Consider the following 54,525-nt stretch of genomic DNA (forward strand, 5'->3'; position numbering starts at 1 on the left):
CGCGGCTGCTGGTGCGCCGCACCCCACGCTTCGCCACCAACGACCAGGGCGAGCTGTTCCGCACCTGGAACTACCACGCGGTGTTCACCGACACCAGCTTCGACCTGCACACCGCCGACGAGTATCACCGCCGGCACGCGATCATCGAGCAGGTCTTCGCCGACCTCAACGACACCGCCCTGGCCCACTTCCCCTCCGGCCGGTTCGCCGCCAACCAAGCCTGGCTGACCCTCGCGACCCTCACCCACAACCTGCTACGCGCCACCGGCTGCCTAGCCAGCGTCTTTCACGCCACAGCCCGCACCGGCACACTGCGCAGACACCTGATCAACATCCCCGCCCGCATCACCCGCACCGCCCGCCGCATCACCCTGCGACTACCAGCCAACTGGCCCTGGCAGCACAGCTACCAAGCCCTATCCACCGCCACCGGCACCCGAACAGCCTGACCCCCCGCCCCCACAACCCAGACCACAGTGGACACACCGGATGCGACGGCCGGCAATCCACCACACCCACCAACCAAACACACAATCAACAACAACACCCAAGAACAACAAACAAACCCACCGGTGGATCCAGGTTCAACGTCTCATACGCGTCGTTCAGGACACCCGCCCTATAGCACGCTGGGCGCCACCCCCTGCCCGCGAACGCCCCCCACTCCACAAAGGACAAACCACTCACCAGTGCGCGGGGGGGCCGACGCCGTCAAGGCCACCTTACGGGCGTCCGACGCCCGTAAGGTGGCCTTGACGGCAGGGGAGCGGGTCAGGCGAGGTCGGTGCCCGGGGTGTTCCGGAGTCGTGGCAGGGGAGTGTCCGGCGTGGCCGGAGGTGCCTCGGCGGACGGCGACGCGGGCGCCGGGGGAGCGCCGCGGCGGCGGCGGACTTCGTAGCCCACCAGGATCAGGACGAGGGTCACCGCGCTGAGCCAGAACTGCGAGCGCGTGGTCGGCAGCACCGCCATCGCCCCGATGACCAGCACCATCAACGCGATCGTCGCGTAGCTCAGCCACGGGAACAGCCACATCTTCAGAGCCAGCTTGCCCGGGTCCTCACGCTGCAGCCGACGGCGGAGCGTGACCTGAGCCAGCGCGATCGCCAGGTAGACGAACAGCGCGACGGCGCCGTAGGAGTTCACCAGGAACTGGAAGATCAGATCCGGCGAGGTGTAGGCGGCGATGACCGAGGCGTAGCCGACGACCGTCCCGGCGAGGATGGCGCGGCGGGGGACACCGCTGCGGGACAGCCGCGTGAACGCCCGGGGCGCGTCGCCGTGGTGGGTCAGCGCGAACAACATCCGGGACGAGGTGTACAGCGCCGAGTTCAAACAGGACAGCACGGCGGTGAGCACGATGCCGTTCATGATGGTCGACACCGCCGGGATGCCTAGGACGTCGAGCACCGCGGCGTACGGGCTGACAGCGGTTTCGGGGGAGTCCCAGGCCTTGATCGCCACGACCACGAACACCGATCCGACGTAGAACAGCACGACGCGGAAGATGATCGACCGCATCGCCTTCGCGATGGCCTTCTTCGGCTCGGCCGACTCGGCCGCGGCGATGGTGACGATCTCCGCCCCGGTGTAGAAACCGATACAGGGCACGACGGCCGCCAGTACCGCGCCGATGCCGAGCGGGGCGAAACCGCCGTGGGACACCAGGTTCGACACGCCACCGTGCGAGCCCGGCCAGATGCCGAACAGATACAGCGCGCCGAGCACGAGGAACACGATGATCGCGACGACCTTGATCGAGGAGAACCAGTACTCGAATTCGCCGTAGGAGCGCGCGGAAACCATGTTGGTGCCGGTCAGCAGCACCAGCAGGCCGAGGCTGAGCACCCACAGCGGTACGCCGGGCAGCCACAGCTGCAGGATCCGCCCGCCCGCCACGGCTTCGACGGCCACGACGATGACGAAGAAGTACCAGTACATCCAGCCGACGGCGAACCCGGCGCGGTTGCCCATCGCCTCCCTGGCGTAGACGTAGAACGAGCCGAGCGCGGGCTTCGCCACCGTCATCTCGGCCAGCATGCGCATGATGAGCACGGTGATCAGGCCGGCGATCAGGAACGAGATCACCGCGGCGGGCCCGGTCGCCTGGACGACGACACCGCTGCCGACGAACAGTCCGGCACCGATGACACCGCCGAGGGCGATGAGGTTCATGTGCCGTTGTTTGAGCCCCGGTTTCAGTCCGCTGGGCCGGGCGGGTTCGGACATCGAGCTCACGTCTCCTCCAAGTCGCGGCACCGTTGCCGCTGGGCTGCTGGGAGCTTCGTTTGTGGTTCCCGTCACCGTAGGTACTGACTGGGCCCGGTACGAGAGCCAGTTACGCCGTGGCCGAGGGGTCCAGATGGCGACCGACTCTAGCGCGCGCGACAGGTCACCGGAGGTGATCCCGCAGTCCGGGATCGTGACCGATTTCCTCTGCTCCACAGGAATATCCGAGCCGGAGCGCGCAGCGTGAGCGTCCACAATGTACTCACATCGTGATACGGCCTTGACCGGGTAACAAAAACCGGGTGGGGCTGCCGAAGCATCGGCGGCCCCACCCGGGAGAAAGAGGGACGATCAGGGCTGGACGGCCTTCTCGACGTCGGTGAGCATCGCGTCGACGCCGTGCAACAGCTCGGCGAGTTCGGCCTCGCCCGCCACGAGCGGCGGCGAGATCATCAGCATGGTCGCGCCGCGGTCGTCGCCGCGCAGGATCACACCGGTGCGGCGGAACGCCTCGGGCAGCACCTCGCGCAGCACCTTGAGCGACTCGGCTTCGGTCAGCTCCCTGCCGCTCCGGTGATCGGCCATCAGCTCGATCGCGTAGAAGAACCCGGTCCCGCGGACGTCCTTGACGCAGCGGTGGGAGTCCTTGAGCGCGTGCAGCGCCGTGGACAGCCGCGGTGCCTCCTCCCGGACGTGGTCGAGGACGTGCTCGTCGCGCATCGCGGTCAGGTTCGCCACCGCGGCGGCGGTCGCCACCGGGTGCCCGCCCCAGGTCGCGCCATGCGTGAAGACACCGCCCTTCGGCGAGTCGTACAGCTCGGTGACCAGCCGCTCACGCACGATCAGCCCGCCGAGCGGCGCGTACCCGGACGTCGAGCCCTTGGCGAAGGTGATCATGTCCGGGACGACGCCGGTCAGGCCGTGGCCGAACCAGTGCCCCAGCCTGCCGAACGAGCAGATCACCTCGTCGGAGACCAGCAGGATGCCGTACTTGTCGCACAGCGCCCGCACAGCGGGCCAGTAGCCGTCGGGCGGTACCAGCGCGCCCCGGCCGTTCTGCACCGGCTCGGCGAACAGCGCCGCGATCGTTCCCGGGCCCTCCTCGAGGATGACGTCCTCGATCGCCTTGACACAGTCCAGTTCCCCGGCGGGCCCGCAGTCGCCGAGCAGGCCCAGGGTGTTCGGCACGTGCCGGACACCCGGCAGCAGCGGGCCGAACGGGTCCTTGATCTTCGGCAGGCCGGTGACCGACAGGGCACCCAGTGTGGTGCCGTGGTACGCCATGTCGCGGGCGATGATCTTCGTCCGCTCCGGCCGGCCCTGGCTGCGGTGGTACTGACGGGCGAACTTCAAGGCCGACTCGACCGCTTCGGAGCCGGAGTTGACGAAGAACGTGGTGCCCAGGTCGCCGGGGGCGAGTTCGGCGATGAGCGTGGCCGCCTCGATCGCCGGATTGTGCGCCGAACCCCAGTTGCTGGCGTAGGCGAGGGTGCTCACCTGGTCGGCGACGGCCTTCGCGACGTCTGTGCGCCCGTGCCCGATGTTCACGCAGAACAGCCCGGCGAGGCCGTCGAGGTGGCGGCGGCCCTCGGTGTCGACGAGGTGGCAGCCCTCGCCGCGCACGAACACCGGGAAGTCGCTGTCCCAGGTGTCCTTGCGGGTGAAGTGCGGGCCGAGATGGCGGCGAGCCTGCGCTCGCAGCTGGGTGACGTCCACCGGAGACCTCCTTCAAGGCGCGAGTGTGTGCTTCGACTCTCGCAACCGCGCTGGTCCGAGGCCCAGCACCAGAAACGTGCGTTCCGACGGGTCCAGATGGGGCCGGGTCAGCCGCCGAGGAGTTCCCGGCAGGCTTGGCCGAGCAGGCGGATGCCCGGCTCGATCGCGCGTGGCGGGATCGCCGCGAAGCCGACCCGGAAATGGTTGCGCGGCGGGTCGTCACCGATGAAGAAGATGTCCCCGCCCTCGATGAGGACGCCGTCGCGTTCCGCGCGTTCGGCGAGGCGGCGACAGTCCAGTGTGGACGGTCCGGTCACCCACAGGCTCACCCCGCCCGGTGGGTACGGGCCCTGCGGCCACGGCAGGTGTTCGGCGACCGCTGCGCGCGTCGCCTCCCATTTGCGCATCAGCTTCGTCCGGTAGCGGCGCAGCGACCGCTGGTACTCGCCGCTGTCGATGAGCAGGGCCATGGCGCGTTGCAGGTGACCGGGCGGGTGCCGCAGCACGTAACGGCGGATCTCGCGCAGCTCACGGACCAGTTCGCGCGGGGCGGCCAGATAACCCAGTCGCAGCCCGGGGGAGAGGAACTTCGAGAACGTGCCGAGATAGACGACGTCGCCGGAGCCGTCAAGCGCTTTCAGCGCGGGCGTCGGACTGCCCTGGTAACGGAATTCGCTGTCGTAGTCGTCCTCGACGACCACCGTGCCGGCCGCCGCGGCGAGTTCGAGCAGGCGACGGCGGCGGCCGATGCTCAGGGTGACGTTGGTCGGATGGTGATGGCTGGGCGTCAGGTACAGCAGATCGACGCCGGTGAGTTCGTCCGGCGGGCGCAGGCCGCTCTGGTCGACGTCCAGTCCGCGCACCCCGGCACCGGTGCGCAGGAAGATGTGCCGCGCGTCGAGGTAGCCGGGGTTCTCCATCGCCACCGTCTGCCCCGGTCCGAGCAGCGCGCGCCCGAGCAGGTCGAGGCCCTGCTGCGAGCCGACGGTGATGAGCACCTCGGCCGGGTCGGCCTCGATTCCGCGGGCGGGGAGCAGATGCTTGCACACCATCTCGACCAGCATCGGGTCGTCCGAGCCGACGCTGTCCTGCAGCGCCGGGAAGACGTGCGGCCGGTACAGCGCGTCGCGCAGGCACCGGGCCCACGACCGGGCCGGGAACGCGGTGACGTCCATCTGGCCCGCCACGAACGGATAGGGGTAGGTGTGCCAGTCGGCGCGTTTCTCGACGTGCGGCACGTCCGCGTCGGGGTAGCGGCGGACCCGGGCCCGCCAGTCGATGCGGGACCGGGTCGTGCGTTCCTGCACCGCGCGGTGCGGCCGCATCTCCGCGTTGACGAACAGGCCGCTGCGCTCCCTGCTCTCCACGAACCCCTCGGCCACCAGCTCCTGGTAGGCGAGGTTGATCGTGTTGCGGGAGACGCCGAGTTCGGCCGAGAGTTCCCGGGAACTGGGCAGCCGGTGTCCCGGGTCGAACGTGCCGACCGCGATGCCGTGCTCGATAGCGCGCCGTACCTGGCGGTACAGCGGCTCCGGCGACGACCGGTCGATTTCGATCAGCGTACGGGGCACCGTTGCTCCTCGCCGAGGTCCGGGGCGAGGAGCAACCTAACCCGAACGGACGTCGCCCGGCTAGCCCAGCGCGGTTTCCGGCGCGACGGCGGTGAGCCCGTGGGCGGCCGCGACCGGCTCCGAGGTCAGCGCGCCGTCGACGGTGCTGACACCGCCGCGCAGCTCCGGGCGCCGGTCGATCGCCTGGCGCAGACCGCCGTTCGCCAGCTCCAGCGCATACGGCAGGGTCACGTTCGTCAGCGCGTGCGTCGAGGTGTGCGGCACCGCGCCCGGCATGTTCGCGACGCAGTAGAACACCGAATCGTGCACCCGGAAGGTCGGCTCCGCGTGCGTGGTCGGGCGGGTGTCTTCGAAGCAGCCGCCCTGGTCGACGGAGATGTCGACGAGCACACTGCCCGGCTTCATCCGCGAGACTAGGTCGTTGGACACCAGGCTGGGCGCCTTGGCACCGGGCACCAGCACCGCGCCGATCACCAGATCGGCCTCCAGCACGGCCGCCTCGATCGAGTAGGCGTTCGCCGCCGCCGTCCGGATGCGTCCCTGGTACATCCGGTCGGCCGCGCGCAGCTTGTCGACGTTCTTGTCGAACAGCACGACGTCGGCCCAGCTCCCGGCCGCGCCTGCCACCGCGTTCATCCCGGCGACGCCCGCGCCGAGCACCACCACCCTGGCCGGGGCCACGCCGGACACCCCGCCGATCAGCACGCCGCGGCCGCCGTTGGCCCGCATCAGCGTCTGCGCGCCGACCTGCGGTGCCAGCCGCCCGGCGACCTCACTCATCGGGAACAGCAGTGGCAGGGACCCGTCCGGCAGCTGCACGGTCTCGTAGGCCACCGACGTCGTGCCCGCCGCCAGCAGCGCCCGCGTGCACGGCTCGCTCGCCGCGAGGTGCAGGTAGGTGAACAGCAGCTGGCCCGCGCGGAGACGACCGTACTCCTCTTCGACGGGCTCCTTGACCTTGAGGACGAGTTCCCCGGTGGCCCAGACGTCGTCGGCGTGCTCCAGCACTTTCGCGCCCGCGGCGACGTAGTCCTGGTCGGCGATCGACGAACCCTCGCCCGCGCCACGCTCGACGAACACCTCATGCCCTGCCGAGACGAACTCGTGCACGCCGGCCGGGGTGAGGGCCACCCGATACTCGTTGTTCTTCACTTCCCGGGGAACACCGATCCGCATCTCCCGCTCCCATCCGCTGTCACCGTCGCTGTCGGACCCGCTGAGCTTGGGTGACGGCTGGCCTGGTCAGAAGGACCAGAACGCGCCCGTTCGAAGGGGCCAGTTGCCGCCGGGCGGTGCCGATCGCCGGAAATCCGGAGGCCTTCGCGAATCGGATTCCGGCACGCTCCCGATATTTGTCACGGTGATAAGAATTTTTCGAGGCCGCGCACATCGCGATTGTCACCTTTCGGCGGTGTCGCCGTTTCACGTACATTCTTCGGTGGTTGGAAATTCGCGGTCATGATACGTTGCCGTGACATTCGGAAGTGGTGATCCGGGGCGGCCCCGGATCGGGGATGTCCTTTGTGGACAAAACCGGAGGGGTTGTCCGAACCCGTGTCCGAACTGACTTTTCCTGCGATTGTCGCGCTCTTCGGCGGCGGTGGTCTCGCGCTGCTGCTGGCGATTCCCTATCTGTGGTGGACCTACCGGGGGCGCGGTGAGTTCGGCGCCGGGCACATGGTGCTGGCGTTCGGTTGTCTCGTCTACGCGCTGGCGCTCTGGACCTACACATTGTTGCCGGTGCCCGAAACCACGCCGCAGTGGTGCGCACGACATGTGGTGGAGCCACAACTGCGCCTCTTCCATTTCGTCGACGACATCCGGGCTCGCCGCGGCGAGCCAGGGATCGCCGGTCTGCCGGGCAATCCGGCCCTGCAGCAGGTCGTCCTCAACGTGATCCTGTTCGTGCCGCTGGGCATGTTCGGGCGGCATCTCTTCCGCTGGCGGTCGCTTACCACGGTCGCCATCGGGCTGCTGCTGTCGCTGTTCATCGAGACCACCCAGCTCACCGCGGTCTGGGGCGTGTTCGAGTGTCCCTACCGCCTTTTCGACGTCGACGACCTGCTCGCGAACACCGTGGGCGCGGCCGTCGGCGTGCTGCTGGCCCCGGCCCTGCGCTTCGTCCCGGGACAGCGGGTCACCCGGCCGCCCGGGGACGCCCGGCCGGTCACCGCCCGTCGCAGGCTGCTCGGGATGGTCCTCGACGTGTTCGCGGTCTTTCTGCTCGGGACGTTGCTCAGGACCGGCGCCGCGCTGCTGGCCGCCAACGGACTCGGCTCCTTCGCCGGTCTGCCGGGAGCGAGCTGGCTGCTGGATTACGTGATCCCGGTCGGCGTCCTGCTGCTCCTGGTCCCGCTGTGCGGTGACGGCGCGACCGCCGGACAGCGGATCGTGCTGCTCGCCCCCGTTCGTCCCGACGGCAGCCGCCCCGAGCGCTGGCGGGTCCTGCCGCGGTTCGCTGCCGGAGGCGGCGGTTTCTTCGCTCTCGATCACCTCGGCCTGCACTTCTTCGCCGCCGTTCTCGCCGTCGTCGCCGCGTTCCTCGCCTGGCGTACGGCGGGACATCGCGGCCTGAGCGGGTGTGTCGCGGGCCTGCGCTTCGCCGACTCCCGTGCCGTGAGCACCGGCGCGGCGGCGAAGGTGGCGCGTCAGTAACACGCAAACACTTGTACAATCGTTTGACTGTTGGCTGGAGCGGGGGTTGACTGAAGGGAGGCCGGTACCGGCCGGAGGAGGTGAGTCCGATGTGGGCAGCGCTGACCCGGTTCCTGCGCCGTCGCCACGGCGACGGCTACGAGGAGTTGCTCGCGCAGGCGCGCCGGGAGTTCGAGTGTGACGTACTGGCCGCACTCCCGGCGAACCTCGTCGCCGAATCGCCCGGCGTGCCCGCTGTGGTGTTGTCCGTCGGGCTCACCCTGGCCGAACGCGGTGCCTCGCTGGGCGCGTTGTGTACCTGTCTCGAGGTGACCCGCGAGCAGGCGCGGACGTTGCTCTTCTACGCCGGGCGCCGTGACGGCGGCTTCGTGCTGCCGGGTCCGGAGCTGTATCCGAGGTACTGACATCGCCGTCCTTGGATAGGGTGGGCCGATGCGGGCTGCCGACTTGAAGAAGATCTGTCTCGGGCTGACCGGTGCGCGCGAGGAGTTCCCCTTCGGTGCGGAGAACAGCGTCTTCAAGGTGGCGGGCAAGATGTTCGCGCTGAGCCCGTTGCGAGGGCGGCCGTTGCGCGTCAGCCTCAAGTGCGATCCGGACGTCGCCGTGCAGTTGCGCGGCCAGTACCCGGCCATCACCGCCGGGTACCACCTGAACAAGCGGCACTGGAACACGGTGGTCCTCGACGGTTCGGTGCCCGGCGATCTCGTCCGCGAGATGATCGAGGATTCCTACGATCTCGTGGTCGCCGGGCTGTCGCGCCGGGAGCAGGAAAAACTGCACTGGGTGGCGCTGTCCCGGGAGTGAACTTCGGTGCTGTGAAGGGCCCTTCAGGGCCTTCGAGGTCCGCGCTCACTGGCAAAGCCGTATCCCCGCCTCTGCTGAGAAAACCCCGTTAGGTCCCTGACTGTCCACTTCATACTGTCCGTGCCGGTATGCGGGTGTGTGACGGGTAAACCGTAGTTCCGCGGTAATTGGCGTGATCCGGGCTTGTCGTCGGCTCTGGGCATTGCGTCGTATTGGTCGGCATTCCTGCTTTCTGCTGAGAAATATCCACCGATTCCTGTCTGTGTGGCCGGAAATCGTCGTGTTGTGAAGAACTGACTTCGCAATTTCACAGCGTGGTGGATGTTTACTGTTTCGCGGCCCGTAGCCGCCGTTTCCTGTCGTGTTCGTGTTCGGTGGCGAAGATTTCGGGTCGCTCCGCTCGCCGAGGTGAACGCGATCTCGGAAACGGGGCTTCGTCATGCCGTCTGGGAGGAAGATCCAATGCGTGTTATGCCCGCTTTACGTGTGATGGCGCCGATCGGCGCGGTTTCGGTCGTCATGGCCCTTGCCGCTCCGGTGTCCGCTTCGGCCGAATCCGCTACCACCGCCGCGACCTGTTCGCAGGCGGACCTGCCGTTGCCGGATCCGGCGTGCACGCCGGGCGTGACCAATCCGGACGTCACCCAGGGCACGATCGGTTCCACGATCTGCGTCTCGGGCTGGACCTCCACGATCCGGCCGCCGACGTCCTACACCAACGCCCTGAAGCGCCAGGGCATCGCCGACTATGGCTACTCCGACACCAATCTGGCGGACTACGAGGAAGACCACTTCCTCCCGCTCGAACTCGGTGGTGCGCCGAAGGATCCGAAGAACCTCTGGCCGGAACCCCACTCCGGCGACGAGAACTCCTACTCGAAGGACTCCGTGGAGAACGCGGTCAAGAAGGCCGTGTGTGCCGGGAAGGTCACGCTCGCCGACGCACAGCACGCCATGCTCACGAACTGGACCACCGCCAAGGCCATCCTCGGCATCGGCTGACCCCGCGGGCCGATGCGGTGCCGGGAGCCTTCAATGCGATGGGGGCTTCCGGCACCGCGACCGTTCAGTCCGAAGTGGACGGCGAGAGGGTGGTTGGCTTCCCGGGATCCGGGAAGCCGGGCCCGTCCGGTGGGCACGGGGCTGGTTCTTCCCGGAAATCGCGGGGTGCGGCGGAATCGGTGCTGTCCCAGGCGAGAGCGGCGACCATGCCGGGGTGATAGCGGCACATCAGGACCGCGCCGCCAGCGAGGTGGCTTCCCAGGCGAACCCGTCCGGGTCCGTGAAGGGCCCGGCGCCACTGACGGCGATCCGGTGCGAGCCGGTGCCGTCGGGGGAGACGCCGAGGTCCTTGGCGAGGGCGTGGCGCCGGTACAGGGCCAGTTTGACGGCGCCGCTCCCGGCGGCGAACTCGACGTACCTGCGGCCGAAACTCCTCGCCACGGTGAGGCCCTGGCCGACGTAGAACTGCTTGCTCGCGGTCACATCGGCGACCCCGAGGAGCAGCACGATGTCGTCGATCCGCCGGGTGGCGGGGCCGGTGTTCTTCTTCGCCGAGGTCGCGACCTTCCAGATGGCGCCGTCCGGGGCCTGGACCACCCCGCCGTAACCCCACATCGATTTCGCGGCGGGCTTGAGCATGGTCGCGCCCGCGTCGAGAGCGGCGTCGATGAGGGCGTCGACGTCGGCGGGCTGGGACACCGTGAGTGCCAGGGTGAAGCCGCGGAAGCCGGTGGCCGGCGTCTGCGAGGCCCGCAGGCGGAGCAGGGTGTCCAGCCCGAAGGCGGTGGCGTAGAAGCGTCCGGCGGCTTCGGGGTCGGCCGTTTCGAGGGTGATGCTGTCGATGGAGGTCATGACAGGAACGCTAGGCGCGACCCGGTGATCCGTGCTTCTCGATTCCTGATCGGTCTCGCGGTCCGTGTCGAGGCGCGCTTCCGGGTGTCCGGACGTGGCTTCGGGACCGCCGGCGCGGTCATCGTCGGCCGTCCTGGGGCGCGAGGACGCGGAGCATGCCGGTGAGTACGTCCTCGGCCGCGGGCGCGTTGTCCGCGTCGATCGGGAGCTGGAATCTCAGGCCGGTGACGAGGCACGTGCCGAACGCGCCGACGGTGCGCACCAGCTCTTCGTCCACAGTGTCCTCGTCGGCATCGAGCACTTCGGCCGCGAAGCCGCGGCGGCTGAGATCGAAGCTTCTGCGCAGCTCTTCCCGGAGTTCGGGCGAGTGTTCGGCGGCGACCACCGCTTCGCAGAACGCCAGCCAGATCTCCCGGTGTTCGGCGAAGTGCCTGATCGTGTCGGCCAGCACGGCGGCCAGCCGCTCGACCGGGCTGCCGGTACCACCCGCGGCCCGGCGCCTGCTCTCCCGCAGCGAGTCCGCGAACTCGCTGAGCGTCCGGACCATCGCGGCGTTGAGCAGCGTCTGGACCGAGCCGAAGTGGTAGCCGATCGCCGCGAGGCTCGTACCGGCCTCCGTCGCGATGTCCCGTGCCGTCGTGCGCGCGTACCCCTTCGTGGCCAGGCAGCGTCGCGCGCCGTCCAGCAGATCCTCCCGGTTTCCCATGGTGAGCATGCTAGCGCAGGAATGAGACGAACGTCTTGCACAAACGTGCTAGACAAACGTCTGAATCGGTCCTACCGTCGATCTCGGCTGGGGTACTCGATCAACGGGAGGAACGGATGAAGGCGGGGAACGTCCTGGTGTCCGGCGCCGGCATCGCCGGTCTGTCGGCGACGTACTGGCTGGCACGGCGCGGCTGGCGGGTGACCGTGGTGGAACGCGCCCCGGCGCCGAGGATCGGTGGTCAGGCGATCGACGTCCGGGGGTCGGCGCTGGGCGTCCTCGACCGCATGGGGATGCTCGATCGGGCCCGGCGGGCCAAGACCGCCATCCAGGGCATGAGCATGGTGGACGCCGACGGCGTCGAGCTGCTGCGCGACACCGAAACGACCATCACCGGCGGTGTCATCGACAACGACGACATCGAACTCATGCGGGACGACCTGAGCGGGCTCGTGACCGAAGCGATCGGATCGTCCGCCGAGTTCGTGTTCGGCGACTCGGTCACCGAACTGGCACCGGACGACAGCGGCGTCGCGGTCACCTTCGAGCACGCCGAGCCACGTCGGTTCGACCTGGTCATCGGCGCGGACGGGACGCACTCGCGGGTCCGCGCGCTCGCCTTCGGCCAGGAGGCGCGGTTCACGCACGCGCTCGGCAGGCATATCGCGATCTTCACCACGGAGAACTTCCTGGGGCTCGAGCACTGGCAGACGTGCCTGCGTACCGACGACCACCTGGTCGTCATGATGAGTGTGCGGGACGACGCCGAAGCGCGGGTGCTCCTCAACTTCAAGTCCACATCGGACACTCCGGACCACCGGGATGTCCAGCGGCAGAAGGAATTTCTCGCCAAGCACTTCGCCGGGGCCGGCTGGGAGCTGCCCCGGATGCTGGACGCGATGTGGCGGGCGCCGGATTTCTACTTCGACGAGATGTGCCAGATCAAGATGCCGGACGGCTGGTGCGCGGGCCGGATCGCGCTGGTCGGCGACGCCGCCCACTGCGCGTCGCCGATGTCCGGCCAGGGCACCAGCCTCGCGCTGGTCGGCGGTTACGTCCTGGCGGGCGAGCTGTCCACCGCCGGTGACCACGACGCGGGTTTCGGTGCCTACCAGCGGGAGATGGCGAGCTACGTCGCCGCGAATCAGGCGCTGGTCATGGACGACCGGGGCGCGCAGGCGCACCCGGGGGCGCTGGCGAAGGCGGCGAACGCGATCACCGTCAAGGACTACTGAGCACGACGTCGCGTCACCGGGCCGTGTTAGCCTCACGGCATGCTCATCGAGGTGGACAGAGTCTAGCCGCCGGGCCCGTCGGCGGCGTACCGGCCGACATCGGCCCCACCACGACTCTTTCCACCCCCGCTTCCCTTCGTTACGCGTGTTTCGGCGCGGGCACGAACGTGCCCGCGGTCGGCGGCGCGGCGACGGCGGAGGAAGCGATGACTCCCAGGAGTACCGATGACGCACGAAATTCCACGGCCGCCGTTCGATCCCGAACTCGCCGCCGTGTTGCCGACGCTCGACGGCCGGGTCCCGGCCGGGATGACCGCGGATCGGCTGGAGCACTACCGGGCGCTGTCTTTTCCCGGTATCGCGGAACAAATCGGGGACCGGCCGGTCGGCTGCGTGCACCACACGATCACCGGTCACGGCGGGGCGGAGATCGCCGTCTCCGTACTGTCCTCTGTGGACCACGAGAAGCCCGGGCCGGGGATCTATCACCTCCACGGCGGTGGCATGGTCATGGGCGACCGGTTCGCTTCGGCCGGTCCGCTGATCGACTGGGTACTGAAGTACGACGCGGTCGCCGTCACGGCCGAGTTCCGCCTGGCGCCCGAACACCCCGACCCCGTTCCCGTGGAGGATTGTTACGCGGGCTTGCGGTGGATGGCCGGCAACGCAGACGCTCTACGGTTCGATCCCGGTCGCCTGGTGATCTTCGGCGGCAGCGGCGGAGGTGGCCTCGCCGCCGGGACCACGTTGCTGGCGCGCGATCGTGGAGGCCCGGCGCTGCTCGGCCAGTTGCTGCAGTGCCCGATGATCGACGACCGGAACGAGACGGTGTCGTCACACCAGTACGACGGTGTCGGCGTTTGGGACCGGACGAGCAATCTCACCGCGTGGACGGCGGTTCTCGGGGATCGCCGGGGCACCGCCGACGTCTCGCCGTACGCGGCGGCGGCGCGGGCGACGGATCTGAGCGGGCTGCCGCCGACGTTCATCGACGTCGGCGCGGCCGAGGTGTTCCGGGACGAGGACGTGGCGTTCGCGAGCGCGATCTGGGCGGCGGGCGGGGACGCGGAACTGCACGTCTGGGGCGGCGCGTTCCACGGTTTCTACGACCTGGCGCCGCAATCCGCGCCGGCACGGGCGTGCCTGGCCGCCCGGGAATCCTGGCTCGAACGGTTGCTCGCACGCTCCGTGCCGTAGCCGGACGTCGCGCCGCCTCGCCACGCTCGGCGGGGCGGCGCGCACGCCGGGGGAGCTATGACTTGCCGGTGATCCTCGCCGTGGCGATCGAGGCCGCGGTGATGGTCCTGGCGGCGGTCTGCGTCGACGAGTTGGCGTTCAGATTGGTGAGCGACGCCTTGTTGAGCGCGTAGACGACGAACTCGTAGGTGTTGATCGTGGTGGGCGAGCACGGTCCCTGATAGCCGTAAAGGCTCGCGCTTCCCCGGTAGTAGACCTGCCTGGCACCCGCGGGGACCGCGGGCTGGTAGGCGTGCTGGACGTTCTGGGGGAGCGAGGTCGTGCTCACCGGGATGTCGTAGATGATCCAGTGGAGGAGGTTGTTGTTGCTGAGATCGCGCATGATGATCGCGTAGCTCTTGGCGGTGTCCGGAGCGCCGGACCACGCGAACGGCGGGGATTCGTTCTTCTTGGCGGGGTCGTTGCCGCCGCCACTGGTGCATTCGTGGACCTTGGGGATCATGCCGCCGTCGGCGAAAGCGGTGCTGGTCAGGGTGAACGCGGCCGGTGAGGCGGCGGCAGGGGAGAGCCCGGCGGCGCACGCGACGAACAGGGCGAACAACACGATTCCGGTGCTTCTCACTGAAGGCTCCCGAGGACGTTCGTGGTTCCTTGGCCGTCCGTGGCGGAGGGCACACGGACGGTCGAACCAGCGTGACATCCCGGGTTCCGGCGGCCAACACCACCGCCCGTCGTGGCCGAGGTATGTACCCTCTTGGCCACGCTGAGCACAGCGTGGCCGTCAGCCCCAGGTCAGGAACCGGTAGTGCAGCCCGGTCGAGGACTCCAGCCATTCCCCGGTGGAGTCCGGCGCGCGGCCGACGTCCGGCGCGTACGTGTCGCCGTCGAAGTGCTCCCGGATCTCGGTGACCACGATCCGGTCCGCGAGCGGCAGCGCCGCCCGGTACACCGCCGCGCCGCCCATCACCCAGACGTCCCCGGACACCGCGGCGAGTGCCGCCGACAGGTCGGGGAACGTCTCGACGCCTTCCTGCGGCGTACGCGACAGCACGAGGTTGCGCCGGCCCGGCAGCGGCCGGAACCGCGGCGGCAGCGACTCCCAGGTCCGGCGCCCCATGAGCACGGTCGCGCCCGCGGTCAGCGTGCGGAAGTGCTTGAGATCCTCCGGCAGATGCCACGGCAGCGCGCCGTCACGGCCGATGACGCCGTTCGACGACTGCGCCCACTCGACCCCGATCACACCGCCACCGGTGCCTTGATGCCGGGGTGCGGGTCGTAGCCCTCGATCGCGATGTGCTCGTAGGTGTAGTCGAACAGGCTCTCCGCCGGCTTCAGGCTCAGCGCCGGGAACGGCCGTGCCTCGCGCCCGAGCTGCGTGCGGACCTGGTCGAGGTGGTTGTCGTAGATGTGGCAGTCGCCGCCGGTCCAGACGAAGTCTCCGACGCCGAGGCCGACCTGCTCGGCGATCATGTGCGTCAGCAGCGCGTAGCTCGCGATGTTGAACGGCACCCCGAGGAACAGGTCCGCGCTGCGCTGGTACAGCTGACAGGAAAGCCTGCCGTCGGCGACGTGGAACTGGAAGAACGCGTGACACGGCGGCAGCGCCATCCGCGGGATGTCGGCGACGTTCCACGCGGACACGATGATCCGCCGGGAGTCGGGATTCTCGCGCAGCGTGCGCAGCACCTCGGCGATCTGGTCGACGTGGCCGCCGTCCGGGGTCGGCCACGACCGCCACTGAACGCCGTAGACCGGGCCGAGGTCACCGTCCGGCGCCGCCCACTCGTCCCAGATCGTGACGCCGTTCTCCTGGAGCCACTTCACGTTCCCGTCGCCGCGCAGGAACCACAGCAGCTCGTAGGCGATCGAGCGGAAGTGGACCTTCTTCGTCGTGATCAGCGGGAAGCCGTCGGACAGCCGGTACCGCAGCTGGTGCCCGAAGACCGACCGCGTGCCCGTCCCGGTGCGGTCGGCCTTGCGGGCGCCCGTGTCGAGCACGTGGCGGAGCAGATCTTCGTACTGCGTGTCCGGCATGCCCGCGAGCCTAGACGACCGGGCTCCGCCGGGACGCGCGGACGGCGCGGCCGGTGCCGCGCGTCACCCGGCTAGGGGAGGTCCCTGGTGGCGGTGACCATGTGCGTGGTGCCGGTGTCGTACATGTCCTGCTGCAGGTCGTCGAGGTGGAAACCCTTGTCCCGCAACAGTTCCACCGTTTCCGCGAGCTGGCCGTCGACGTCGTGGACCTCGGCGATGATGTTGCGGATCCCTGGCCAGTCGGCGTCGTCGAGGCTGCGGAAGACGTCGAGTTCGGCGCGTTCGACGTCGACCTTGAGCAACCCGACCTCCTTCAGGTGGTACTCGGCGAACAGGTGCGCCAGCGTGATGACCTTGACCGGGTATTCGACGGCGCCCGCCTTCGTCCGGTCGAGGTGGAACTGGCGCTGCCGCTCGTCGCTCACGCCGAAGCTGGTGAGCGCCGCCTCGATGTTGCGCCGGTCGTCCTCGTCGTCCACCCGCAGCGTCGACATGACGTCGCTGTTGGGGTAGTAGGTCAGCGTGGTCGTGCCGGGCTGGGTGCCGATCGCGACGTTGACCGCGATCGCCGTCGGGAGGTGGCGCTCGAAGTTCTGGACCAGGCATTCGAAGGTGGGCGGCGCGGGCTCGCAGGCGATGATGCGCAGGTCCGGCACCGCGTCGGTGACCAGCAGGGAGGTCAGCCCGATGTGCCCGCCGACGTCCACCACGGTGTCGTTCGGCCGCAGCCGGGCGATGCACCGGGCGTAGAGGCCGTCGGAGAACTCCTGCCACACCCCCGCGGTGTTGAACTTGTTGGTGCAGGACACCACGCGGCCGTCGGGCAGGGCGTATTCCTGGAACTGCGTCGTACCCGGTGAGTTCATGTTGGTTTTTTCCTTAGCCGTAGTGGTTTCAAGACGCTCGTGACGTGGCGAAGCCGGTCGCGAGGTCCTCCAGATCGCCGACGACGTCCTGCAGGGTCCGCGCCGCGTGCACTTCCTGCTGGACCTCGATCGCGTTGCGGCGGAACGAGGGGTCGACGAGCAGCTGCTCGACCTTCGCCCGCAGCTGGTCCGGGGTGAGGTCGGCGAGGTCGAGGAGCAGGCCGTAGCCCCGTTTCTCCTGGGCGATCGCGGAAATGCGTTCGCTCCAGGTGGTTCCGGGCACGATGAGCTGGGGGACGCCGTTCACCACGGCGTTCCCGATGGTCGCGCCGCCGCCCTGGTGCACGATCGCCGAACAGCTGGGCAGCAGCTCGTTCATCGGCACGAAGTCGACCGCGCGGACGTTGTCCGGCACCTTCGGCACGGTGGCGAGCTGGGCCGCGTTCAGTGTCGCGATCACCTCGACGTCCAGATCGGCGAGGCCGTCGAGCAGCGTCGCCACCGAGGCCTCCTCACGTCCGTGGACCTGGCGGTTGGACACGCCGAGCGTGAGACACACCCGGGGCCGTTCCGGCTCTTCGACGACCCACGAGGGAACCGCCATCGGCCGGTTGACCGCGACGAAGCGCACCGGGATGTAGTTGACGTCGAGGTCGTAGCGGATGCACTCGGGCGACGGGTCGATGGTGGCCATGCCGAGGCGCAGCTGCTCGTCGAACTCGCAGCCCTGCGTCGCCAGCCACTCGGACATCCACTCCTTGAGCGGGTCGTGCCGCTCTTCCGGCGGCTGCCTGCTCAGCAGGTCCGCGTGCTGCGCGAACAGCCGGGCGGTCTGGTCCGCGGCGTAGAGCATGCGCACGTGTGCCGCCCCGGTGGCCTTGGCCACGAGCGGGCCCGCGTACATCAGCGGGTCCCAGACGACGAGGTCGGGCTTCCAGTGCCGGGCGAACCGCACGATCTCGTTGAGCATGGCGTCGGGCGCGGTCCACCGGAATCCCTCGACCCAGGTGTGGTAGACCGAGCGCACGTATTCGTCGGTGTACTTCTCCGGGCGGCTTTCGGACAGCAGGTGCTCCGAGCCCATCGGATGCTCGCCGACCCCTTCGAGGTGCCGGTGCCGGACCAGGTCGAGGTCGCCGCCGAACCACATCGCGTCGAGCCCGGTCTCCAGGAACGGTTCCACTTCGGACGGATTGCGCTGGCCCACGTAGCGCACCTCGTGGCCCGCGGCACGCAAGGCCCAGCCGACCGGAGCCATGCTGTAGATATGGGTTCTGGTCGGGAAGACCATCAACATGACACGCACTGCCGTCTCCAATGGTTGGCGGTGACTTCACCCTAATTCGACGATCCCCGCTGGAAACCCGAGGAAAGCCACGGCGGCGAAGTTAGGGGTCCGAACGGGAATGCGGGCCTGGGGACCCCTAGCGGAGGACCGGGCGGAGGTCGCGATCCTCCCCGCGCCCGCCGCCCCGGGACGCCCCTAAGGGGGCTGGTCCAGCGGCGTCCCGGCGATTAGACATGGACGCGGTGAGAGCCCGTGACGGCCGTGTCGATGAGGTGATGGGAATGGTCAAGGCGCCCAGTGTCAAGGGATGGGTGCCCTTCGGCGACTGCCGGACCTGGTACCGGGTGACCGGCACGCCGGGCGCCGGGCACCCGGCGCTGGTGGTGGCGCACGGCGGTCCCGGCAGCACCCACGACTACCTGCTGAACCTGGCGGAGCTCGCCGACGACGGCTGGCCGGTGGTGCACTACGACCAGCTCGGCAACGGTGGTTCGACCCGGCTGGCCGACCGTCCGACCGATTTCTTCACCCCCGAGCTGTACCTCGACGAACTCGACAACCTGCTGCGGGGGCTGCGGATCGCGGACAACTACGTCCTGCTCGGACATTCGTGGGGCGGCATGCTGGCCGCCCGGCACGCGGCGGCGGGACCGGCGGGGCTGGCCGGGCTGATCATCGCGGACGCCCCGGCCTCCTACCTGCTCTGGCGGCAGGAGATGGAGGTGCTGCGGGCGGCGCTGCCACCGGAGATCGACGCGACGATGCGCCGGCACGAGGCCGCGGGCACCACCGACTCGAACGAGTACTTCCGCGCCGCGCGTGTTTTCTACGACCGGCACGTGTGCCGGGTCCAGCCATGGCCGCGTGACTACGTCGCGTCGCTGATGGAGGTCTCGAACGACTCCACTGTGTACTCGGTGATGAACGGCCCGAACGAGTTCCACGTCGTGGGCACGCTGAAGGACTGGTCGGTGGTGAACTGCCTCGCCGAGATCGCGGTGCCGACGCTGCTGATGTCCGGTCGCCACGACGAGGCCACGCCGGTCACCATGCAGCCCTTCGCCGACCGGATCCCGGACGTCCGCTGGGAGATCTTCGAGGAGTCGAGCCATATGCCGAACCTGGAGGAGCCGGAGCGGTTCCGGGCGGTGCTCGCGGAGTTCCTCGGGCGGCTCGACCGGCAACCGGTGCCCGCCGCCCCCGAGCACGTCGAGAAGATGAGGAGGTAGTCACCGATGGACGAGGTGAGCCGTACCGCTGCGGCCATGGTGTTTCCCGGGATGAGCCCCGCCCGTTTCGCGGACGTCGGCAAGTTCATGCTGATCAACCCGTTCGCCAGGAAGCTCGTCGCGGCCGCGAGCGACCGGCTCGGCTATTCGCTGGTCGACCGGTTCCGCGAGACGCCTGGCGACTACTCCGAGTACGCGCAGGTGGCCTTCATGGTCAACTGCGTCGCGCTCGCCCAGTGGGCGGAGGCGGAGCTCGGGGTGACCCCGCAGGTCTGCGCCGGCCCCAGTTTCGGGGAGAAGCCCGCTGCCGTCCACGCCGGTTCGGTGTCCTTTGAGGACGGTGTGTGGCTGACCGCGAAGCTGGCTCGCTGCCTGGAGGAGTACTTCGCGACCGAATACCAGGACGTCGTGACGCATTCGTTCGTGCGCACGCCCCGGGAAAAGCTGGACGAGGTACTGGACGAACTGACCGGGCGCGGCGAGTGGCACGAGATCTCCTGCCACATCGACCACGACTTCTACATGGTGTCCCTGCGGGAGCACAACGTCGAATGGCTGCAGCGCCGGATCCGCGACCTCGGCGGGTTTTCGCTCTACACGATGCGGCCGCCGATGCACGCGAGCCCGTTCGGCGCGCTGCGGCGCAAGGCCGAGGACGAGGTGCTCGGCGCGCTCCCGATGGCCGACCCCCGGCTGCCGATGGTGGCCGACCAGGACGGCACGGTGCTGCGGACCGCCGAGGGGGTGCGCACGATGTTGCTGGACAGCTTCGTCCGGCCGATGCGCTGGATCGACGTCGTGGCGACGCTGAAGGACCTCGGCGTCGGCAAGGTGTGCGTCGCGGGCCCGGACAGCCTGTTCGGCCGGGTGGCTTGCACCACCGACAACTTCGAGGTGCTGGCCGTGGATCCCCGGCTCGCGCTCCAGCCCCGGCGGCGGAGCATGGCGCCTGCCGGGGGCGGCGCCTGAACGCCGGTGAACCGGCGCCGCCCCGGCGGTGGCGTCAGTTCGCCGGCTCCAGCACCCCGGAGAGCGTTTTCCACAGAATGCCCGGCGTCTTGAAGGTGTCCAGTGTCAGCGCGTCGTCCTCGAAGCGGACGTCGTAGGTGCGCTCCAATACGGAGAGCAGTTCGACCATCGCGAGCGAGTCGAGCCCGAATTCACGAAGCGGCGTGTCCGCTTCCAGCTTTTCCTCGGCGCCGAGGTAAGGCAGCTGACGGCGCAGCAGGTCTTCGAACTTGGTGTCCCACATGATGACTCCGGAATCGGTCGGTGAGCCGGCAACGAATTTCGCCGGGGGCAGTTCCGGAGTTTACTGCGTGCCCCGGGTTTTCCCCCGTAAAGTGCACCCCTAAATCACGGCGGAGGTCGGTAATGGATGAAGTGACCGGAGAGGGTCTGCACGGCAGGTTCCTCCGCGGGCTGGCGAAGTCCCCGGACGGGGTGGCCGTGCGGGTCGGCCCGGTGTCGATGACCTACGCGCGGGCGCACGAGCTGGCGTCGTGCTGGGCGGGCGCGCTGGTGCGGGCCGACGCGCGGGTGGTCGGGGTGCTGGCCGCCAAGGGGGTCACCGCGTACGCGGGCATCCTGGCCGCGCTCTACGCGGGCGCCGCGGTGGTCCCGCTGCGGCCGGACTTCCCGGTGGCCAGGACCCGGCAGATGCTCGATGCCTCGGGAGCGACCGCGCTGATCGTCGACGAGGCGAACGTCGCGGCACTGCCCGCGCTGCTGGCCGGAAAGGACGACGTCGCCGTGCTCGCGCCGGAGAGCGAGCCGGATTCGGGGACGGTGCTGGTCGCCGATCCGCGGTACCGCCTCGACCAGCCACGCAAGGCGGGCCCGGACGACCCGGCCTACCTGCTGTTCACCTCGGGCTCGACCGGGCGGCCCAAGGGCGTGGTGATCACGCACGGCAACGCCGGGCACTACTTCGGCCTGCTCGACGCGCGCTACGACTTCACCCCGGACGACGTGTTCTCGCAGACCTTCGACCTGAATTTCGACTGTTCGTTGTTCGACCTGTTCTGCGCGTGGGGCGCCGGCGCCACGGCCGCGGTCATCCCGCCGCAGTCCTATCGGGAGCTGCCGCGGTACCTCGCCGAGCACGGGGTGACCGTGTGGTTCTCCACCCCGAGCGTGATCGACCTCGTGCGCCGGACCGAGGGGCTGGCCGACGGCGGTATGCCGGGCCTGCGCTGGAGCTTCTTCGCGGGCGAGGCCCTGAAGTGCCGCGACGCCGACGACTGGCAGCGCGCCGCGCCCGGCTCGACCGTGGAGAACCTGTACGGCCCCACCGAGCTGACCATCACGGTGGCGGCGCATCGCTGGTCGGAGGACTCGGCCGCGCTCTCGGTCAACGGCGTCGTGCCGATCGGCGAGCTGAACGGCGGCCACGATCACCTGCTGCTCGTCGACGACGGCGGGTTCGCGGACGACGAGGGTGAGCTGTGCGTCACCGGGCCCCAGCTCACGCCGGGCTATCTCGATCCGGCGGACGAACGGGGCCGCTTCCTCGAGCACGACGGACGGCGCTGGTACCGCACCGGGGATCGCGTCCGGCGGATCGGGGACGGTGAGCTGGCCTATCTCGGCAGGCTGGATTCGCAGGTCCAGGTGCAGGGCTGGCGGGTCGAGCTGGCCGAGGTCGAGCAGGCGCTGCGGGCCTGTGGCGCCCACGACGCGGTGACGCTGGGAGTCGCCGGGGACAACGGAACCGAGCTGTTCGCCTTCTACCTCGGCGAGCCGATCGCGACGATGACCCTGGTCCGGCGGCTGCGGGAGCTGCTGCCGGAGGGCACGATCCCGAAGCACTACCGGAACCTGGCCGAGTTCCCGCTGAACGCCAACCGCAAGGTGGACCGCCTGGCGCTGGCGGCCAAGGCGGCGGAACTACTGACCGGCTCCTGATCGCGCGGCCCGCCTCCTCCCGGGGCGCCGCACCGAGGGACGCCCCCGGTGCATCTGACGCGCCGAGGGACGCACTCGGTGCGTCCAACGTGCCGAGGGACGCCCTTGTTGCACCCTGAAGTGGCGTCGCGGCCGGGAGCTGGTTTCCGTGGTCGCCGAACCGAGCGAACATGGCGGCGGGGCATGTCTCGAAAGCGTCGTTCGGGACGCTGGACGTCCCCTACGGAGCGTTCGCGACATCGGGGCCGCCCGGGCCCCGCCGCGAGCAGCCCCTACCTGCCGCTCGGCAGGCACCCGCGGCACCGCCGGACGTGAACCCGGAAGGGCGGAGATTAGGGGTGTGGCGGCTCTCGGGTGGCAGGTAGCGTTCCGGGCAAACACTGGGGCTCATGGTGAATACCAGGTGAATGCTTTCAGATGTTCCGCCGGTCGACGGTGTCCGGGGAACAGCTGCAATAGATTCCTCGATACGGAATGTGCGCGCACATTTCCGCGTGGTCTGGAGTGCGGCTTTGGACGTGGTGAACGATTCCCCGAACGGAATGCTGGTGCATTCCCTGCTCGACGAGGCGGTCGCCGAAACCCCGGATTCGACGGCGGTGCGTGACAAGACCGGAGTATGGACCTATCGCGAACTCGCCGAATACACGCACGCGGTCGACGCGTGGCTGGAGTCCGAGGGGATCGGCTCGGGCGACCGGGTGGTCACCCAGCTGCCGACCACTCGCGAGCTGGTCGCGCTGTTCCTCGGCGTCTCCCGGCGCGGCGCGACACTGGTGGCGCTGAACCCGGGGATGAAGCCGTTCCACCTCCGGGCGGTGCTGGCGAGTGCCGAACCCCGCCTGGTGGTCGCGGACGGTTCCGTGGTGGGTGCGCTGCGTGAGGTGACCGAAACCCCGGTGCACGAACTCACATCGTGCTGGCGTGAGGTCGCGAGACTGCGCGAGCTGGGGAAGCGGGCGGCACCGGTGGAGATCCACCCCGACGACGTCGCCGCGTTGCTCTACACCTCGGGCAGTACGGCCGCCCCGAAGGGGGTCATCTGCCCACACGCGCAGATGACGTTCGCGTCCCGGGCGTTGCAGGCCGAGCTGGGCTACCGGCCCGGCGACGTCGTGTTCTGCCGGTTCCCGATGTCGTGGGACTACGGGTTGTACAAGGTGCTGCTGGCCTGCCTCGGCCGCTCCGAGCTGGTGCTGGCCGACGGCGAGTCGGATCTCCTCCTGCTACGGCGGATGCGCGAGGTCGGCGCGACCGTGGTGCCGATCGTCCCCTCGCTGGCGACCATGATCGCCACCCTCGCCGTCCGCGAGGGGGAGGCGCCCGCCCCGGTCCGGATGTTCACCAACACCGGCGCCGCGCTGCCGGCGTCCACGATCACCGCGCTGCGGGAGGCGTTCCCCGGCGTCCGCGTGGTCCGCCAGTTCGGCCAGACCGAGTGCAAGCGGATCTCGGTCATGCCGCCGGAGGAGGACCTCGAGCGTCCCGATTCGGTCGGCAGGCCGCTGCCCGGCACGAAGGTGCTGATCCTCGACGACGCGGGCGCGGAACTCCCGGTCGGCGAGATCGGCGAAATCGTGGTCACCGGTCCGCACGTGATGCCCGGCTACTGGCGCGATCCCGAGCTGTCGGCACGCAACTTCCGGCGCGACGAAAACGGCGCGCTGCGGTTGCACACCGGCGACTACGGCCGCCTCGACGAGGACGGCTACCTGTACTTCGAGGGCCGCCGCGACGACATGTTCAAGCGCAAGGGGGTCCGGATGAGCACGCTGGAGATCGAGGCGGCCGCGATGGACATCGACGGTGTCCGCGCCGCGGGCGCCGTCCCGCCAGGGGAGACCCGGGATCTGGCGGTGTGCGTGGAGACCGATCTCGAACCCCACGTCGTGCTCCGGGAACTGGCCAAGCGGCTCGAACCCGCCAAGGTCCCCGCCGTCTGCCATGTGGTGGCGGAATTCCCCCTGACCGCGCACGGGAAGAACGCGTCCGCGGAACTCGTCCGGCTGCTGGAGGGAGCGGGGCTGTGAACTCGCACGAAGAATGGGCGGCGCGCTTCGGCACCCCGCTGTACGTCTACGACCTCGACCGCGTCGCGGCGGCACGGGACGAGCTGTTCTCCATGCTGCCCGAGGGATTCGAGCTGTACTACGCGCTCAAGGCCAACCCCCATCCCGAGGTGGCGCGCGCGACGCGTGAAGGCGGCAGTCACGCCTGCCGCGCGGAGATCAGTTCGTCCGGGGAACTCTCCGCGGCGCTGTCCGCGGGCTTCGCCGCCGAGGAGTGCCTCTACACCGGGCCCGGCAAGACCGACGGCGAGCTGGACCACGCGCTCGGTCTCGGGGTGCGGATGTTCTCCGTGGAGTCGCTCGGCGACCTGCGGCACATCGGCGCGGCCGCGGTGCGCCTCGGCGTCACCGCGCAGGCCCTGCTGCGCATCAACTCCCTGACGGCGAGCGCGACGACCGGCATGCGGATGATGGGCAAGCCCTCGCAGTTCGGCATCGACAGCGAGACGCTGCCCGAGATCATGCCCGAGCTGACGAGTGTCGCCGGGACCCGGGTCGTCGGCGCCCACTTCTTCACCATGAGCAACGCCAAGGACGAGGCGAGCCTGATCGGCGAGATGCAGCACGTGATCGCGCTCGCGGCCGAACTCCAGCGGGAAGTCGGTCTCCCACTGGAATTCCTGGACATCGGCGGCGGGTTCTCCAGCCCGTACGCGGTGCGGGGCGAGCGAGCGGTCTACGACAAGCTGCGCACCGAACTGGAGAACAGCCTCGACGTGCACCTGCCCGGCTGGCGCGAAGGCACGACACGGCTGGCCTGCGAATCCGGCCGCTATCTGGTGGGGGACAGCGGTTCCCTGCTGACCCGCGTGGTGAACGTCAAGCAGAGCCGGGGCGGGAAGTTCGTGATCGTCGACGCCGGCATCAACACGCTCGGCGGGCTGTCCGGACTCGGCAGGCTCTTGCCCGCGTCGGTGGAGGTGGACGGCGAAACCGGCGACGTCGCGAGCCTGGTCGGTCCACTGTGTACTCCGGGCGACATCCTGGGCCGCGACATCGACCTGCCGGAGCTGACCGGCGGCGAGCTGCTCACCGTCCCGAACGCCGGTGCGTATGGCGTCACCGCGAGCCTGCTGACCTTCCTGGGCAGGCCCGCCCCCGCCGAACTGGTGGTGCGTGGCGAAGAGATCGTGTCGGTGTCCCGGCTCGAACCGCGCCGGGTCTTCGAGTCAAGCGGGGCCGAGACGAGCGGGGTCGCGGCGGAGTGAGCACGTCCGAGTCCCTCGACGTCCCCGCCCCGCCGCGGCCGCCGCGGTCCGCCCGCGACCGTCCGGTGCTCGTCAGCGGGGTCCGCTCCGACGCGCACACCTGGAACCTGGTCTTCCTCCAGCTGCTGATCGAGGAGCTGGGCCACGAGGTGGTGAACCTCGGCCCGTGCGTCCCGGAGGAGCTGCTGATCTCCGAGGCGCTCCAGCTGCGGCCCGCGCTGGTGGTGATCAGCAGCGTCAACGGGCACGGCTATCAGGACGGGCTGCACCTGATCCGGCGGCTGCGCGCGGACGATCGTCTCGCGAACGTGCCCGCGGTGATCGGCGGCAAACTCGGGATCACCGGCGGGGAAAGCGAAAGCCACCTCGCCGACCTGCTTTCGGCCGGGTTCGACGCGGTGTTCGACGACGGTGCGGAAGGGGTGCTGTCGTTCCGGCGCTTCGTCGGCTCCATCACGGCCGGGGCCACGCCGTGAGTTTCGGCGAGTTCGTGCGGCGCGCGCACCGGGCGGGATCGCTCGTCGTGCAGCCGCGCATGGGCTTCGGCAGGCCCGAGCAGATGCGGGCCGGGCTCGTCGCGACCAAGAACGCCGACGCCGTCACCGTCGGCACGATCACGTTGGACAGCTACACCCGCGTCGGCGACCTGGAATCGGCGGAAACGGCGCTGCGGGAAGGAATCGGCCTCAACGGGTACCCGATCGTCACCCACCACCCCGAGACCACCCGGCTGATGCTCGACGGTGTGTCCGATGTGGACTATCCGGTCCAGGTGCGGCACGGATCCGCGCGCCCGCAACACATTTTCGGCGCCCTGGCGGCGACCGGCCTGCACGCCACCGAGGGCGGCCCGGTGTCCTACTGCCTGCCCTACGGCCGCACCCCGCTGGAAGAGTCCGTGCGCAACTGGGCCGACTGCTGCGCACTGCTGCTGCGGATCCGGGAAACCGGCGTCGAGCCGCATCTGGAGACGTTCGGCGGCTGCATGATGGGCCAGCTCTGCCCACCGAGCCAGCTGGTCGCGATCAGCGTGCTCGAAGCGTTGTTCTTCTACCGCCACGGCGTGCGGGACATCTCGGTGAGCTACGCGCAGCAGATCAACCTGGCACAGGACCAGGAAGCGATCCACGCCTTGCGCAGGCTGTGCGCGGAGCTGCTGCCGGACGCTGACTGGCACGTAGTGGTGTACGGCTACATGGGCCTTTACCCGACGACACCGGAGGGCTCCCTCGCGTTGCTCGCGAGGGCCGCGGAGCTGGCGGTGAGCACCGGGTCGGAGCGGCTCATCGTGAAGACGGTCGCGGAAGCCCACCGGATCCCGACGGTCGCCGAGAACGTCGAGGCGCTCGAACACGCGGCCCGTGTCGCTCGCGGAACCTCTTTGATGGCGGACGGAAAGCGGGACGGCGGACAGGTCTACCGCGAGGCGTACGCGTTCGTCGACGCCGTGCTGAACGGGCACGAGGACATCGGGCGGGCGCTGCTGCTGGCCTTCCGCCGCGGACTGCTCGACGTCCCCTACTGCCTGCACCCCGACAACGCCGGTCGCAGCCGCAGCAACATCGACGCCGAGGGCAGGCTCGGCTGGTCCACGCTCGGCTCGATGCCCCTGGCCGGGGTGGCCGAGGCGGGCCAGGCGCCCGCGGTGACCGCGGCGAGCCTGATGCACGCGTTGTCCTTCGTCCAGCAGGAGTTCGACGGGCCCGTGCTGGCGGCCGGGTCGCGTGGCGCCGTCGGTGAGGACCGATTGACCGTAAAAGGAGAACTGGGATGACGACCGGCAGGCAAGTCCACGAGTACCCGTTCGCGATGCGGGAGACGGAGGTTTCGCCCCGCTACGCCGAATTGCAGCGCAACGAACCACTGTGCCGGGTTCAGCTGCCCCATGGCGAACCCTCCTGGCTGGCGACCCGCTACGACGACGTCAAGACGGTGCTGACCGACCCGCGGTTCAGCCGCGCCGTCGCGCAGGGGCTCGATCAGCCGCGGATGCGGCGCGAGCTGGCCGACGACGGCCTGATGGGCATGGACCCGCCCGACCACGCCCGGCTGCGCAGGCTCGCGGGCAAGGCGATCACCGCGCGCAAGGTGGAGAAGATGCGCGCCGACGTCACCGCGATGACCACCGGCCTGATCGACGCGATGGTCGAAAAAGGACAGCCCGCCGACCTCGTCGAGGACTTCGCGCGGCCGCTGCCGGTGTCGGTCATCTGCAAGCTGCTCGGCGTCCCGTTCGAGGATCACAAGATCTTCCGCGAGTGGACCGAGGCGCTGACGAACGACGCGACCGCGAAGGGCGACGTGCTGCACACCGCGGGCGACGCGCTCGCGGACTACATGGCCGAGCAGATCGCCAAGCGCCGCGTGGAACCCACCGACGACCTGCTGGGCGCGCTGGTGACCGCGCGCGACGCGGGTGACAAGCTGAGCGAGGACGAGCTCATCTCCATCGCCGGGGCCGGACTGCTCACCGGCGGAGTGGAGACGGTTTCCTCGGCGCTGCCGAGCTTCGTGTACACGCTGCTGACCAACCCGGACGAACTGGCGTTGCTGCGCAGCAAGCCGGAACTCCTGCCGTCGGCGGTCGAGGAACTGCTGCGGTACGTGCCGATCAACACCGCCGCGATGTTCGCCCGGTACGCGCTGGAGGACATCAAGCTGGGGGACACCCTGGTGCGGATGGGCGACCCGGTGCTCACCGCCCTGCACGCGGCGAACCGCGATCCCGAGGTGTTCGAGGACCCCGAGCGCATCGACCTGACGCGCAAGAAGAACCCGCACCTGACCTTCGGCTTCGGGCCGCACCACTGCATCGGCGCGCAGCTGGCCCGGCTTGAGCTGCAAGTGGCGCTGGGCGCGCTCCTCGAACGCTTCCCGAACCTGCGGTTCGCGGACGGGCCCGAGGGTGTCGAGTGGAAGTTCGGGGTGATCGTGCGCGGGCCGTCGCTGCTGCCCGTCGCCTGGTGAACACCCCTTTCGTCGGGGACTTCTGGGGCCGGTAGGGGTGCCGCGCGTCCTCCTGCCCGCCCTAGCGTGGGTGCTGTCGTGTCCGGTCGTGGTTGGCGTCCGTCCCTAGTGGACAGGGTTGGTATGGGGTACGCAAAATGAGTGAATCCGCAAGTTTCCCGTCGGACCTCGGACCCGCGGACGGCGGTGCGGCGGGGCTGGCGCGCCGGCTCGAGCAGCTGCCCGTCTCCGAACAGGCGAGGCTCCTGACCGAGCTGGTGCGTGAGGAGACCCTCCAGGTGCTGCGCCGGATCCGTCCCGGCACCACGCACCTGCGGGTCGAGCGCGCGTTCCGCGATCAGGGCCTCGACTCGCTCGGCCTGGTCGAGGTGCAGACCAGGATCAACGCGGCCACCGGGCTGCGGCTGCCGCCCACGGTGATCTTCGATCAGCCGACCCCGGCGCTGCTGGCGGAATACGTGCGGACCGAGGTGCTCGGCCTGCCCGCCGGGGACACCCACGCCGTGCTGCCCGCCGTGGCGGGGGACGAGGACGACCCGATCGCCATCGTCGGTGTCGGCTGCCGGTTCCCGGGCGGCGTCGGCTCCGCCGAGGACCTGTGGCGGCTGGTGGCCGAGGGCGGCGAGGTGCTCGGGGACTTCCCGGACGACCGCGGCTGGGACCTCGCCGGCATGTTCGACACCGACCCGGGCGCGACCGGTAAGAGCTACGTCGACAAGGGCGGTTTCCTTTCCACCGCAACGGAATTCGATGCCGACTTCTTCGGCATCAGCCCGCGCGAGGCGCTGGCGATGGACCCACAGCAGCGGCTCATGCTGGAGACCGCGTGGGAGGCGCTGGAGCGCGCGGGCATCGACCCGCTCGGCCTGCACGGCAGCCGGACCGGTGTGTTCGTCGGCGCCGAGGTGCACGAGTACGGCGTCCGCGTGCACGAAGCTCCTGATGGTCTCGACGGCTATCTGATGACCGGCAACGCACCGAGTGTGGCATCCGGCCGCGTCGCCTACGTGCTGGGGTTGCGGGGACCTGCGGTCACCGTCGACACCGCCTGCTCCGGTTCGCTCGTTTCGCTGCACCTCGCGATTCAGGCGCTGCGACGCGGCGAATGCTCGCTGGCGCTCGTCGGCGGCGTCGCGGTGATGGGCAGCCCCGGCATGTTCACCGCGTTCAGCAGGCAGCGCGGGCTCGCCCCGGATGGCCGGGTCAAGGCGTTCGCGGCCGCCGCCGACGGCACCGGCTTCGCCGAGGGCATCGGGCTCCTCGTCGTCGAGCGGCTCTCCGACGCGCGGCGGCTCGGGCACGACGTCCTCGCGCTGGTCCGCGGCTCCGCGGTCAACTCGGACGGCGCGAGCAACGGCCTCACCGCCCCCAGCGGCGACTCGCAGCGGCAGCTCATCCGCCAGGCGCTCGCCCAGGCCGGGCTCGGCGCGGGCGAGGTCGACGCGGTCGACGCGCACGGCACGGGCACCACGCTCGGGGACCCGATCGAGGCGCAGGCGATCCTCGCCACCTACGGCCAGGACCGTGAACGTCCACTGTGGCTGGGTTCGGTGAAGTCCAACCTCGGCCACACCCAGGCGGCCGGCGGTGCGGCCAGCGTGATCAAGATGATCATGGCGATGCGGCACGGTGTGCTGCCGAAGACCCTGCACGTGGACGCGCCCTCGCCGAACGTCGACTGGGCCGCGGGCAAGGTCGAGCTGCTGACCGGGCAGGTGCCGTGGGAGCGTGCGGACGGACGTCCGCGTCGTGCCGGGGTGTCCGCCTTCGGCATCAGCGGCACCAACGCGCACGTCATCCTCGAAGAGGCGCCCGCCGTCGAAGCGGTGTCCGAAGAGGACACTGAGGAACGTTCCGTAGCGAACGTCCCGTTTGGACTGTCGGCCAAGAGTGCCCCGGCATTGCGTGCGCAGGCGGAGCGCCTGCTGTCCTTCGTTTCGGCACATCCCGAGCACTCGCTGATCGACCTGGCCTACTCGCAGGCCACGACGCGCGCGGCATTGAACCATCGCGCGGTCGTCGTCGCCGACGATCGCGCCGTGCTGGAGAACGGCCTGCGCGCGCTGGCCGAAGACACCCCCGCTCAGGGCGTGTTCACCGGTGCCGCGTCCGGTGCCGGGCTCGCGTATCTGTTCACCGGTCAGGGTTCTCAGCGCGCCGGGATGGGCCGGGAACTCTACGAGACCTACCCCGTGTTCGCGGCCGCGCTGGACGACGCGATCAGCTATCTCGACCTGCAGCTCGACCGGCCGCTGCACGAGGTCCTGTTCGCCGCGGAAGGCTCGCCGGAGGCGGGCCTGCTGGACCAGACGCGCTACGCGCAGGCGGCGTTGTTCGCCGTCGAGGTGGCGATGTTCCGGTTGCTGGAATCGTGGGGCGTCCGGCCGGACTTCGTCGCGGGCCATTCGATCGGTGAGCTGGCGGCCGCGCACGTGGCGGGTGTCTGGTCGCTGGAGGACGCCTGTGTCGTGGTGGGCGCGCGGGGCCGGTTGATGCAGGAACTCCCGTCCGGTGGCGCGATGTTCGCCATCGCCGCGACCGAGGACGAGGTGCGCCCGTACCTCTCCGAGCGGGTCGGCATCGCGGCGGTCAACGGCCCGTCCTCGGTGGTGCTTTCGGGCGCCGAGGACGACGTCGCCGAGGTGGCCGCGGGCTTCAAGGAGCGGGGCCACAAGACGAGCAGGCTGCGGGTTTCGCATGCCTTCCACTCGCCGCTGATGGAGCCGATGCTGGCGGAGTTCCGGCAGTTCCTGCAGGTGGTGGACTACGCGCAGCCCCGGATCCCGGTGGTCTCGAACGTCAGCGGCGAACTGGCGACCGCCGACGAACTCCGCGACCCGGAGTACTGGGTGCGTCATGTGGTCGAAGCCGTGCGGTTCGCCGACGGGGTCCGGTCGCTGAGCGCCGCGGGCGTCGGTACCTACCTGGAACTCGGCCCGGACGCGGTGCTGTGCGCGATGGCAGGGGACTGCCTGACCGGCGAGGACGACGTCGTGCTGGCGCCGGTCGCGCGCCGGGACCGTCCGGCGGCCGGGGTGCTGCACGCGGCGCTGGCGGTCGTGCACGCCCGCGGCGGCGTCGTCGGCTGGGAATCGTTCTTCGCCGGGACGGGCGCGAAGCGCGTCGAGCTGCCCACGTATGCCTTCCAGCGCACGCGTTTCTGGCTCGAAGGACCGACGGGCACCGGCGGTGCCGGGATCGGGCAGACCGCGTCCGCGCACCCGCTGCTGTCGGCGGTGGCCAATCTCGGTGACGACGGCGTGGTGCTGACCGGCCGGATCTCCCTGCGCACCCACCCGTGGCTGGCCGACCACGGCATCGCGGGTTCGGTGCTGCTGCCCGGAACGGCCTTCGTGGAGATGGCCGTGCACGCGGCCGGGCACGTCGGCTGCACGACGGTCGACGAGCTGACGCTGCGGGCGCCGCTGACGGTCCCGGACACCGGGGGCGTGGTGCTGCAGGTCGTGGTGAGCGCGGCGGGCGAAACCGGCGACCGGTCGATCGACGTGTACTCCCGCGCCGAGGACGACATCGCGGACATGACCTGGACCCACCACGCGAGTGGCAGGCTGGCCACGTCCGGGGCCCGGATCGGCGACCTCGGGGTGTGGCCGCCGGAGGGCGCCGAGGCCGTCGAAATCGGTGGCCTGTATGAGGATCTGGGCGCCGAGGGGTACGCGTACGGGCCGGTGTTCCGCGGGCTCAAGTCGGTGTGGCGGCGCGGTGGCGAGGTGTTCGCCGAGGTCGCGCTGCCGGAGGAGGCACGCGAGGAGGCCGCGGCGTTCGACCTCCACCCGGCGCTGCTGGACGCGGTGCTGCACGCCACCGACTACGCCGAGGGCGCGGCACGAGGCCGCGACGAGATCGAGCTGCCGTTCGCCTGGACCGGGGTCGCGTTGCACGCCACCGGCGCCGACGTGCTGCGGGCGCGGATCTCGGTCTCCGGAACCGGCGGGATCACGCTGGAGCTGGCCGATGGCACCGGCGCGCCGGTGGCGACGGTCGGCGCGGTCCGGATGCGCCCGCTGCCCGCCGACCGGCTGAGCGGCCGGGACCAGTCGCTGTTCCGGGTCGGCTGGAACCCGCTCGGCGGAGCGGACGGCCCAGCGCGCCGCCTGGCCGTCGTGGGCGCGGACGTCCTCGGGCTCGGCGACGGTGTCCCGGTGTTCGAGGATCTGCACACGCTGGCCGCGGCCGGAATTCCCGACGCGGTCGTGGTCCCCGCTGTGTCCGATGTGGACGGTCCGGCGGTCGTCGACGCCGCGCACGAGGTCACCCTCCGGGTACTGGACCTGTTGCAGCGCTGGCTTTCCGGCGACCGGTTCGCCGAGACCACGCTGGTGGTGGTGACCCGAGGCGCGGTGGAGCCGGACACCGCGGCGGGACTCGCCTGCGCCCCGGTGTGGGGCCTGGTGCGCTCGGCGCAGGCGGAGAACCCGGGACGGTTCGTGCTCGTCGACGTCGACCAGGACGGCCTCACGTCCCGGACCGTGGCCGCCGCGCTGGCTTCCGGCGAGCCCGAGCTGTCGGTGCGGGGCGGAGTGCTGCGCGCGCCGCGGATGGTGCGGGTGAAGGCACCCGAGCCCGAGGCCGCGACGTCGTGGGACCCGGACGGCACCGTGCTGATCACCGGCGGGACCGGCGGCCTGGGCGCGCACGTCGCGCGGCATCTCGTCGGCACCAGGGGAGTGCGGCGGCTGCTGCTCGTCAGCCGTCGTGGCCCGGCGGCGCCGGGCGCGGCGGAGCTGACCGCGGAGCTGGAAGCGCTCGGCGTGTCGGTCCGGGTCGCCGCGTGTGACGCCGCCGACGCGGACGCGCTTTCCTTGCTGCTGCGGGAAATTCCGGACGAACATCCGCTGCGCGCGGTCGTGCACACGGCGGGTGTGGTGGACGACGCGCTGATCGGCACCCTGACCCCGGCCCAGGTGGCCGAGGTGCTGCGGTCCAAAGTGGACGCCGCATGGCTGCTGCACGAACTGACCCGCGGGCTCGACCTGGCGAACTTCGTCCTGTTCTCCTCGGTCGCCGGGCACCTCGACGGCGCGGGACAGGGCAACTACGCCGCGGCTAACGTCTTCCTCGACGCGCTCGCCGCGTACCGGACCTCGCTCGGCCTGCCCGCGACGTCGCTCGCGTGGGGCCTCTGGTCCGGCCCCGACGGCATGGGCGGCAGGCTGGCCGACGCGGACCTGCGGCGCGCGAACAGCCTCGGGCTCACGGCGCTGACCCCGGAGGAAAGCCTCGCGACGTTCGACGCGGCGTTGCGCACCGGCGAGGCCGCGGTGCTGCCGGTGCGGGTGGACCTCGCGGCCCTGCGCTCGCGGGCGGACGGCGTGCCCGCGATGCTGCGTGGCCTGGTGCCCGCCCCACGCCGCGCCGCCGGGCAGGCCGCGGCCGGACCGGCGGCGCCCGCCACCCCGGACTGGCTGGCCGGAGTGAACGACGGCGACCGCGCACAGGCCGCGTTGGACCTGGTCCGCACGCACGTCGCCGCCGTACTCGGGCACGCGGGCGGCGACGCGATCGCGCCGGACCGCGCGTTCGGCGAGATCGGGTTCGACTCGCTCGCCGCGGTCGAACTGCGCAATCTGCTGGAATCCCGGACCGGGCTGCGGCTGCCGGTCACGTTGATCTTCGACTACCCGACGCCGCGCGTGCTGGCCGCGCACATTCTGGAGAAGGCGGGCGGCGGGCAGCGGTCGGTCACCGTGCGGCAGAGCACGGCGAGCGCGGACGACGAGCCCATCGCGATCATCGGAATGAGCTGCCGTTACCCCGGCGGTGTCAGCACGCCGGAGGAGCTGTGGCGCCTGCTGGCCGAGGGTACCGACGCGGTGTCCTCGTTCCCGGTGGACCGCGGCTGGGACGTCGGTACTCTGTACGACCCCGAGCCGGGCAAACCGGGCAAGAGCTACGCGCACGAGGGCGGCTTCCTGCACGACGCCGCGCAGTTCGACCCGGAGTTCTTCGGCATCGGGCCGCGCGAGGCGCAGGCGATGGACCCACAGCAGCGGCTCGCGCTGGAGATCTCGTGGGAGGCGCTGGAGCGCGCGGGCATCGACCCGCTTTCCTTGCGCGGCAGCCGGACCGGCGTGTTCGCCGGGGTCATGTACCACGACTGGGGAACCCGGCTCGGCGAGGTGTCCGAGGACGTCGCCGCCTATCTCGGCAACGGCAGCCTGGCGAGTGTGGTGTCCGGCCGGGTGTCCTATGTGCTCGGTCTCGAAGGGCCGACGGTCACCGTCGACACGGCGTGCTCGTCCTCGCTCGTCGCGCTGCACTGGGCGATCCAGGCGCTGCGCCGGGGCGAATGCGAGCTGGCGCTGGCCGGTGGCGTGACCGTGATGTCCACTCCGGACACTTTCGTGGACTTCAGCCGTCAGCGCGGACTGGCCGCCGACGGCCGGTGCAAGTCGTTCGCCGCGGGTGCGGACGGCACCGGCTGGGGTGAGGGCGCCGGGATGCTGCTCGTCGAACGGCTGTCCGACGCGGTGCGCAACGGGCACGAGGTGCTGGCCGTGGTCCGCGGGTCCGCGGTCAACCACGACGGCGCCAGCAACGGCCTGACCGCGCCCAACGGTCCTTCCCAGCAGCGGGTCATCCTGCAGGCGCTGGAAAGCGGCGGGCTCACACCGTCCGATGTGGACGTAGTGGAGGGGCACGGGACGGGCACGACGCTCGGTGACCCGATCGAGGCGCATGCCCTGCTCGCCACCTATGGCCAGGACCGCGAGCGGCCGCTGCTGCTCGGTTCGGTCAAATCGAACCTGGGGCACACCCAGGCCGCGGCCGGGGTCGCCGGCATCATCAAGATGGTGCTGGCCCTGCACAACGGCGTGCTGCCCCGGACGCTGCACGTGGACGCGCCCTCGCCGGAGGTCGACTGGGCCTCGGGCTCGGTCGAACTGCTGACGGAACCGCGTGAGTGGGCCGAAAACGGGCATCCGCGCCGGGCCGGGGTGTCCTCGTTCGGCGTCAGCGGCACCAATGCCCACGTGATCATCGAACAGGCACCACCCGCCGAAGACCTTGCGAACACCGAGTCGCTTCCGGTCCTTCCGCTGGTGCTGTCCGGGAAGAGTGTCGTGGCGTTGCGGGCGCAGGCCGCCCGGCTGCGGGACTTCGTCGAGGAGCGTCCCGAGATCCCGCTCGGCACGCTGGCGCGTTCGCTGGCCACCTCGCGTGCGGCGCTCGAACACCGGGCCGCGGTGATCGCGGGCGACCACGCGGAACTGATGCGTAGCCTGGAAAAGCTGGCCGCGGGGGAGACCGCGGCGTCGGTGGTGACCGGCGCGGTAGGGGAGCACAAGCTCGCGTTCCTGTTCTCCGGTCAGGGTGCCCAGCGGATCGGCATGGGCCGCGAACTCGCCGAGGTGTCCGAGGTTTTCGCGACCGCGCTCGACGAGGTTTGTGCCGCGTTCGATCGCGAACTCGACCGGCCGCTGCGTGCGGTGATGTGGGCGGAGCCGGGCTCGCCGGAAGCCGCGTTGCTCGATCGCACCGAGTACACGCAATGCGCGTTGTTCGCGATCGAGGTCGCGTTGTTCCGGTTGTTCGAAACCTGGGGCATCACTCCGGGTTTCGTCGCGGGGCACTCCATCGGGGAACTCGCCGCGGCCCATGTCGCGGGCGTCTTCTCGCTGGCCGACGCCTGCACGCTGGTCGCCGCGCGCGGACGGCTGATGAACGCGCTGCCCGAGGGCGGCGCGATGGTCGCGGTCGCGGCGCCCGAGGACGAGGTCAGCGCGCTGCTGGCCGGTCACGAGGACGTCGCCATCGCGGCGGTGAACGGCCCGGCGGCGGTCGTCGTCTCCGGTGAAGAAGCCGCCGTGCTCCGGATCGCCGACGCGGTCAAGGAAAGCGGCCGCGAGACCCACCGGCTCACGGTGAGCCACGCGTTCCATTCGCCGCTCATGGAGCCGATGCTCGCCGAGTTCGGCGAGATCGCGGCCGGGATCTCCTATCAGGCGCCGCGCATCCCGGTCGTCTCCGCGCTGACCGGCGCGGTGGCGACGGCCGACGAGCTGTGCTCGCCGGGGTACTGGGTGCGGCACGTCCAGGCCACCGTCCGCTTCGGCGACGCCGTGCGGACACTCGCGGGCGAGGGCGTGCGCACCTTCGCCGAGCTGGGCCCGGACAGCGTGCTTTCCGCGGCGGGTAGCCGGAACGTCGAAGACGGCGCGGACTTCGTGTTCACGCACGTCCTGCGGCGTGAGCGGGCCGAGCTGCCCGAGCTGATGGCGGCCGTCGGGCGGCTGCACGTACGCGGGATCAGTCCGGATTGGACAGTGTTGCTGGGCGAGGGCCCGCGCACCGCGTTGCCCACCTATGCCTTCCAGCGCAGGCGGTTCTGGCTCGACGCGACTCCGGCGCGGGACGTGGCCGGGGTCGGCCAGCGGGCCGCCGCGCACCCGATGCTCGGCGCCGTGGTCGCGGTCCCGGGTTCGGACGGGGTCGTGCTCACCGGCCGTCTCTCGGTCGAGAGCCAGCCATGGCTTGCCGACCACGTCGTGCGGGACTCGGTGCTGCTGCCCGGCACCGGTTTCGTCGAACTGGCGATCCGGGCCGCCGACGAGGTCGGCTGCGCGGCCGTCGAGGAACTCACCCTGCGGGCTCCGCTGATCCTGCCGGAGTTCGGCGGCGTGGCGTTGCAGGTCGTCGTCGGTGCCGAAGAAGCGGGCCGTCGCGCGCTGTCGGTGTACTCGCGGGCCGAGGACGCTCCGGCCGATCTCCCCTGGACACTGCACGCGAGCGGTGTGCTGGGCGTTGAGGCACAGCCGGAATCGTTCGACCTCACCGCGTGGCCGCCGGAAGGCGCCGTCCCGATCGACGTCGAGGGCGCATACGAGCGGCTGATCGACCGGGGCTACGGCTACGGCCCGGTCTTCCAAGGGATGCGTGCGGCCTGGCGACGCGGCGAAGAGATTTTCGCCGAGGTCGCGCTGCCGCCGGAAGCCGTGGACTCGGCGGCCGCGTTCGGGCTGCACCCGGCCCTGCTGGACGCCGCCATGCACGCCGACCTCCTCGGCGAGAACGACGGCGCGACGCTGCTTCCGTTCGTGTGGAACGGGGTCACGCTGCACGCGGCGGGCGCCGCGATGCTGCGCGTCCGGCTCACCCGGCTTTCGGGTGACGAACTGACCGCGATCGACGTCGCGGACGGCGAAGGCAGGCCGGTGGCTTCGGTGCGCTCGCTGGTTTCCTTCCCGATCACCGACGAACAACTCGCCGAGGCCGCCACGCACGGGCACGCCGGTGAGCTGTTCCGCGTAGCGTGGAACCCTTACCCCGCAGCGGTTCCGGCGGGGACGGCAACGAACTGGGCCGTGCTCGGCGACAACCTCGGCCAGGATCTTCCGGCGTACGAAGATCTGGGTGCCCTGCTATCCACTGTGGACGCCGGAGCGGAGGTGCCGGACGTCGTCGTGCTCGCCCCGGCGGACACGAACGCCACCGATGACGTCCCCGCCCGGACACGGACGACACTGACCGGGCTGCTGTCGGTTATGCAGGACTGGCTGGCCGATGACCGGTTCGCCGCGTCACGGCTGGTGGTGACCACCCGCGACGCCGAGACGGATCCGGTGCAGGCGCCGGTGCGGGGCCTGGTGCGGGCCGCGCAGGCCGAGCATCCCGGCCGGTTCGTCCTGGTCGATCTGGCCGGTGACGCCGCCGTATTGCCCGCGGTGGTGGAGTCCGGCGAGCCGGAGGCCACGCTGCGCGACGGCGCGATGTTCGTGCCGCGCCTGGTCAGGATCCCGGCTCCCGAGGCTGCTGAATCGTCCACATGGGACACCGAAGGCACGGTGCTGATCACCGGCGGCACCGGGGGACTGGGCGGTCTCGTGGCCCGGCACCTGGTCGCCGCGCACGGGATGCGGCACCTCCTGTTGACCAGCAGGCGTGGCCCGGACGCCCCGGGCGCCGAGCGGTTGCGCGCGGAGCTGGCCGAACTCGGCGCCTCGGTCTCGATCGTCGCTTGCGATGTCGGCGACCGCGAAGCCGTCCGCGGTCTGCTGGCGGAGGTTTCCGCCGAGCACCCGCTGACCGCTGTCGTGCACGCCGCCGGGGCCGCGGACAGCGCGGTGTTCGACGCGCTCACCGGCGAGCAGTTCGACGCCGTGCTGCGGCCCAAGGCCGACGCGGCCTGGCATCTGCACGAGCTGACCCGGGATCTCGACCTGGCGGCGTTCGTGCTGTTCTCCTCCGCGGGCGGCATGGTCCTCGCCGCGGGGCAGGGCAACTACGCCGCGGCCAACGCCTTCCTCGACGGTTTGGCCGGATTCCGCCGGGCACAAGGACTTCCGGTCACCTCGCTCGCCTGGGGCCTGTGGGCCGAGAACACCGGTCTCGGTGGTGAACTCGGCGAGGCCGATCTGCGGCGGATGGCCCGGCTCGGCATGCCCGCGCTCACCGCCGCCGACGGTCTGGCGCTGCTGGACGAGGCCCTGCGGGCGGACGAGTCCGTCACGGTCCCGATCCGCCTCGATCTCGCGGCCTTGCGTGCCCGGACCGACGAGGTTCCCGCGCTGCTGCGCGGTTTCCTGGCCGCACCTACGCGACGGGCCGCGTCCGGAACCGCCGCACTCACCGCAGCCTCGGGCAACGGCCTCGCCGAACGGCTTTCCGGCCTTTCCGGGGTCGAACGCGACCGGTTCCTGCGGGAGCTGGTGTGCACGCAGGTCGCGTCGGTGCTCGGATACGACGGCGCGGGGGACATCGACGACGGCAAGGCGTTCAAGGAGCTGGGCTTCGACTCGCTGGCCGCGGTCGAGCTGCGCAATCTCCTCGGCGCGGCGACCGGGCTCACCCTGCCCGCCACGCTGGTCTTCGATCACCCCAACGCGCGGGCGATCGCCACCTACCTGGCGGACAAGCTGATCGGCGCCGCCGCGGTGGCGCCCGCGGCGCCCACCGTGACGGTGGCGCGCGACGAGCCGATCGCGATCGTGGGCATGAGCTGCCGTTACCCCGGCGGCGTCACGTCGCCGGAGGACCTCTGGCAGTTGCTGGTGACCGGCACCGATGCGGTCACCGGGATGCCGGCCGATCGCGGCTGGGATGTCGAGGGCATCTACGACCCCGAACCGGGCGTCCCGAACAAGACCTACACCCGCGAAGGCGGATTCCTGCACGACGCCGCGGAGTTCGACCCCGGATTCTTCGGGATCGGGCCGCGGGAAGCCCTGGCGATGGACCCGCAGCAGCGGCTCATGCTGGAGCTGGCCTGGGAGGCCGCCGAACGGGCCGGGGTCGACCCGAGTTCGTTGCGCGGCAGCCGGACCGGCGTCTTCGCCGGGCTGATGTACGACGACTACGGCAGCAGGCTGCGCAACCCACCGGAGGATCTCGCCGGGTACCTGACCAACGGCAGTTCCGCCGCCATCCTGTCCGGCCGGATCTCGTATCTGCTGGGGCTGGAAGGCCCGTCGCTGACGGTGGACACGGCGTGTTCGTCCTCGCTGGTCGCGCTGCACCTCGCGATGCAGGCGCTGCGTAACGGCGAATGCTCGCTCGCGCTGGCGGGCGGCGTGACCGTACTGTCCACTCCGGACGCTTTCGTCGACTTCAGCCGTCAGCGCGGACTCGCCGCGGACGGCCGGTGCAAGTCGTTCTCCGCCGCGGCCGACGGCGTCGGCTGGGCGGAAGGCGCCGGGCTGCTGCTCGTCGAGCGGTTGTCCGACGCACAGCGGCTCGGGCACGACGTGCTGGCGGTCGTGCGCGGCAGCGCGGTCAACCAGGACGGCGCCTCCAACGGTTTGACCGCGCCGAACGGTCCTTCGCAGGAACGGGTGATCCGGGCGGCGCTGACCGCTTCCGGGCTCACGACGTCCGATGTGGACGCTGTGGAGGCACACGGCACGGGCACCACCCTCGGCGACCCGATCGAGGCGCAGGCGCTGCTCGCCACCTACGGCCAGGACCGGCCCGAAGACCGGCCGTTGCTGCTCGGCTCGGTGAAGTCGAACCTCGGGCACGCGCAGGCGGCGTCCGGCGTGGCCGGGATCATCAAGGTGGTGCAGGCGCTGCGCAACGACCTGCTGCCGAAGAACCTGCATCTCGACGCGCCCTCACCGCACGTCGACTGGTCGGCGGGCGCGGTGGAACTGCTCACCGAGGCGCGGCCGTGGCCTTCGGCCGGACGTCCGCGCAGGGCTGGGGTGTCCTCGTTCGGGCTCAGCGGCACCAACGCGCATGTGATCATCGAGGAGGCGCCGGCCGCACCCGTCGAGACAGCGAGCGAGGACGCGCCCGCGCTGCCGCTCGTGCCGCTGGCACTGGCGGGTAGCTCGGTGGACGGCCTGCGCGCCCAGGCGGCGAAGCTCGCCGATCACCTCGGCGAGGACACCGGCTTGCTCGACGTCGGTTACTCGCTCGCGACCGGCCGCGCCGCGCTGGATCACCGCGCCGTCGTGCTGGCGGCCGGCACCGAGTCGGCGATTCGCGGCCTTTCCGCGCTCGCCAAGGGAGAAACCACGACCGACGTCGTCGCGGGGCCGACGCGGACTGGCGGGCTGACGGCGTTCCTCTTCACCGGTCAGGGTGCCCAGCGCATCGGGATGGGCAAGGAGCTGTACGGCACCTTCCCGGCCTTCGCGACGGCGCTCGATGAGGTGTGCGTCGCGCTCGATCCGGAACTCGACCGGCCGCTGCGCGAAGTCATGTGGGCCGAGCCGGACTCGCCCGAAGCCGAACTGCTGGACCACACGGCGTACACGCAGAGCGCGTTGTTCGCGGTCGAGGTTGCGCTCTTCCGGCTGCTGGAGTCGTGGGGTGTCACGCCCGACTTCGTCACCGGGCACTCCGTCGGCGAGCTGGTGGCCGCGCACGTCTCCGGCGTGCTCGACCTGGCCGGCGCCGCCGTGCTGGTGGCCGCGCGCGGCCGGTTGATGCAGGCGTTGCCCGCGGGCGGGGCGATGGTCTCCGTCGCCGCGGACGAACAGCGAGTGCGGGACGCGCTCGTCGACGGCGCTGGGATCGCCGCGGTCAACGGGCCGCGTTCGGTGGTGCTCTCCGGGGCCGAGGACGCGGTGCTGGCGGTCGCCTCGCGGCTGGCGGACGAAGGTGCCAAGACGCGACGGCTGCGTGTTTCGCACGCCTTCCATTCGGCACTGATGGAGCCGATGCTCGCGGAATTCCGCGCGGTGGCGGGGAAACTGACCTGCCGCGCGCCGGTCGTCCCGATCGTGTCGAACCTGACCGGCGAGGTCTGCGCGCCCGAGCTGCTGACCGACCCGGAGCACTGGGTACGGCACGTCCGCGAACCGGTCCTGTTCGGCCAGGGCGTCCGCTCGCTCGTCGAGGCCGGGGTCACCCGGTTCCTCGAGGTCGGCCCCGACGCGGTGCTGAGCGGCATGGCCACGGAATGCGTCGAGGAGAAGGACGGCACGGCCCAGGTACCGACCCTGCGTCGTGCGCGGCCGGAGGCGCAGACACTGCTCAAGGCGATCGCGGAACTGCACGTGCTCGGCGACGGCCCCGACTGGTCCGCGTTCTTCGCGGGCAGGGGCGCCCGCCGGGTGGATCTGCCGACGTATGCCTTCCAGCGCAAGCATTTCTGGCTTCTCGACGGCGCCGCCTCCAGTGACGTGGGTTCGGCGGGGCTCGGCGCGGCGGAGCACCCGCTGCTGGGCGCGGTGGTCGAGCTGCCGGGCACCGGCGGGGTGGTGCTGACCGGCAGGCTGTCGCCGGATCACCAGCCGTGGCTGGCCGATCACCGGGTGCTGGACCGCATCCTGTTGCCGGGGACCGCGTTCGTCGAGCTGGCGATCCGCGCGGGCGACCAGGTCGGCTGCGCCGTCGTCGAGGAACTGACCCAGCGCGCGCCGCTGGTGCTGCCCCGCGCCGGCGGGGTGAACGTGCGGGTGGTCGTGGGACCCGAGCAGTCCCCGGAGTCCGGCCGCCGATCGCTGGAGGTGTATGCGCGCTCCGACAGCGACGGCGAATGGCAGCTGCACGCGGCCGGTGTGCTCGCCCCGGAGACGGCCTCGGCGCCGTTCGACCTCACGGAGTGGCCGCCGCGCGGCGCGGAGCCGTTCGCTCTCGACGGGGTCTACGAGCACTTGGACGCGCTCGGCTACGGGTATGGCCCGATGTTCCAGGGCGTCCGGGCGGTGTGGCGGCGCGACGGCGAGGTCTTCGCGGAGGTCGCGCTACCCCCTGAGGCCGCCGCCGAGGCGGCGACGTTCGGGCTGCACCCGGCGTTGCTCGACTCCGCGGTCGGGACGACGGACTACCTCGTGGACGGCGGCCCGCTGGCGATCACCGAGACGGCGATCCCGTTCGCCTGGACCGGGGTGTCGCTGCACGCGGCGGGAGCCGCCTCGCTGCGGGTCCGGACGACCCCGGCCCCCGGCGGGAACGGGGCCTCGCTCGCCATCGCGGACAGCGAGGGCAAGCCGGTGGCGTCGATCGAATCGCTGGTGCTGCGGCCGGTGCCCGAGGCACAGCTAGGCGCCGGACGGCCCGCGCCGGAGTCGCTGCTGCGGATCGGCTGGAAGCCGAAGCAGGTCGAGCCGGGGACGGTCGTCCCCGAGGACTGGGCGGTGTTCGGGACCGGCGATCTCGGCCTCGGCGTGCCGGTGTATAACGACGTCGACGCACTGACCACAGCGATCGAGTCCGGGGCGCCGGCGCCGCAGGTGCTGGTGCTGCCGGTCGAACCGATGTCCGGGACCATGGCCGAGCGGGCACACGAGCTGCTCCGGCGGACCCTGCAGCGGGTGCAGCGCTGGCTGGCCGAGCCGCGGTGCGCGACCGGGCGGCTGTTCGTGCTGACCAGCGACGCGGTGCGGGCGTCCGGTGCGCCCGATCCGGCGCAGGCTTCGCTGTGGGGCCTGATCCGGGCGGCACAGGCGGAAAACCCGGGCAGGCTGGTACTGGCCGATGTGGACAGTGTCGTGACCTTGCCGACACTGGCCACCGTGCTGGCTTCCGGTGAGCCCGAGGTCGCCGTGCGGAACGGGGAAATCCTGCTGCCCCGGTTCGAACGCGTGTCCACTGTGGACTCCGAATTCGCGCCTTCGCCCGAGGGCACGGTCCTGATCACCGGTGGTGCGGGGTTGCTCGGCGCGATGCTCGCCCGGCATCTGGTGGCCGAGCACGGCGTCCGGCACCTGGTGCTGACCAGCCGTCGGGGGATGGACGTGCCGGGTGCGGCCGAACTGCACGCGGAACTCACCGGGCTCGGCGCATCGGTGTCCATTGTGGCCTGTGACGTCGCCGATAGGGACGCGCTCGCGGCCCTGCTCGACGGTGTGCCCGCCGAGCATCCGCTGACCGCGGTGGTGCACGCGGCGGGCGCGATGGACAGCGCGGTCTTCGGCTCGCTGACCGCCAAGCAGCTCGACGTCGTGTTGCGGCCGAAGGTCGACGCGGCCTGGCATCTGCACGAGCTGACCAAGGACCTCGACCTGGCCGCGTTCGTGCTCTACTCCTCCGCCGGGGGCACGGTGATCACGGCTGGGCAGGCGAACTACGCGGCGGCCAACGTGTTCCTCGACGCGCTCGCCGAGTACCGCGTGGCGAACGGGCTGCCGGGCAAGTCGCTCGGCTGGGGTCCCTGGGTGGGCGCCGAAGGGCAGGTCGACGTCGAGTGGATCGGCCGGGGCGGTATCGCGGAACTGGATCGGGAGGAGGGGCTGGCGTTGTTCGACGCGGCGATGGGCGCGGCGGACGCGGTGCTGGCGCCGATCAAGCTCGACCCGGAACGGCGCCGCAGGCTCGACCTCCCCGCCCTGTTGCGCGGCATGTTCGGGGCACCCGCACGCCGCGTCGTGCAGGCACCGTCGCCGGTCGCCGCCGTGGAACGACAGGTCTCGCTTGCCGAGCGGCTGGCCTCGGTTCCCGCCGACGAGCGGGAGCGGGCCGTGCTGGACCTGGTCTGCACCAACGCCGCCGCCGTGCTCGGGTACGCCGACGCGATGGAGATCGACTCGCGGAAGGGCTTCACCGACCTCGGGCTGGATTCGCTGGCGGCGCTGGAACTGCGCAACCGGCTCGGCACCGAGACCGAGCTTCGCCTGCCCGCCACGCTGATCTTCGACTATCCGAGCCCGGTCGTGCTGGCCGAGTACCTGCTCGGCGAGCTGGCACCGGCCGAGGCCGCCCAGGAACCGGCGTCGGCGGACGACGAAACGATCCGGCGCGTTCTCGCGGCGGTCCCGATCGCCAAACTGCGCGAGGCGGGGCTGCTGGACGCGCTGCTGGCGCTGGACACCGGCGCCGCCCGGGTGACGTCCGATGTGGACAGTGCGGCGGCGGTCGAGGAATTGGATCTCGGCGCACTGGTACAGGCCGCGCTCGGCGAGGACAACGGCGAACGGAGTGACGTGTGAACCAGCAGCAGCCGTCGACCGAACAGATCGTCAGCGCGCTCCGGAAGTCCCACGCGGACAACGAACGGCTGAAGCGCGAGAACGCCCGGCTCGCCGCCGCCGCGAACGAGCCGATCGCGATCATCGGGATGGGCTGCCGCTATCCCGGCGGCGTTACGTCCCCGGAAGAACTGTGGCGGCTCGTCGCGGACGCCCACGACGTGATCTCGGAGTTCCCCGCCGACCGCGGCTGGGACCTGGCCGCGCTGTACCGGCCCGAACCGGGGACCCCGGGAACGACCTACACGCGGCGCGGCGGGTTCGTCGACGGGGCGGGCGACTTCGACCCGGGGTTCTTCGGGATCTCGCCGCGTGAGGCGGTGACGGTGGATCCCCAGCAGCGGTTGCTGCTGGAGGTCTCCTGGGAGGCGCTGGAGCGCGCCGGGATCGTCCCGGAGTCGTTGCGCGGCAGCCGGACCGGCGTGTTCACCGGGCTGATGTACCACGACTACGGCGGCGCCAGCACCGACGGCGGGATGGTGTCCGGCCGGATCTCCTACACGCTGGGGCTGGAGGGGCCTGCCATGACGGTGGACACCGCCTGCTCCTCGTCGCTGGTCGCGTTGCACACCGCGGCCGCGTCGCTGCGCGCGGGGGAGTGCGGGCTCGCGCTGGCGGGCGGGGTCACCGTGATGGCCACACCGGAGATGTTCGTGTACTTCAGCGAACAGCGCGGAATCGCCCCGGACGGGCGCTGCAAGTCGTTCGCCGGCGCGGCCGACGGCGTCGGCTGTTCGGAGGGCGCCGGAATCCTGGTCTTGGAGCGGCTGTCCGACGCGGTGCGCAACGGGCACCGGGTGCTCGCGGTGCTGCGCGGGTCGGCGGTGAACTCCGACGGCGCCAGCAGCGGACTGACCGTGCCCAACGGGCCGGCGCAGCAACGGGTGATCCGGCAGGCGCTCACCGCGGCCGAACTATCCACATCGGACATCGACGCGGTCGAAGCGCACGGCACCGGGACCGTGCTCGGCGACCCGATCGAAGCCAACGCGTTGCTGGCGACCTATGGCAAGGGACGGCCGTCGGACAAGCCGTTGTGGCTGGGTTCGGTGAAGTCGAACTTCGGGCACACGCAGGCCGCGGCCGGGGTCGCCGGGGTCATCAAGATGGTGGAGGCGATGCGCCACGGCGTCCTGCCGAAGACGCTCCACGTGGACGAACCGTCGTCCAAAGTGGACTGGGACGAAGGTGGCGTGCGGCTGCTCACCGAGGAGCGGGACTGGCCGCGCGAGGCGCGTCCGCGTCGTGCGGCAGTGTCCTCGTTCGGGCTGAGCGGTACCAACGCCCATGTGATCGTCGAGGAGTACCCGTCCGAAGAACCCGCACCGCGATCGGCGGCGACCGACGTCGTGGTGCCCTGCCTGCTTTCCGCGAGTACCGACAGTGGGGTGTCCGCGCAGGCGGCCCGGCTGCTGGGGTTCTTGCGGGAACGTCCGGAACCGTCCGTGGCCGATCTGGCGTTCTCGCTCGCCACCACCCGGACGTCGTTCGCGCACCGGGCGGCGGTGCTCGCCGCGAACCGGGACGAACTGCGGCAGGGCTTGAGCGCGCTGGCGGCGGGCGAGGAGTCCGCGGCGGTCGTGCGCGGACTGGCCAAGGCGGGCGGGTCGCTCGCCTACCTGTTCACCGGCCAGGGTTCCCAGCGTCCGGGCATGGGCCGGGGGCTGTACGAGGCGTATCCGGTGTTCGCCCGTGCCCTCGACGAGATCGCCGCCGAATTCGACCCCGTGCTGGACCGGCCGCTGCGTGAGCTGATGTTCGAAGCGGACGCGGACGACCTCGCCAGGACCGGGGCTACCCAGGTCGCGTTGTTCGCGCTCGAAGTGTCGCTGTTCCGGTTGCTGGAGTCGTGGGGAGTACGGCCCGCGTTCGTTGCGGGACACTCGATCGGCGAACTCGCGGCGGCCTACGTCGCCGGTCTGTGGTCGCTGCCCGACGCGTGCGCGCTTGTGGCGGCGCGCGCCCGGTTGATGCAGGCGCTGCCCGAGGGCGGCGCGATGGTCACGGTCGAGGCGGCGGAGGACGAGGTCCGCGCCGAACTCGTCGCCGGGGTCGACATCGCCGCGATCAACGGCCCGGCTTCGGTGGTGATCTCCGGAGCGGCCGAGGAAGTCGGGGCTGTCGCGTCGGTCTTCGAAGCACGCGGGCGGCGTACGCGCGCATTGCGGGTTTCGCACGCCTTCCATTCCGCGCTGGTCGAGTCGATGCTGGCCGAGTTCCAGGTCGTGGCGGAGAAACTGACCTACCTGGAGCCGACGCTACCGCTGGTGTCCACTGTGTCCGGTGCGCGTGCGAAAGCCGATGAGCTGCGCGACCCCGGCTACTGGGTGCGTCAGGTCCGCGCGACCGTGCGCTTCGCCGACGCCGTCCGGACGCTGGAAACCGCCGGAGTGACGCGATATCTCGAGCTGGGCCCTGCGGGTACCCTTTCCGCGCTGGCCAAGGAGTGCTGCGACGGCGGCACCTTTGTGCCGCTGCTGCGCAAGGACCGTGACGAGGTCCGGGAGCTGGTCCGGGCACTCGCGATCGCGCAGGTCCACGGCGAGCGGCTGGACTGGACGGCCTTCTCCGCCGAGCACGGTGGTACGCGGGTGGATCTGCCCACCTACGCGTTCGAGCGCAAGCGGTACTGGCTCGAATCCGGGACGTCTTCGCTGGACGGGGACCTCGCCGGGATCGGCCAGTTCGCCGCAGATCATCCGATCCTCGGCGCCGTGGTGACACTGTCCGAACAGGACCAGGTGGTGCTGACCGGCAGGCTGTCGCCCGGGAAGCAGCGCTGGCTCGCCGAGCACACCGTCGGGGAGCTGATGGTGTTCCCCGGCAGCGGTTTCGTGGAGCTGGCCGTCCGTGCCGGTGACGAGGTGGGCTGCGCGGAAGTGGCGGAGCTGACCCTCGCCGCTCCGCTGGTCCTGTCGGAAACGACGGGCGCGCGCGTCCGGGTGTTCGTCGGCGCGGCCGACGAGAGCGATCGTCGTCCGGTGACCATCTCGTCGCTCGCCGAGGACGCACCGCCGGACGCCGCGTGGACCACGCATGCGAGCGGCTTCCTCGGCGACCTCGAGAACGTCGCCGCTCAGTCGTCCGAGTGGCCACCGGCCGACGCGGTCGAAATCGATCTCACGGACCGCTATGAAACCTTGGCACAGCAGGGCTTCGGCTACGGTCCCGTGTTCCGCGGGTTGCGCTCGGCCTGGGCGCGCGGGGAGGACGTACTGGCTGAGGTCGTCCTGCCGGCGGAGACGGACGCGGGGGAGTATGGCCTGCACCCGGCCCTGCTCGACGCGGCGTTGCACGCGGTCGGGCTCGCGGGCCCCACTGTCGACAGGGCGGCCATGCCGTTCTCCTGGGCTGGCGTCCGGCTGCACTCGGCGGGCGCGCCCGCACTGCGGGTCACGCTGACTTCCCTGGGAGAGAACGAAATCTCGCTCGCGGCGACCGACCGGGAAGGAAACCTCGTCCTTTCCGTGCGCTCGCTGGCGTTCCGGCCGATCGAGGACGGTCGGTTCGCGGCGGCCCGCCACGACGCCTTGTTCCACGTCGGCTGGCAGCCGTGGGCGGGGACACCGGACGCGGCGCTACCCGAGGTCGCCGTGCTCGGCGACGTCGATCGCCTGGGGCACACGGAAACCTTGCGGAGCTATGCGACGCTGGCCGCTGTGGAGACCGTGCCCGAGCTCGTGTTCGCGGGCCTGCCTGCGGACGAGGCAACGGACACCGTCCGCGCCGCGCACGATCACGTCCACCAGGCACTCGCCCTCGTCCAGTCCTGGGCGGCGGACGAGCGGTTCGCCGCGTCGCGGCTGGTCGTGGTCACCGGCGGGGCGCTGGCCGACGAGCCCGTGCGCGGCCTGCTGCGGACGGCCGCTCAGGAGTATCCGGACCACTTCGCCCTGCTCGACGTCGAGAGCGGGCCGGTGCCCTTGACCGCGGTCGCCGCCGCTGTGCGGGCGGGTGAAACAGAACTCGCGGTGCGTGACGGCGCCGTCCACGTTCCCCGGCTGGCCAGGTTCACGCTGGAAGTGTCCACATCGGACAAGCTGGATCCCGCGGGCACCGTCTTGGTCACCGGGGGAACGGGCTTCCTCGGCGGTCTGGTCGCGCGGCATCTGGTGCTCGAACACGGGGTCCGGCGGCTGTTGCTGACCGGCAGGCGCGGGATGGACGCGCCGGGTGCGACCGAACTGCACGCGGAGTTGACCGGGCTGGGCGCGGAAGTGTCCATTGTGGCCTGTGACGTTTCCGACCGGGACACGCTGGCGGCCCTGCTCGACGGCGTGCCGTTGACCGCGGTGGTGCACACCGCGGGAGTGGTCGACGACGGCGTCCTGCCCGCGCTGACTCCTGAGCGGATGGACGCCGTGCTCGGGCCGAAGGCAGACGCCGCCTGGTACCTGCACGAGCTGACCCAGGATCTCGACCTGGCGGCGTTCGTGTTGTTCTCGTCCGTCGGCGGCACGCTCGGCGCTCCCGGCCAGGCCAACTACGCCGCCGCCAACGCCTTCCTCGACGCGCTGGCGCGGCATCGGGCAGCCCAGGGACTCCCGGCGGTTTCGCTGGCGTGGGGGCTGTGGTCGGGCGGCGGGATGTCCGGCGCGCTCGACGACGCCGATCTGCGCCGGATGGCGCGCTCGGGCGTGGCCCCGCTGGGCGCCGAAGAAGGATTGGCGTTGTTCGACGCGGCCATCGCGGGCTCGGCGCCGTCGCTCATGCCCGCGAAGCTGGACTTGGCGGCATTGCGGCGGCAACCGGGCGACGTGCCGCCGATCCTCGGCGGGCTCGTGCGCACCCGTCGCCGGGCCGCCACCGGAACCGAAGCCATCGCCGAGGCCGGTTCACGGCTGGCCGGTCTGGCCGGACCCGAACTCGAACGGGCGGCGCTGGACCTCGTGTGCACGACGGCGGCGCTGGTGCTCGGTCATGATCGCGCGGACGCGATCGATCCGGAGAAGGGCTTCCTCGACCTCGGCTTCGACTCGCTGACCGCGGTCGAATTCCGCAACCGGCTGGACCGGAGCACCGGCAAGAGGCTGCCCGCGACGCTGATCTTCGACTATCCGACGGCGGCCGCGCTGGCCGCGTTCCTGGTCGGCGAGTTCGCGGCGGAAGCGGTCTCCTCGCTCGACGCCGGTTTGGCGGCGTTGGAATCCGCGCTGCGTGCCGCGCGACCCGACGAGGGCGAGCACGCCGACGTTGCGGCCAAGCTGAAGGCACTCGTCACACTCTGGGGGCAGGCACACGGCAGCGCGGCGGAACCGTCCGATTTGGACGGAGCGACCGCGGACGAGCTGTTCGAGATCCTGGACGGGGAACTGGAATCCTCCGGTTTCCCACCGGAACAGCCGTGAAGGCCGGGGGCGGCGCCCCCGGCCTTCATCGCGACGTCGAGAAGGTCAGGCGGCGCCGACCTTGTCGCCCAGCTCCGCGGGCAGCTGGCTGCGGCCGCTCACCCCGAGTTTGCGGTACACCCGCGTGAGGTGCTGTTCGACCGTGCTCACCGTGATGAACAGGGTGCTGCCGATCTCGCGGTTGGTCCGGCCGAGCGCGGCCAGCTGGGCGACCCGCAGCTCGGCCTCGCTCAGCACCGCGGAATCGACCGGCTCGCCCGCGCCGGTGCGGGCGTGCTGCTCCGGGAGCTTCTTGGCGTGCGCCGGTCGCAGCGCACCCGGCGGCCGCGGGGCCGACCCGCCGCCCATTTCGCGCCACGGCTCGCGCGGGCGGCCGAGGATCGCCGTCGTCCGGCTGACCTCGAGCCGGTCGCCGGACTGCGTGAAGCATTTGATCGCCCGGTCCAGCAGCACCGGGCGGTCCTCCGGCCTGCCCGCCAGCGCGAGCACCCGCAGTGACATCCCGCGGAGGTAGCCGTCGGCCTCACCGGCCTGTGCCAGCTGCTGCCGCGCGAGGTCGCGGGCGACGTCGAGGTTGCCCAGCCGCAGGTTCGCCTCGGCCAGGTCGGTGCGCCAGGGCGCCAGGATCGGGATGTCGGAACCGACCCTGCTCGCCGAGCGCTGGAACTCCTGGAAGTCGCTGACCGCGGCCAGTGCGCGGCCGGTGGCGAGGTAGTAGTGCCCCCGGGCGCGCAGGAACAGCAGCCCGCCGATCGTCTCGAACATCGCTTCCGGCACCGGATACCGGAGGATCTCGGCGGCGTCGGCGAACCGGCCCGCGGTGACGTAGGCCCACAGCAGGCTGGTGAGCGGGTAGCTGATCGAGGCACCCCAGCCGGGCGCGCCGAGCAGTCCCAGCGCCGACTGCGCCCGCGCGGCCGCGCCCGCCACGTCGCCGCTGCGCAGCACGACCGAGGACCAGACGCCGTCGAGCATGGCGCGCCAGGTCGTCGCCCCGTGCCGGGCGGCCTCCTCGCTCAGCGTCGCCCACCACTTCTCCGCCCGGTCCGGCCGGTTGTCCAGTACCAGCGCGATGATCGCCGTGACGAGCGCTTCCAGCGTCGTGTCGCTGAGCTTGCAGTTCTGCAGGATCCGCTCGGCGCTGGCGGTGGTGGTGTCGTTGCCGCCCTGGGTCCACACCTGGGACAGCGAGTGGGCCGCCTGGTGCCACGGGTCGGGCTCCGGCCGTCCGCCCGTGGTGGCCGCCGACTGCGGCTGCGGACCGAAATACCACTGGTAGGCCAGTTTCAGCTCAGCCTCGGTCTGCTGGTCGAGCGCCTCGGGACGGCTGGTGAGCACGTTGAGCGCGGTCGTGTAGGTCTCGCGGTCGCCGTTCCACAGCGCGTGCCGCACCAGCACGGCCGAGTCGGCGTGCTCCAGGTTCCCGTCGACGGCGGCCTGGCGCAGGGTCTCCAGATAGGAGGTGGTCCCGGACGGGTTGACCCGCCAGGTGATCCAGGCCAGCGAGCGCACCAGCGCCTGCCGCTCGGCGGGATCGGTGGCCGCGGACAGGGCGAGTTTCAGGCAGCGGGTCGCGAACGGGATGTCCTCGGTCCGCGCCGCCAGCGCCGCCGCCCGCCGCAGCACCGGGATCGACCAGTTGCCGATCACCGCGCCCGCCGTCACCAGGTGCCCGGCGACCTCGCTCAGCGGGGCGGCCTGCTGGTGCTTCAGCTCGGCGGCACGCAGGTGCAGCCGGGATTTGGCGGCAGGGGAAACGCTCTCCAGCGTGGCCGCCTGGGTGGCCGCGTGCCGGAACCGGCCGTTCTCCAGCAGACCGCTGGCGGTCAGCACGGCCACCGACTCTTCGACGTCGGCCGGGGCGACGTCGATCAGGCCGCTCACCAGCTCGGTGGTGCCGGAAGCGCCGAGCACGGCCAGCGCGCCGGCGACCTCCCGCAGCCGGTCGTCGCCCCTGGCGAGGAACTCCTGGACCGCTTGCGCGAACGCGGTTCCGGTCACGAGCGGTGCCCGTGGCTCCGGGTGCCGGTTGTCCTGGATCAGCGCGTCGGCGAGCAGGGGATTCCCGGCGGTCAGTTCGTGCACCCGTGCGGCGAGGCCGGTGGCGGGCTCCCCGCCGAATGCCGTGGAGAGCCCGGCGGCGATGGTCGCGCGGGACAGCGGCACCAGGTGCACGTGATAATGCGGCTGGCGGGCGAAGCAGGCGTGCAGCCGTTGCTGGTCGTTGGCGGGATGATCGCTCTTGTTCAGGACCAGCAGCAGCCTGCTCGCCTGGATCCGGCGCTGCAGCTGGAGGAGTAACTGCAGCGACACCTCGTCGAGGAACTGCAGATCGTCGATCCCGATGACGACCGCCTGGTCCCTGGCGTGGTTCAGAATGGCGCGGCAGACGTCCCGCAGAAGCGGGGTGTCGGCAGGAGATGCGGCGTCCTGGACGGTGTTCGGCGGGCCGTGCTGGACTTCGGCGGCGCGCTCGGACAATTCCGCGGGCAGTCCCGGATTGCTGAGCAGCTGGTCGATGATCGCGGTGCCGAACTCCCGTTCGTCCGGTGCTCCGGTCGCCCGTAGTGTCAGAGCTCCCGATTCGGCGGCGTGGTCCAGAAAGTCATTCAGCAGCCGTGTTTTTCCGCTGGCAATTCCGCCACTGACCAGTACCAGGCGGCCCGACCCCTGTGTACTTCGCCGGAAATGTTCTCGCAGGGAATTCAAGGCCTCATTCGGCTCGTTGCGCACAATTACACCCCAGTTATTCGGAACTAATACGACCTCACGAATGGATGGGGTCCGCTTCCCTGCGCTTCGGGGATACCTCTGCACGGCCGCGGGCGGAACGACGATTTCCGCACGGACGCGCCCTCTCGCCCCGGTGACGGAGAGTTCGCGGATCCCACCGTGATTACGCGAAGTGACGAAGAATGCCTGTCGACCCGGCTCCACACGCCCCCGCGGTGTCATGGCGTGCCGTCCGCTGCCACGACTCGTGGATACCGGTCACGACCGGGCCGGACACGCCCGCCGGACGACGGGCGCCACGGGTGCCGGAGCACACCGGGGAGGCGCCGTGGCCGCCGGGCGAGGCCCCGGCCGGTCGTATGGATACCGAAGGAAGCCGGCTAATCGCTACACCTGTCACGCATACGCCTTCCGTCTCTGGTCACCACCGTTAGCCCCCTCGGCTACGCCCCAGCGTGCTTCCCAAATCCTGACGACGAAGGCATCCTCGCGTTGTCGTCAGCCCGGATAATACTGCAAGTCACCGGGATGCGGCACGTTCGAGTGAATTTTTCCCTGGGCGTGGGGTAGGGGTTGCCGCACTGGAGCAGCGCTCTCCGGCCGGTGCCCGCCGACCGGGGTTCCTCGCGCCCCCGACCACCTATAGGGGTTGTTCCAGGCGGCGCTGACCTGGCAAATTGCTTATCCCATGGCTGACACGAAAAGTGCCGGTGCCTGGATCCGCCGGTTCCACGCCACCGACGAGGCATCCGTCCGGCTGCTCTGCCTCCCCCACGCGGGTGGCTCCGCGACCTACTACTTCCCGGTCTCCCGCGCGCTCTCCCCGGCCATCGAGGTGGTGGCCGTCCAGTATCCGGGACGGCAGGACCGCCGGGCGGAGCCGTGCGTCGAGGACATCCGCGCGCTGGCGGACGCCATCGTCGCCGAGCTGCCCGCCTGGTCCGATCGTCCGCTCGCGCTGTTCGGGCACAGCATGGGCGCGACCATCGCCTACGAGGTCGCCCGGCGGATGGAGGCGGGGGGAACCCCGCCGGTCGGGGTCTTCGCCTCGGGCAGGCGCGCCCCCTCGGTGGCCCGCACCGAGTCCGTGCACCTGCGCGACGACGACGGCGTCGTGTCCGCGCTCAAGGAGCTCAGCGGCACCGAGGACCGGCTGCTCGGCGACGAGGAGCTCCTCCGCATGATCCTGCCCGCCGTGCGCAGCGACTACAAGGCCGTCGAAACCTACCGTCACGACGGCGGTCCCGAGCTGAGCGGCCCGCTGTGCGTGCTGGTGGGCGACAGCGATCCGGTCACCAGCATCGAGGACGCGCGGGCGTGGCAGCAGCACACGACCGGCTCGTTCCGGCTGGAAGTGCTGCCGGGTGGCCATTTCTACCTCAACGCGCAGGCGGCGGCGGTCCAGCGGACCATCGTGGCTCAGCTCGGCGACTGGGCGGCCCTCCCGACCGCTTCGTAACTCCCTCACGGAGGGTGACCCCTCCGCTGGAGGGTCCACTGTGGACTTCTCTGCCGTGAAGGCCTCCTTACCGGCGC

General features: G+C 70.7%; 31 protein-coding genes. 18 read left to right on the forward strand and 13 right to left on the reverse strand.

Annotation, left to right across the window (positions count from 1 at the left end; genetic code table 11):
- Positions 1-449 (forward strand): transposase (locus ACFW0G_RS37930; protein ID WP_378330334.1); only part of this gene is annotated, 449 nt, incomplete at its 5' end.
- A gap of 322 nt (positions 450-771) precedes the next feature.
- Here the strand turns inward: ACFW0G_RS37930 and ACFW0G_RS37935 are convergent.
- The 4 genes from ACFW0G_RS37935 to ald all read right to left on the reverse strand — a co-directional run bounded on the left by ACFW0G_RS37935 (position 772) and on the right by ald (position 6,689).
- Complete coding sequence (locus ACFW0G_RS37935; RefSeq protein ID WP_378330363.1) at positions 772-2,172, reverse strand: amino acid permease; 1,401 nt, start codon at positions 2,170-2,172, stop codon at positions 772-774.
- Positions 2,173-2,577: 405 nt separating this feature from the next.
- Positions 2,578-3,942, reverse strand: a complete 1,365-nt coding sequence (locus ACFW0G_RS37940) for an aspartate aminotransferase family protein (RefSeq protein WP_378330335.1) — start codon at positions 3,940-3,942, stop codon at positions 2,578-2,580.
- A gap of 107 nt (positions 3,943-4,049) precedes the next feature.
- Entirely contained in the window at positions 4,050-5,513 is a 1,464-nt protein-coding gene (locus tag ACFW0G_RS37945) for a PLP-dependent aminotransferase family protein (protein ID WP_378330336.1), read from the reverse strand.
- Positions 5,514-5,573: 60 nt separating this feature from the next.
- Positions 5,574-6,689 (reverse strand): alanine dehydrogenase, encoded by a 1,116-nt coding sequence (ald, locus tag ACFW0G_RS37950; protein ID WP_378330337.1) that lies wholly within the window; start codon positions 6,687-6,689, stop codon positions 5,574-5,576.
- Positions 6,690-7,067: 378 nt separating this feature from the next.
- Here ald and ACFW0G_RS37955 point away from each other — a divergent pair, with 378 nt between their 5' ends.
- From ACFW0G_RS37955 to ACFW0G_RS37970, 4 genes are all read left to right on the forward strand, one after another.
- Positions 7,068-8,168, forward strand: coding sequence for a VanZ family protein (locus ACFW0G_RS37955; protein WP_378330338.1), 1,101 nt, complete (start codon positions 7,068-7,070; stop codon positions 8,166-8,168).
- 89 nt (positions 8,169-8,257) lie between these two features.
- Positions 8,258-8,572, forward strand: coding sequence for a hypothetical protein (locus tag ACFW0G_RS37960; RefSeq protein WP_378330339.1), 315 nt, complete (start codon positions 8,258-8,260; stop codon positions 8,570-8,572).
- A 28-nt stretch (positions 8,573-8,600) separates the two neighbouring features.
- The gene (locus tag ACFW0G_RS37965; RefSeq protein WP_378330340.1) at positions 8,601-8,972 is read left to right on the forward strand and encodes an MmcQ/YjbR family DNA-binding protein; all 372 of its coding nucleotides are present in this window, start codon (positions 8,601-8,603) and stop codon (positions 8,970-8,972) included.
- Positions 8,973-9,443: 471 nt separating this feature from the next.
- Entirely contained in the window at positions 9,444-9,974 is a 531-nt protein-coding gene (locus tag ACFW0G_RS37970) for a hypothetical protein (protein ID WP_378330341.1), read from the forward strand.
- Between the two features lie 228 nt (positions 9,975-10,202).
- Here ACFW0G_RS37970 and ACFW0G_RS37975 read toward each other — a convergent pair whose 3' ends face one another.
- The gene (locus ACFW0G_RS37975) at positions 10,203-10,826 is read right to left on the reverse strand and encodes a VOC family protein (protein WP_378330342.1); all 624 of its coding nucleotides are present in this window, start codon (positions 10,824-10,826) and stop codon (positions 10,203-10,205) included.
- A gap of 118 nt (positions 10,827-10,944) precedes the next feature.
- Positions 10,945-11,532, reverse strand: coding sequence for a TetR/AcrR family transcriptional regulator (locus ACFW0G_RS37980; protein ID WP_378330343.1), 588 nt, complete (start codon positions 11,530-11,532; stop codon positions 10,945-10,947).
- A gap of 116 nt (positions 11,533-11,648) precedes the next feature.
- Here ACFW0G_RS37980 and ACFW0G_RS37985 point away from each other — a divergent pair, with 116 nt between their 5' ends.
- Positions 11,649-12,767, forward strand: coding sequence for an FAD-dependent oxidoreductase (locus ACFW0G_RS37985; protein WP_378330344.1), 1,119 nt, complete (start codon positions 11,649-11,651; stop codon positions 12,765-12,767).
- 225 nt (positions 12,768-12,992) lie between these two features.
- The gene (locus ACFW0G_RS37990) at positions 12,993-13,964 is read left to right on the forward strand and encodes an alpha/beta hydrolase (RefSeq protein WP_378330345.1); all 972 of its coding nucleotides are present in this window, start codon (positions 12,993-12,995) and stop codon (positions 13,962-13,964) included.
- A gap of 55 nt (positions 13,965-14,019) precedes the next feature.
- On the opposite strand, the gene ACFW0G_RS37995 is transcribed toward ACFW0G_RS37990, so the two are convergent.
- The 5 genes from ACFW0G_RS37995 to ACFW0G_RS38015 form a co-directional block, all read right to left on the reverse strand.
- The gene (locus ACFW0G_RS37995) at positions 14,020-14,586 is read right to left on the reverse strand and encodes a YbhB/YbcL family Raf kinase inhibitor-like protein (protein ID WP_378330346.1); all 567 of its coding nucleotides are present in this window, start codon (positions 14,584-14,586) and stop codon (positions 14,020-14,022) included.
- Between the two features lie 159 nt (positions 14,587-14,745).
- On the reverse strand, positions 14,746-15,204 hold the full coding sequence (locus ACFW0G_RS38000) for a dihydrofolate reductase (RefSeq protein WP_378330347.1): 459 nt from the start codon (positions 15,202-15,204) through the stop codon (positions 14,746-14,748).
- A complete protein-coding gene (locus ACFW0G_RS38005; protein ID WP_378330348.1) occupies positions 15,201-15,998 on the reverse strand; it encodes a thymidylate synthase in 798 nt (265 codons plus the stop codon). The genes ACFW0G_RS38000 and ACFW0G_RS38005 overlap by 4 nt, the downstream gene beginning before the upstream one ends.
- 71 nt (positions 15,999-16,069) lie before the next feature.
- On the reverse strand, positions 16,070-16,864 hold the full coding sequence (locus ACFW0G_RS38010) for an FkbM family methyltransferase (protein WP_378330349.1): 795 nt from the start codon (positions 16,862-16,864) through the stop codon (positions 16,070-16,072).
- Positions 16,865-16,892: 28 nt separating this feature from the next.
- Positions 16,893-18,161, reverse strand: coding sequence for a nucleotide disphospho-sugar-binding domain-containing protein (locus ACFW0G_RS38015; protein WP_378330364.1), 1,269 nt, complete (start codon positions 18,159-18,161; stop codon positions 16,893-16,895).
- A gap of 224 nt (positions 18,162-18,385) precedes the next feature.
- Between ACFW0G_RS38015 and ACFW0G_RS38020 the strand changes: the two genes are divergently transcribed.
- Together ACFW0G_RS38020 and ACFW0G_RS38025 are read left to right on the forward strand one after the other, a co-directional pair.
- Entirely contained in the window at positions 18,386-19,381 is a 996-nt protein-coding gene (locus tag ACFW0G_RS38020) for a proline iminopeptidase-family hydrolase (protein ID WP_378330350.1), read from the forward strand.
- A gap of 6 nt (positions 19,382-19,387) precedes the next feature.
- A complete protein-coding gene (locus ACFW0G_RS38025; RefSeq protein ID WP_378330351.1) occupies positions 19,388-20,350 on the forward strand; it encodes an ACP S-malonyltransferase in 963 nt (320 codons plus the stop codon).
- A 34-nt stretch (positions 20,351-20,384) separates the two neighbouring features.
- Here ACFW0G_RS38025 and ACFW0G_RS38030 read toward each other — a convergent pair whose 3' ends face one another.
- Complete coding sequence (locus ACFW0G_RS38030; protein ID WP_378330352.1) at positions 20,385-20,633, reverse strand: acyl carrier protein; 249 nt, start codon at positions 20,631-20,633, stop codon at positions 20,385-20,387.
- 122 nt (positions 20,634-20,755) lie between these two features.
- Here ACFW0G_RS38030 and ACFW0G_RS38035 point away from each other — a divergent pair, with 122 nt between their 5' ends.
- From ACFW0G_RS38035 to ACFW0G_RS38070, 8 genes are all read left to right on the forward strand, one after another.
- Entirely contained in the window at positions 20,756-22,288 is a 1,533-nt protein-coding gene (locus tag ACFW0G_RS38035; RefSeq protein ID WP_378330353.1) for an AMP-binding protein, read from the forward strand.
- 518 nt (positions 22,289-22,806) lie between these two features.
- Positions 22,807-24,318, forward strand: a complete 1,512-nt coding sequence (locus ACFW0G_RS38040; RefSeq protein WP_378330354.1) for an AMP-binding protein — start codon at positions 22,807-22,809, stop codon at positions 24,316-24,318.
- Positions 24,315-25,565, forward strand: a complete 1,251-nt coding sequence (locus tag ACFW0G_RS38045) for a type III PLP-dependent enzyme (protein ID WP_378330355.1) — start codon at positions 24,315-24,317, stop codon at positions 25,563-25,565. The genes ACFW0G_RS38040 and ACFW0G_RS38045 overlap by 4 nt, the downstream gene beginning before the upstream one ends.
- Positions 25,562-26,041: a cobalamin B12-binding domain-containing protein gene (locus ACFW0G_RS38050; protein ID WP_378330356.1), complete on the forward strand. Its 480-nt coding sequence runs from the start codon at positions 25,562-25,564 to the stop codon at positions 26,039-26,041. The genes ACFW0G_RS38045 and ACFW0G_RS38050 overlap by 4 nt, the downstream gene beginning before the upstream one ends.
- Positions 26,038-27,339: a methylaspartate mutase gene (locus ACFW0G_RS38055; protein ID WP_378330357.1), complete on the forward strand. Its 1,302-nt coding sequence runs from the start codon at positions 26,038-26,040 to the stop codon at positions 27,337-27,339. Before ACFW0G_RS38050 ends, ACFW0G_RS38055 begins: the two co-directional genes overlap by 4 nt.
- A complete protein-coding gene (locus tag ACFW0G_RS38060; protein WP_378330358.1) occupies positions 27,336-28,532 on the forward strand; it encodes a cytochrome P450 in 1,197 nt (398 codons plus the stop codon). The genes ACFW0G_RS38055 and ACFW0G_RS38060 overlap by 4 nt, the downstream gene beginning before the upstream one ends.
- A 137-nt stretch (positions 28,533-28,669) precedes the next feature.
- On the forward strand, positions 28,670-44,869 hold the full coding sequence (locus ACFW0G_RS38065; RefSeq protein WP_378330359.1) for an SDR family NAD(P)-dependent oxidoreductase: 16,200 nt from the start codon (positions 28,670-28,672) through the stop codon (positions 44,867-44,869).
- Positions 44,866-50,256, forward strand: a complete 5,391-nt coding sequence (locus tag ACFW0G_RS38070) for an SDR family NAD(P)-dependent oxidoreductase (protein ID WP_378330360.1) — start codon at positions 44,866-44,868, stop codon at positions 50,254-50,256. The genes ACFW0G_RS38065 and ACFW0G_RS38070 overlap by 4 nt, the downstream gene beginning before the upstream one ends.
- Positions 50,257-50,301: 45 nt before the next feature.
- On the opposite strand, the gene ACFW0G_RS38075 is transcribed toward ACFW0G_RS38070, so the two are convergent.
- Entirely contained in the window at positions 50,302-52,965 is a 2,664-nt protein-coding gene (locus tag ACFW0G_RS38075; RefSeq protein WP_378330361.1) for an AAA family ATPase, read from the reverse strand.
- A gap of 712 nt (positions 52,966-53,677) precedes the next feature.
- Here ACFW0G_RS38075 and ACFW0G_RS38080 point away from each other — a divergent pair.
- Positions 53,678-54,448: a thioesterase II family protein gene (locus ACFW0G_RS38080; RefSeq protein ID WP_378330362.1), complete on the forward strand. Its 771-nt coding sequence runs from the start codon at positions 53,678-53,680 to the stop codon at positions 54,446-54,448.
- Positions 54,449-54,525: the final 77 nt, after the last annotated feature.

This window comes from Amycolatopsis sp. NPDC058986 (assembly GCF_042741125.1).
Classification (GTDB): Bacteria; Actinomycetota; Actinomycetes; order Mycobacteriales; family Pseudonocardiaceae; genus Amycolatopsis.

What these genes read in the sequence shown, in the direction of transcription:
- ACFW0G_RS37935 (WP_378330363.1), bottom strand. Translation starts at nt 2,172, where the DNA reads ATGAACCTCATCGCCCTCGGCGGTGTCATCGGTGCCGGACTGTTCGTC.
- ald (WP_378330337.1), bottom strand. Translation starts at nt 6,689, where the DNA reads ATGCGGATCGGTGTTCCCCGGGAAGTGAAGAACAACGAGTATCGGGTG.
- ACFW0G_RS37960 (WP_378330339.1), top strand. Translation starts at nt 8,258, where the DNA reads ATGTGGGCAGCGCTGACCCGGTTCCTGCGCCGTCGCCACGGCGACGGC.
- ACFW0G_RS37965 (WP_378330340.1), top strand. Translation starts at nt 8,601, where the DNA reads ATGCGGGCTGCCGACTTGAAGAAGATCTGTCTCGGGCTGACCGGTGCG.
- ACFW0G_RS37970 (WP_378330341.1), top strand. Translation starts at nt 9,444, where the DNA reads ATGCCCGCTTTACGTGTGATGGCGCCGATCGGCGCGGTTTCGGTCGTC.
- ACFW0G_RS37975 (WP_378330342.1), bottom strand. Translation starts at nt 10,826, where the DNA reads ATGACCTCCATCGACAGCATCACCCTCGAAACGGCCGACCCCGAAGCC.
- ACFW0G_RS37980 (WP_378330343.1), bottom strand. Translation starts at nt 11,532, where the DNA reads ATGGGAAACCGGGAGGATCTGCTGGACGGCGCGCGACGCTGCCTGGCC.
- ACFW0G_RS37985 (WP_378330344.1), top strand. Translation starts at nt 11,649, where the DNA reads ATGAAGGCGGGGAACGTCCTGGTGTCCGGCGCCGGCATCGCCGGTCTG.
- ACFW0G_RS37990 (WP_378330345.1), top strand. Translation starts at nt 12,993, where the DNA reads ATGACGCACGAAATTCCACGGCCGCCGTTCGATCCCGAACTCGCCGCC.
- ACFW0G_RS38005 (WP_378330348.1), bottom strand. Translation starts at nt 15,998, where the DNA reads ATGCCGGACACGCAGTACGAAGATCTGCTCCGCCACGTGCTCGACACG.
- ACFW0G_RS38010 (WP_378330349.1), bottom strand. Translation starts at nt 16,864, where the DNA reads ATGAACTCACCGGGTACGACGCAGTTCCAGGAATACGCCCTGCCCGAC.
- ACFW0G_RS38015 (WP_378330364.1), bottom strand. Translation starts at nt 18,161, where the DNA reads ATGTTGATGGTCTTCCCGACCAGAACCCATATCTACAGCATGGCTCCG.
- ACFW0G_RS38020 (WP_378330350.1), top strand. Translation starts at nt 18,386, where the DNA reads ATGGACGCGGTGAGAGCCCGTGACGGCCGTGTCGATGAGGTGATGGGA.
- ACFW0G_RS38025 (WP_378330351.1), top strand. Translation starts at nt 19,388, where the DNA reads ATGGACGAGGTGAGCCGTACCGCTGCGGCCATGGTGTTTCCCGGGATG.
- ACFW0G_RS38030 (WP_378330352.1), bottom strand. Translation starts at nt 20,633, where the DNA reads ATGTGGGACACCAAGTTCGAAGACCTGCTGCGCCGTCAGCTGCCTTAC.
- ACFW0G_RS38035 (WP_378330353.1), top strand. Translation starts at nt 20,756, where the DNA reads ATGGATGAAGTGACCGGAGAGGGTCTGCACGGCAGGTTCCTCCGCGGG.
- ACFW0G_RS38060 (WP_378330358.1), top strand. Translation starts at nt 27,336, where the DNA reads ATGACGACCGGCAGGCAAGTCCACGAGTACCCGTTCGCGATGCGGGAG.
- ACFW0G_RS38065 (WP_378330359.1), top strand. Translation starts at nt 28,670, where the DNA reads ATGAGTGAATCCGCAAGTTTCCCGTCGGACCTCGGACCCGCGGACGGC.
- ACFW0G_RS38080 (WP_378330362.1), top strand. Translation starts at nt 53,678, where the DNA reads ATGGCTGACACGAAAAGTGCCGGTGCCTGGATCCGCCGGTTCCACGCC.